This is a genomic window from Paenibacillus sp. FSL P2-0173 (assembly GCF_038008045.1).
Lineage (GTDB): Bacteria > Bacillota > Bacilli > Paenibacillales > Paenibacillaceae > Paenibacillus > Paenibacillus polymyxa_B.
This window is the reverse complement of record NZ_JBBOYK010000009.1, coordinates 1-56,674: the sequence shown is the minus strand read 5'-3', so window position 1 is coordinate 56,674 and position 56,674 is coordinate 1. Positions and strand designations below refer to the sequence as shown.

At 45.3% G+C, this 56,674-nt stretch carries 69 protein-coding genes and 1 other annotated feature (1 of these 70 cut by a window edge); all 69 genes read right to left on the bottom strand.

The window, feature by feature from the left end; genetic code table 11:
• Positions 1-462, bottom strand: the beginning of a protein-coding gene (gene sat / locus MKX30_RS27095; protein ID WP_053326184.1) for a sulfate adenylyltransferase. The gene continues 708 nt to the left of window position 1, outside the view; 462 of the gene's 1,170 nt are visible here — the first part of the coding sequence; the start codon lies at positions 460-462; the stop codon falls past the left edge of the window.
• Positions 463-515: 53 nt separating this feature from the next.
• Positions 516-1,208, bottom strand: coding sequence for a phosphoadenylyl-sulfate reductase (locus MKX30_RS27090; protein WP_013312138.1), 693 nt, complete (start codon positions 1,206-1,208; stop codon positions 516-518).
• Positions 1,209-2,926: 1,718 nt separating this feature from the next.
• Entirely contained in the window at positions 2,927-3,319 is a 393-nt protein-coding gene (gene rpsI / locus MKX30_RS27085) for a 30S ribosomal protein S9 (protein WP_013312140.1), read from the bottom strand.
• Positions 3,320-3,339: 20 nt separating this feature from the next.
• Positions 3,340-3,777: a 50S ribosomal protein L13 gene (gene rplM / locus MKX30_RS27080; protein ID WP_013312141.1), complete on the bottom strand. Its 438-nt coding sequence runs from the start codon at positions 3,775-3,777 to the stop codon at positions 3,340-3,342.
• Between the two features lie 183 nt (positions 3,778-3,960).
• Positions 3,961-4,746: a tRNA pseudouridine(38-40) synthase TruA gene (gene truA / locus MKX30_RS27075; RefSeq protein WP_023990555.1), complete on the bottom strand. Its 786-nt coding sequence runs from the start codon at positions 4,744-4,746 to the stop codon at positions 3,961-3,963.
• 151 nt (positions 4,747-4,897) lie between these two features.
• Complete coding sequence (rplQ, locus tag MKX30_RS27070) at positions 4,898-5,263, bottom strand: 50S ribosomal protein L17 (protein WP_013312143.1); 366 nt, start codon at positions 5,261-5,263, stop codon at positions 4,898-4,900.
• A 34-nt stretch (positions 5,264-5,297) separates the two neighbouring features.
• Entirely contained in the window at positions 5,298-6,242 is a 945-nt protein-coding gene (locus MKX30_RS27065) for a DNA-directed RNA polymerase subunit alpha (RefSeq protein ID WP_007432558.1), read from the bottom strand.
• A gap of 135 nt (positions 6,243-6,377) precedes the next feature.
• Positions 6,378-6,773 (bottom strand): 30S ribosomal protein S11, encoded by a 396-nt coding sequence (rpsK, locus tag MKX30_RS27060; RefSeq protein ID WP_013312144.1) that lies wholly within the window; start codon positions 6,771-6,773, stop codon positions 6,378-6,380.
• A 19-nt stretch (positions 6,774-6,792) separates the two neighbouring features.
• Positions 6,793-7,161: a 30S ribosomal protein S13 gene (gene rpsM, locus MKX30_RS27055; protein ID WP_007432560.1), complete on the bottom strand. Its 369-nt coding sequence runs from the start codon at positions 7,159-7,161 to the stop codon at positions 6,793-6,795.
• A gap of 21 nt (positions 7,162-7,182) precedes the next feature.
• Positions 7,183-7,296 carry a 50S ribosomal protein L36 gene (gene rpmJ / locus MKX30_RS27050; RefSeq protein ID WP_003333770.1) on the bottom strand — a complete coding sequence of 38 codons (114 nt, stop codon included), beginning with the start codon at positions 7,294-7,296 and terminating at the stop codon, positions 7,183-7,185.
• Between the two features lie 117 nt (positions 7,297-7,413).
• Positions 7,414-7,629 (bottom strand): translation initiation factor IF-1, encoded by a 216-nt coding sequence (infA, locus tag MKX30_RS27045; protein ID WP_006212898.1) that lies wholly within the window; start codon positions 7,627-7,629, stop codon positions 7,414-7,416.
• A gap of 2 nt (positions 7,630-7,631) precedes the next feature.
• Positions 7,632-7,940, bottom strand: coding sequence for a KOW domain-containing RNA-binding protein (locus tag MKX30_RS27040; protein ID WP_013312145.1), 309 nt, complete (start codon positions 7,938-7,940; stop codon positions 7,632-7,634).
• 9 nt (positions 7,941-7,949) lie between these two features.
• A complete protein-coding gene (locus tag MKX30_RS27035; protein ID WP_049827765.1) occupies positions 7,950-8,489 on the bottom strand; it encodes a M24 family metallopeptidase in 540 nt (179 codons plus the stop codon).
• A 5-nt stretch (positions 8,490-8,494) separates the two neighbouring features.
• Positions 8,495-9,139 (bottom strand): adenylate kinase, encoded by a 645-nt coding sequence (locus tag MKX30_RS27030; RefSeq protein WP_013312147.1) that lies wholly within the window; start codon positions 9,137-9,139, stop codon positions 8,495-8,497.
• Positions 9,140-9,229: 90 nt separating this feature from the next.
• The gene (secY, locus tag MKX30_RS27025) at positions 9,230-10,528 is read right to left on the bottom strand and encodes a preprotein translocase subunit SecY (protein ID WP_013312148.1); all 1,299 of its coding nucleotides are present in this window, start codon (positions 10,526-10,528) and stop codon (positions 9,230-9,232) included.
• Positions 10,528-10,968, bottom strand: coding sequence for a 50S ribosomal protein L15 (gene rplO / locus MKX30_RS27020; RefSeq protein ID WP_013312149.1), 441 nt, complete (start codon positions 10,966-10,968; stop codon positions 10,528-10,530). The genes secY and rplO overlap by 1 nt, the downstream gene beginning before the upstream one ends.
• A 43-nt stretch (positions 10,969-11,011) precedes the next feature.
• Positions 11,012-11,197 (bottom strand): 50S ribosomal protein L30, encoded by a 186-nt coding sequence (rpmD, locus tag MKX30_RS27015; protein WP_013312150.1) that lies wholly within the window; start codon positions 11,195-11,197, stop codon positions 11,012-11,014.
• Between the two features lie 12 nt (positions 11,198-11,209).
• Positions 11,210-11,707, bottom strand: coding sequence for a 30S ribosomal protein S5 (rpsE, locus tag MKX30_RS27010; RefSeq protein WP_013312151.1), 498 nt, complete (start codon positions 11,705-11,707; stop codon positions 11,210-11,212).
• A gap of 27 nt (positions 11,708-11,734) precedes the next feature.
• Positions 11,735-12,103, bottom strand: a complete 369-nt coding sequence (gene rplR / locus MKX30_RS27005) for a 50S ribosomal protein L18 (RefSeq protein ID WP_007432568.1) — start codon at positions 12,101-12,103, stop codon at positions 11,735-11,737.
• Between the two features lie 115 nt (positions 12,104-12,218).
• Positions 12,219-12,761 (bottom strand): 50S ribosomal protein L6, encoded by a 543-nt coding sequence (gene rplF, locus MKX30_RS27000; RefSeq protein ID WP_013312152.1) that lies wholly within the window; start codon positions 12,759-12,761, stop codon positions 12,219-12,221.
• Positions 12,762-12,794: 33 nt separating this feature from the next.
• The gene (rpsH, locus tag MKX30_RS26995; RefSeq protein ID WP_007432570.1) at positions 12,795-13,193 is read right to left on the bottom strand and encodes a 30S ribosomal protein S8; all 399 of its coding nucleotides are present in this window, start codon (positions 13,191-13,193) and stop codon (positions 12,795-12,797) included.
• Positions 13,194-13,225: 32 nt separating this feature from the next.
• Entirely contained in the window at positions 13,226-13,411 is a 186-nt protein-coding gene (locus MKX30_RS26990; protein ID WP_013312154.1) for a type Z 30S ribosomal protein S14, read from the bottom strand.
• Positions 13,412-13,487: 76 nt separating this feature from the next.
• Positions 13,488-14,033: a 50S ribosomal protein L5 gene (gene rplE, locus MKX30_RS26985; RefSeq protein WP_007432571.1), complete on the bottom strand. Its 546-nt coding sequence runs from the start codon at positions 14,031-14,033 to the stop codon at positions 13,488-13,490.
• 31 nt (positions 14,034-14,064) lie between these two features.
• Positions 14,065-14,418, bottom strand: coding sequence for a 50S ribosomal protein L24 (gene rplX / locus MKX30_RS26980; protein ID WP_013312155.1), 354 nt, complete (start codon positions 14,416-14,418; stop codon positions 14,065-14,067).
• 36 nt (positions 14,419-14,454) lie between these two features.
• The gene (gene rplN / locus MKX30_RS26975) at positions 14,455-14,823 is read right to left on the bottom strand and encodes a 50S ribosomal protein L14 (RefSeq protein WP_007432573.1); all 369 of its coding nucleotides are present in this window, start codon (positions 14,821-14,823) and stop codon (positions 14,455-14,457) included.
• Positions 14,824-14,857: 34 nt separating this feature from the next.
• On the bottom strand, positions 14,858-15,121 hold the full coding sequence (gene rpsQ, locus MKX30_RS26970) for a 30S ribosomal protein S17 (protein ID WP_007432574.1): 264 nt from the start codon (positions 15,119-15,121) through the stop codon (positions 14,858-14,860).
• Between the two features lie 50 nt (positions 15,122-15,171).
• Positions 15,172-15,369, bottom strand: a complete 198-nt coding sequence (gene rpmC, locus MKX30_RS26965; RefSeq protein ID WP_007432575.1) for a 50S ribosomal protein L29 — start codon at positions 15,367-15,369, stop codon at positions 15,172-15,174.
• A complete protein-coding gene (gene rplP / locus MKX30_RS26960) occupies positions 15,359-15,793 on the bottom strand; it encodes a 50S ribosomal protein L16 (protein WP_007432576.1) in 435 nt (144 codons plus the stop codon). Before rplP ends, rpmC begins: the two co-directional genes overlap by 11 nt.
• A 2-nt stretch (positions 15,794-15,795) precedes the next feature.
• Positions 15,796-16,461, bottom strand: a complete 666-nt coding sequence (gene rpsC / locus MKX30_RS26955) for a 30S ribosomal protein S3 (protein ID WP_013312156.1) — start codon at positions 16,459-16,461, stop codon at positions 15,796-15,798.
• 13 nt (positions 16,462-16,474) lie between these two features.
• Positions 16,475-16,807: a 50S ribosomal protein L22 gene (rplV, locus tag MKX30_RS26950; RefSeq protein WP_013312157.1), complete on the bottom strand. Its 333-nt coding sequence runs from the start codon at positions 16,805-16,807 to the stop codon at positions 16,475-16,477.
• Between the two features lie 36 nt (positions 16,808-16,843).
• A complete protein-coding gene (gene rpsS, locus MKX30_RS26945; RefSeq protein ID WP_007432579.1) occupies positions 16,844-17,122 on the bottom strand; it encodes a 30S ribosomal protein S19 in 279 nt (92 codons plus the stop codon).
• Between the two features lie 72 nt (positions 17,123-17,194).
• Positions 17,195-18,025, bottom strand: a complete 831-nt coding sequence (gene rplB, locus MKX30_RS26940; protein ID WP_023990557.1) for a 50S ribosomal protein L2 — start codon at positions 18,023-18,025, stop codon at positions 17,195-17,197.
• A gap of 30 nt (positions 18,026-18,055) precedes the next feature.
• Entirely contained in the window at positions 18,056-18,346 is a 291-nt protein-coding gene (gene rplW, locus MKX30_RS26935) for a 50S ribosomal protein L23 (protein ID WP_013312159.1), read from the bottom strand.
• Positions 18,346-18,969: a 50S ribosomal protein L4 gene (gene rplD, locus MKX30_RS26930; protein WP_013312160.1), complete on the bottom strand. Its 624-nt coding sequence runs from the start codon at positions 18,967-18,969 to the stop codon at positions 18,346-18,348. The genes rplW and rplD overlap by 1 nt, the downstream gene beginning before the upstream one ends.
• A gap of 26 nt (positions 18,970-18,995) precedes the next feature.
• The gene (gene rplC, locus MKX30_RS26925) at positions 18,996-19,619 is read right to left on the bottom strand and encodes a 50S ribosomal protein L3 (protein WP_013312161.1); all 624 of its coding nucleotides are present in this window, start codon (positions 19,617-19,619) and stop codon (positions 18,996-18,998) included.
• 32 nt (positions 19,620-19,651) lie between these two features.
• On the bottom strand, positions 19,652-19,960 hold the full coding sequence (gene rpsJ, locus MKX30_RS26920) for a 30S ribosomal protein S10 (RefSeq protein WP_005544556.1): 309 nt from the start codon (positions 19,958-19,960) through the stop codon (positions 19,652-19,654).
• Positions 19,961-20,298: 338 nt separating this feature from the next.
• Positions 20,299-21,489 carry an elongation factor Tu gene (gene tuf, locus MKX30_RS26915; RefSeq protein ID WP_028542619.1) on the bottom strand — a complete coding sequence of 397 codons (1,191 nt, stop codon included), beginning with the start codon at positions 21,487-21,489 and terminating at the stop codon, positions 20,299-20,301.
• Between the two features lie 94 nt (positions 21,490-21,583).
• Complete coding sequence (fusA, locus tag MKX30_RS26910; protein WP_023990559.1) at positions 21,584-23,662, bottom strand: elongation factor G; 2,079 nt, start codon at positions 23,660-23,662, stop codon at positions 21,584-21,586.
• Positions 23,663-23,709: 47 nt separating this feature from the next.
• Positions 23,710-24,180 carry a 30S ribosomal protein S7 gene (gene rpsG, locus MKX30_RS26905; RefSeq protein ID WP_007432586.1) on the bottom strand — a complete coding sequence of 157 codons (471 nt, stop codon included), beginning with the start codon at positions 24,178-24,180 and terminating at the stop codon, positions 23,710-23,712.
• Between the two features lie 51 nt (positions 24,181-24,231).
• Positions 24,232-24,654: a 30S ribosomal protein S12 gene (rpsL, locus tag MKX30_RS26900; RefSeq protein ID WP_007432587.1), complete on the bottom strand. Its 423-nt coding sequence runs from the start codon at positions 24,652-24,654 to the stop codon at positions 24,232-24,234.
• Between the two features lie 144 nt (positions 24,655-24,798).
• Positions 24,799-25,050 carry a ribosomal L7Ae/L30e/S12e/Gadd45 family protein gene (locus MKX30_RS26895; protein ID WP_007432588.1) on the bottom strand — a complete coding sequence of 84 codons (252 nt, stop codon included), beginning with the start codon at positions 25,048-25,050 and terminating at the stop codon, positions 24,799-24,801.
• A 217-nt stretch (positions 25,051-25,267) separates the two neighbouring features.
• Positions 25,268-28,882 carry a DNA-directed RNA polymerase subunit beta' gene (gene rpoC, locus MKX30_RS26890; RefSeq protein ID WP_013312165.1) on the bottom strand — a complete coding sequence of 1,205 codons (3,615 nt, stop codon included), beginning with the start codon at positions 28,880-28,882 and terminating at the stop codon, positions 25,268-25,270.
• 140 nt (positions 28,883-29,022) lie between these two features.
• Positions 29,023-32,568, bottom strand: coding sequence for a DNA-directed RNA polymerase subunit beta (gene rpoB, locus MKX30_RS26885; protein ID WP_341063886.1), 3,546 nt, complete (start codon positions 32,566-32,568; stop codon positions 29,023-29,025).
• A gap of 355 nt (positions 32,569-32,923) precedes the next feature.
• A complete protein-coding gene (locus MKX30_RS26880) occupies positions 32,924-33,526 on the bottom strand; it encodes a class I SAM-dependent methyltransferase (RefSeq protein ID WP_071558184.1) in 603 nt (200 codons plus the stop codon).
• A 148-nt stretch (positions 33,527-33,674) separates the two neighbouring features.
• Entirely contained in the window at positions 33,675-34,040 is a 366-nt protein-coding gene (gene rplL, locus MKX30_RS26875; protein ID WP_010348819.1) for a 50S ribosomal protein L7/L12, read from the bottom strand.
• A 68-nt stretch (positions 34,041-34,108) separates the two neighbouring features.
• Entirely contained in the window at positions 34,109-34,612 is a 504-nt protein-coding gene (gene rplJ, locus MKX30_RS26870; RefSeq protein ID WP_013312168.1) for a 50S ribosomal protein L10, read from the bottom strand.
• 74 nt (positions 34,613-34,686) lie between these two features.
• Positions 34,687-34,838, bottom strand: a sequence feature (ribosomal protein L10 leader region).
• A 68-nt stretch (positions 34,839-34,906) separates the two neighbouring features.
• Positions 34,907-35,599, bottom strand: coding sequence for a 50S ribosomal protein L1 (rplA, locus tag MKX30_RS26865; protein ID WP_013312169.1), 693 nt, complete (start codon positions 35,597-35,599; stop codon positions 34,907-34,909).
• 87 nt (positions 35,600-35,686) lie between these two features.
• Complete coding sequence (gene rplK / locus MKX30_RS26860; RefSeq protein ID WP_007432595.1) at positions 35,687-36,112, bottom strand: 50S ribosomal protein L11; 426 nt, start codon at positions 36,110-36,112, stop codon at positions 35,687-35,689.
• Between the two features lie 72 nt (positions 36,113-36,184).
• On the bottom strand, positions 36,185-36,718 hold the full coding sequence (nusG, locus tag MKX30_RS26855) for a transcription termination/antitermination protein NusG (RefSeq protein WP_007432596.1): 534 nt from the start codon (positions 36,716-36,718) through the stop codon (positions 36,185-36,187).
• Positions 36,719-36,740: 22 nt separating this feature from the next.
• Positions 36,741-36,932, bottom strand: a complete 192-nt coding sequence (gene secE / locus MKX30_RS26850) for a preprotein translocase subunit SecE (RefSeq protein WP_013312170.1) — start codon at positions 36,930-36,932, stop codon at positions 36,741-36,743.
• A gap of 20 nt (positions 36,933-36,952) precedes the next feature.
• Positions 36,953-37,102 (bottom strand): 50S ribosomal protein L33, encoded by a 150-nt coding sequence (gene rpmG / locus MKX30_RS26845; protein WP_023990562.1) that lies wholly within the window; start codon positions 37,100-37,102, stop codon positions 36,953-36,955.
• 334 nt (positions 37,103-37,436) lie between these two features.
• Positions 37,437-38,081, bottom strand: a complete 645-nt coding sequence (sigH, locus tag MKX30_RS26840) for an RNA polymerase sporulation sigma factor SigH (RefSeq protein ID WP_016324748.1) — start codon at positions 38,079-38,081, stop codon at positions 37,437-37,439.
• 162 nt (positions 38,082-38,243) lie between these two features.
• Complete coding sequence (locus MKX30_RS26835; protein WP_023990563.1) at positions 38,244-38,765, bottom strand: NYN domain-containing protein; 522 nt, start codon at positions 38,763-38,765, stop codon at positions 38,244-38,246.
• A 4-nt stretch (positions 38,766-38,769) separates the two neighbouring features.
• Entirely contained in the window at positions 38,770-39,516 is a 747-nt protein-coding gene (rlmB, locus tag MKX30_RS26830) for a 23S rRNA (guanosine(2251)-2'-O)-methyltransferase RlmB (RefSeq protein WP_013312173.1), read from the bottom strand.
• 55 nt (positions 39,517-39,571) lie between these two features.
• Positions 39,572-40,030, bottom strand: coding sequence for a Mini-ribonuclease 3 (locus MKX30_RS26825; protein WP_028542623.1), 459 nt, complete (start codon positions 40,028-40,030; stop codon positions 39,572-39,574).
• Entirely contained in the window at positions 40,027-41,430 is a 1,404-nt protein-coding gene (gene cysS / locus MKX30_RS26820) for a cysteine--tRNA ligase (protein WP_025723808.1), read from the bottom strand. Before cysS ends, MKX30_RS26825 begins: the two co-directional genes overlap by 4 nt.
• Positions 41,431-41,454: 24 nt before the next feature.
• Positions 41,455-42,135 (bottom strand): serine O-acetyltransferase, encoded by a 681-nt coding sequence (cysE, locus tag MKX30_RS26815; RefSeq protein ID WP_013312176.1) that lies wholly within the window; start codon positions 42,133-42,135, stop codon positions 41,455-41,457.
• A gap of 488 nt (positions 42,136-42,623) precedes the next feature.
• On the bottom strand, positions 42,624-44,084 hold the full coding sequence (gene gltX / locus MKX30_RS26810) for a glutamate--tRNA ligase (RefSeq protein ID WP_028542624.1): 1,461 nt from the start codon (positions 44,082-44,084) through the stop codon (positions 42,624-42,626).
• Positions 44,085-44,123: 39 nt separating this feature from the next.
• Entirely contained in the window at positions 44,124-44,600 is a 477-nt protein-coding gene (gene ispF / locus MKX30_RS26805; RefSeq protein WP_076265419.1) for a 2-C-methyl-D-erythritol 2,4-cyclodiphosphate synthase, read from the bottom strand.
• Positions 44,597-45,295, bottom strand: coding sequence for a 2-C-methyl-D-erythritol 4-phosphate cytidylyltransferase (ispD, locus tag MKX30_RS26800; RefSeq protein ID WP_053326187.1), 699 nt, complete (start codon positions 45,293-45,295; stop codon positions 44,597-44,599). The genes ispF and ispD overlap by 4 nt, the downstream gene beginning before the upstream one ends.
• A 70-nt stretch (positions 45,296-45,365) precedes the next feature.
• On the bottom strand, positions 45,366-46,451 hold the full coding sequence (locus tag MKX30_RS26795) for a PIN/TRAM domain-containing protein (protein WP_023990569.1): 1,086 nt from the start codon (positions 46,449-46,451) through the stop codon (positions 45,366-45,368).
• Between the two features lie 193 nt (positions 46,452-46,644).
• Positions 46,645-47,391, bottom strand: a complete 747-nt coding sequence (gene pssA, locus MKX30_RS26790) for a CDP-diacylglycerol--serine O-phosphatidyltransferase (RefSeq protein ID WP_023990570.1) — start codon at positions 47,389-47,391, stop codon at positions 46,645-46,647.
• 54 nt (positions 47,392-47,445) lie between these two features.
• Positions 47,446-48,522, bottom strand: a complete 1,077-nt coding sequence (gene disA, locus MKX30_RS26785) for a DNA integrity scanning diadenylate cyclase DisA (RefSeq protein ID WP_013373290.1) — start codon at positions 48,520-48,522, stop codon at positions 47,446-47,448.
• 12 nt (positions 48,523-48,534) lie between these two features.
• A complete protein-coding gene (gene radA / locus MKX30_RS26780) occupies positions 48,535-49,908 on the bottom strand; it encodes a DNA repair protein RadA (protein ID WP_013312184.1) in 1,374 nt (457 codons plus the stop codon).
• Between the two features lie 240 nt (positions 49,909-50,148).
• Entirely contained in the window at positions 50,149-52,593 is a 2,445-nt protein-coding gene (clpC, locus tag MKX30_RS26775; protein WP_023990572.1) for an ATP-dependent protease ATP-binding subunit ClpC, read from the bottom strand.
• Positions 52,594-52,637: 44 nt separating this feature from the next.
• A complete protein-coding gene (locus MKX30_RS26770; protein ID WP_071558181.1) occupies positions 52,638-53,702 on the bottom strand; it encodes a protein arginine kinase in 1,065 nt (354 codons plus the stop codon).
• Between the two features lie 28 nt (positions 53,703-53,730).
• Positions 53,731-54,255, bottom strand: coding sequence for a UvrB/UvrC motif-containing protein (locus MKX30_RS26765; RefSeq protein WP_076265420.1), 525 nt, complete (start codon positions 54,253-54,255; stop codon positions 53,731-53,733).
• Positions 54,256-54,324: 69 nt separating this feature from the next.
• On the bottom strand, positions 54,325-54,789 hold the full coding sequence (locus tag MKX30_RS26760; protein ID WP_013312188.1) for a CtsR family transcriptional regulator: 465 nt from the start codon (positions 54,787-54,789) through the stop codon (positions 54,325-54,327).
• A 534-nt stretch (positions 54,790-55,323) separates the two neighbouring features.
• The gene (locus MKX30_RS26755) at positions 55,324-56,511 is read right to left on the bottom strand and encodes a GNAT family N-acetyltransferase (protein WP_076265421.1); all 1,188 of its coding nucleotides are present in this window, start codon (positions 56,509-56,511) and stop codon (positions 55,324-55,326) included.
• Positions 56,512-56,674 lie beyond the last annotated feature (163 nt).

The window sequence follows — 56,674 nt, the reverse complement described above, 5'->3', positions numbered from 1 at the left end:
AACATACGTAGCAGGTCGATCTAACAGTTTGTTTACGCCAGGATGAGCCGGGTCATCGGTCTTGAATACTCGTCTGGCTTCCTCAGCCTGATCTACCTGATAAATACTTTCAATATCAAGTACAGCATAGATAGTATCGTCTGTTTCACCCACCAAAGCCACCTGCTGACCTAATTTCAGTTCACTGGCTACACTTTCTACAACTGCAAGAGTAATGGGAATACTCCAGACTGTACCATCGGCAAGACGCATATCTGTTACCACCGACCGATAATCAGATTCATTCATAAACCCCGTCAAAGGAGAGAAAGCTCCCACTCCAATCAAATCCAGATCAGAAATGGTCCATGAGTTTACACGGATAGGAAACAATTCTCCTGCAGCCTGCAAAAGTGCTTTTTGCTCCGGTCCTGTAATGATTTTATCAACAAGTGTTCCGCCATGCGGAAGAATTGCAGTCATAATGCACTTCCCTTCTCTTCATAAATACGACTCATAGTTACCTGAATACCATTTTATTGATGGAGCCCACACTCTGTTTTCTCATTGCCTGACCAGCGACCTGCACGAGGGTCTTCACCTGGTAGAACTTCACGGGTACATTGCTCACAACCGATACTGGGATAATTGCGGTCATGCAATGGATTATACAGTACTTCATGAGTACGGATATAGTTCCATACATCCTCGGATGTCCAGCTTGCCAAGGGATTAAATTTAACGAGTCCAAACTTTTCATCATACTCTACCTTTTTTGAATTCGCACGGGTAGGGGCCTGATCCCGGCGAATACCAGTAATCCATGCATCGTATTGTGACAAAATGCGTGTCAGGGGCTCAACTTTGCGTATACCACAACATGTGTTAGGATCTGTTTTCCACAGTTCCTCTCCATGCTCAGCCGCTTGCTCTTCAGGAGTAATTAAGGGAGAGACCCTGACAAAATCCAAATTATATCTGGCTTTCATCTGATCTCGCGTATCGTAAGTTTCTTGAAAATGAAAGTCGGTGTCCAAGTAAAAAATGTCGGTGGAAGGGCTAATTTTTTGAAGCATATCTACTAGTACTACATCTTCTGCTCCGAAGCTACAAGCAAAGGTAAGATTGGGAAATGTAAGAACAGCATACTGGATAATTTCCTCTGGAGTAGCCTCTTCCAGTTCAATTGCCTTGACTCTAATCAACGCTTCTTTCTCCAATAAATTCATTATCAATGCGCCTCCATATGAAGATTCATAAATAGGTGTCATTTCAATACCGACTAAACTAATAAGATTAAATACAGTATAAAACTTTCACAATCATTGTCAATCCAAGGCAAAATGTCCTGATGTAAGCATTTATCCACCCACATTTGCAGGAATGTTGTTCTGTCAGCATTCTTTAATGCTTTCTTGCGTATCCAACCAAGTTCATTGGCTTTATATAAAATATTCTTATACCAAACACTTGAAAATGGTCCATAGGCTCTTTTGTTACTAAAAGTAACTAGTGTAGCTGAAGGTATGCTTGAATGGAGGCTTTTTACGTCAACAAAGACGGCTTGTTCTCTACTCTGCCGAAGACAAAGGCGTACCACCAGTACGCTTTTAAACAAAGGGCTTTCTTATATAACATTATATGGGAATAGTTTGGTCCTTGAAGGAATACATCCTATAGTTTTGACTTTGGAAGAGCAAGCCGAACGTGCGGATAAGCATTTTTTTGACAACCTACCATGCTACGCAAAATTACTTAGTTGAATGATTTGTATAGCCAAAATGTATTATTGTACTATACGTATGCTTGTGGATCTTCTGAGTGAAATGCTTTAGAGGCATCTAGGAGCAGCGTATCCTAATCTTGGCCCAGTGCGCGGCAGCCATCGGTAATGCTGAACAGCTTTGGGTTGCTTGATCAAGCAAGAATCATCTGTAGAAGAAAGCAACATCGTTTCTGAATCTAAGATTATCGAAGGGTGCTAACCGAGGGAATTGAAAATAACTTTAGGTTTCAAAGCTCTTATTTTGCATTCCAAAGATGAAGTCCGTATGTGGACGAGTTCAGATGAAGGCAAACTAGCCTTTACTCGAATTTTTAACCAGATGAAATCGACTACACTATTCTGGAGCTCTGGCGTCAGCGATGCTTTCATTGTGGAAATTATAAAAGAAATGACTGCGCGCTGAACTCTTATTATGCCTCTATCCAATCCTAAAGCGCTTATAGAGGCAATTCCCGAGGGATTGATCCCTGGACACAAGCAAGACTCTTATCGCTACTGGAAGCCTATTTAAAGCCTGACATCAAGATGGGTCAATTTTATAAGGGTAGACACAGTCGGACAATACAGGGTGCTCCCGGTTATAGTTTGGAGCGATTGCTGTGTAGACTATTTCCATTACCAGTAACATGTAAATCGCCGTTGCCATTGCAGTAGCATAGAAAGCGGACAGTGCTAGGCTAACGAGCGTCCTTCTCTCAGTGCACACAAATAAAAAGAGGTATTCCTTGCCGTATCCCTAGCTACGCCCAAAACAACTGCACAAGAGGCATAGACAGTACCAGCCAGAACATATCAAGGGACTTTACATAAACAACTGAAAGCAAAGTGTCTCGTGAAACAGCACTTAGCAGAGAATATTAAGATGAGGCTAATTTGATAGTCGAACATTATATTTTAGTCACAGGTTATAAACATTACAGAATAAACTCCGTGGAAATAGCAAACTGTATTTGTGTATAACAATATCGTCTTCAATTACATCGTGGATAACTTTTCGTGTTCCATGCATTTGCATGCGGTTATTTATGTATTCGCAGAAACATGCTTAAGCCTATGAATTTTAGAGTAGGTCTACTTATCCACATGTGGATAAAAATCAGGAAATGACTAAATAAAAAAGAACCCTTTCCATAAGGAAAAGGTTCTTCTGTATTCGAAATATTAACGTTTCGAGAACTGTGGTGCACGACGAGCGGCTTTGAGACCGTATTTTTTACGTTCTTTCATACGTGGGTCACGAGTCAAGAAGCCTGCTTTTTTCAAAGCTGGACGGAATTCCGGATCTGCTTTCAACAGAGCACGGGAAATACCGTGGCGAATTGCGCCGGCTTGACCAGAGATACCACCACCATGAGCGATAACGAGTACGTCATAGCTGCCAACTGTTTCTGTCAGGTTCAGTGGTTGTTTTACGATCAGTTTGAGAGTTTCCAAACCGAAATATTCATTAATATCACGCTTATTGATGACAATGCGTCCTTCACCCGGTACGAGACGAACACGAGCTACCGAATGTTTACGACGACCTGTCCCATAGTATTGTACTTGTGCCATGAAACTGTCCTCCCTTTTAATTATCCGCGAAGTTCGTAAACTTCAGGTTTTTGTGCTGCATGTGGATGCTCAGTGCCTCTGTAAGCTTTAAGTCTCAGCTTCATTTTCTCACCTTGACGAGTTTTAGGAAGCATACCGTGAACAGCCAATTCCAACATACGCTCAGGCTTGTTCTTAACCATTTCTTGTGCAACCGTTACTTTCAGACCACCCGGATGCAGGGAGTGACGGTAGTATTTCTTGTTCTCCATTTTTTTACCGGTCAATACGATTTTTTCCGCATTGATTACAACAACAAAATCACCTGTGTCCACATGTGGTGTAAATTGTGGCTTGTGTTTGCCGCGAATCAACGCAGCCGCTTCGCTTGCCAGACGGCCGAGCGTTTTGCCTTCGGCATCAATGATGTGCCAGTTGCGCTCAACTTCATTTGGCTTCGCCATATACGTAGTACGCATGAAAAGTATCCTCCTTAAGTTCGTTAACAGAAATCATCATTTATCTTCGTTCGTTAAGTTGCTGCATTATTGATGGATTAGATGTTAATTTAAAGTGATTATCTTAATTGGGGCTGTGGGAAAGCCATTAAGAAAACACAACTTTTATATTACAGGATAACCATCAATTCCGCAAGGGTAAAATCAATGTTTTTTGATGTTTTCGTCGTACTCTACATTCCAGAGCGTTAAAGCGTGTCCAACGGCCGTAGGTCCGGCCTTTGAACGATTTTTCGCCTCCAAAATGGAAGGAATATCATCCGACGATTTTTTGCCTTCTCCCACTTCCAGCAAAGTACCCATAATAATCCGAACCATGTGCTGCAAAAATCCGCTACCTGTAATATAAGTATGGATAATTCCCTGATCATCCGAGTCCGGACGTGAAAAGGAATGGTCTACTGTCATATAGGCTTCGTAAATAGTGCGAACATGATTCGTCTTTTGGGAACGTCGAGATGCGAACGAAGTATAGTCAAAGGTGCCAACTAAATGAGCTAACCCTTCCTCCATCGCTCTTACATCCAGACTCGTTGGATGATGGGCCTGTGTACGACGGTGAAAGATGTCCGGAAACCGGTTCGCATTAATACTGTACCGATATGTCTTCCGCTTCGCCATGCGGCGTGCATGAAAGGACAGTGGCACCTCTCTCGCATCCGTAACGATGATATCACGAGGCAACCAGGCATTAAGTGCCAGACACCAGCGCTGTAACGGAATCGGCGATTCAGTGTGAAAATTGAATACCTGCCCGTATGCATGTACACCTGCATCTGTACGGCCTGAGCCTGTAATTTTAAGACGCTCGCCCGTCAATGAGTAAATAGCATGTTCAAGGCAGTCCTGAATGGTGTTACCGTTAGGCTGCGTCTGAAAGCCATCATAGTGGGTTCCGTCATAGTTCACCTTCATGCACAAGTTCCGCATGCTTCTCACACCTTTGTAGGGGTAGTCTCTGGCCTTACAAGGAATAACCGAACATAACAAAGGAGAAGCCCCTCAAGGACTCCTCCAAGAGAAAAAAAGGGTTGTTCAGAATCAAGCCGATTCTGTCCACCCTTCCCTCATCTTCGCCTGTTTACGCGCGGTCAACCAATTCCAGATATACCATTGGAGCGGCGTCGCCACGACGAGGTCCCAATTTCAGGATACGAGTGTATCCACCTGGACGCTCAGTGTAACGTGTAGCCAATTCGCTAAACAGCTTTTGGATTGCATCCTGCTCACCATCCAAAGTTTCACGGCGAACGAACGCAGCCACTTGACGACGTGCGTGCAGATCTCCTTTTTTCGCTTTGGTGATCAGTTTTTCAGCAATAGAACGAACTTCTTTCGCTTTAGCCTCAGTAGTTTGGATACGCTCATACAAGAACAGATCGGTTACCAAATCACGAAACAAAGCTTTACGGGCACTGGAGTTACGGCCCAATTTTTGGTATGCCATGTAATTTCCCCTCCTTCACAAAAACGTTGCTGTACTATTCTTCCGTACGAAGTCCTAAACCAAGTTCCTCGAGCTTCTCTTGTACTTCTTCCAAAGATTTGCGACCCAAGTTACGGACCTTCATCATATCTTCTTCAGATTTAGTCGTGAGTTCTTGTACCGTATTGATACCAGCGCGCTTAAGGCAGTTATAGGAACGGACGGAGAGATCCAGCTCTTCGATCGTCATTTCAAGAACTTTTTCTTTCTTGTCTTCTTCTTTTTCAACCATAATTTCAGCATCTTTTGCCTCGTCCGTGAGACCCACGAACAACATCACATGCTCGGTCAAAATTTTGGCTCCAAGGCTCACTGCTTCCTCGGGACGAATACTTCCGTCAGTCCAAACCTCAAGTGTCAGCTTGTCATAATTCGTAACCTGGCCGACACGCGTATTTTCTACGCCGTAGTTCACGCGTGCAATCGGAGTGTAGATGGAGTCGACGGGAATGACGCCGATCGGCTGGTCATCACGTTTGTTCCGATCCTGCTTAACGTAACCGCGACCGCGATTGGCAAAAATACGCATGTGAAGTCTCGAACCCGGTCCGAGCGTAGCAATGTGAAGATCCGGATTAAGAATTTCCACATCACTATCCGCACGGATATCTCCTGCCGTTACAACTCCTTCGCCTTCCGCATCGATTTCGAGTACTTTCTCTTCATCCGAGTGGATTTTAAGCGATAAAGCTTTCAAGTTCAGAATGATCTCCGTTACGTCTTCCTTCACACCGGGAACCGTTGCAAACTCGTGCAGAACCCCATCGATCTGAACCGATGTGACTGCTGCCCCCGGTAACGAGGATAACAGAATACGGCGAAGCGAGTTTCCCAGCGTCGTACCGTATCCGCGTTCCAGCGGTTCTACTACGAATTTTCCATAGGTGCCATCATCATTGACGTCAACCGTCTCAATTTTCGGCTTTTCGATTTCTATCACTGCAATATCCCTCCTTCAAAACGTCGCTCCTATATGAAACATTCACCTTATCCATAGTCTATCATGCAGTATACCTAAACATCCATTCTTGGCAGTTTGTGCCGGATCTATACTACACGCAGAGGAGAAATCTCATTAGACGCGACGACGTTTTGGAGGACGGCATCCGTTATGAGGTACCGGAGTTACGTCTTTGATCAGGTTAACTTCCAAACCAGCAGCTTGCAAAGAGCGGATTGCTGCTTCGCGACCTGCACCAGGTCCTTTAACCATGACTTCGACAGTTTTCATGCCGTGTTCCATAGCAGCTTTAGCAGCAGTTTCTGCGGCCATTTGCGCTGCAAATGGAGTGGATTTACGGGAACCACGGAATCCCATGCCGCCTGAGCTGGCCCAAGAGATTGCGTTACCGTGTGGATCTGTGATCGTAACGATCGTGTTGTTGAACGTGGAACGGATGTGTGCCACGCCAGTTTCGATATTTTTACGGTCACGGCGTTTTGTACGTACAACTTTTTTCGGTTTAGCCATTGAATGTTATCCTCCCTTCTTATTTCTTTTTGTTCGCTACAGTCCGACGAGGACCTTTACGGGTACGAGCATTAGTTTTAGTACGTTGTCCGCGAACAGGCAACCCACGACGGTGACGAACACCACGGTAGCACCCAATCTCAGTCAGACGTTTAATATTCAAGGAAATTTCACGACGCAGATCGCCTTCTACTTTAACTTCTTTGTCGATCGTTTCACGTAATTTGCTCACTTCATCTTCAGTCAAATCACGAACACGCGTGTTTGCACTGATGCCTGTTTCCTTCAAGATTTTCTGAGAAGTCGTTTTACCGATTCCGAAAATGTAAGTCAAGGCGATCTCAACGCGTTTGTCACGTGGCAAATCCACACCAGCTATACGAGCCATTTTACGCTACACCCCCTTCTATTAACCTTGTTTTTGTTTGTGTTTCGGATTTTCGCAAATAACCATTACGTTCCCTTTGCGGCGAATGACTTTGCATTTTTCGCAAATAGGTTTTACAGAAGGTCTTACCTTCATGTTGATTACCTCCTCCAAGCTTTACCCTGGTAAAACTCGCTTCGTGAACATTCACATCGTTTTGCCGAGCAAAACAAGTTTTTTAAATGACATACGTTTAATAAAAACCTGCATGAATTACTTGCGGTACGTTATACGGCCTTTGGTTAAATCGTAAGGCGATAACTGTACAACCACCTTGTCGCCTGTCAAAATACGGATAAAGTGCATCCGCAGCTTTCCGGAAACATGAGCAAGAATTTGATGACCGTTCTCCAGCTCTACCTTGAACGTAGCGTTCGGCAGTGGCTCGATTACCGTACCTTCAACCTCAATGACATCTTCTTTGGCCAAAGTCAGTCTCCTTTCTCTTCAGCTTGGTATTCGGACGAGTCCAGGAAAGTTTTCACTGCATGGCGCAGCTTTCCATTCGTCACCCGACCGCTTTCGTTTAAACTGTTTACAATCTCGCTACTAATCTTTGGCTGAGGCACCAAATGAAGAACATTTTTCTTCTTCGCTTGATCAAACTTTCGTTTATCCCCATCCGCAATATATACAAACCTGCTATCTGCTACTGAAACGACAACCGCAATCTGTCCGGCACCTCTGCCTTTCAGAATCTTCACCAGCTGACCGATTTGCAGGTTTCCTTGCTGAATCATTCCAATCACCTACGCACTCAGTTTCGTGAAAATGTCCATGCCGCCCGTTTCGCACGTCACCGCTTGCTCGTTATGAGCACATGAGGTTACGTTCATCGTAACGACCGTCCAGTTGTCTTCCAGCGTCCCTACATGGTGAGAACCTATCTGAATCATTGATTCAATAGCCAGCCCAATGCCGGTTTTCAGCCTCGGCCCCTGCTCAGGAATACCACGGTTTGGATTCTCAATATATTGCCGAATGGCATGCGACATTGTAAACTGGCGAGTTTTCGCGATGATATCGCCTTTGTTTAACTTGCGTTTGCCGGGAAATCCGTGCACCAGTTGTTCGTTGACTGAAGCGCAAATGCTAGCAGGAAAACCGTTATAACCTTTAAAAGACGGCACAGCTCCCTGACTGCGAATATACCGATCAGCTAAATGATCAAGTTCACCGGTCGTAATACCGGGCTCGATGTGTCCTGCCAAGAGATGATCCGTTTCCGTATCTATTCTCTTAGCTTTCCTCATAAAGCTTGATTCCGTCCCCGACTTGCAAATGATCATTACAGCTAACCCCGCAACAAGGACACGATATTTTGGGAAACCACATCAATATCCTGTTCTCCGTCAATATGACGCAGAAGATTCTGGTTCTCATAAAACGTGAGGAGTGGTGCTGTTTTATTACTATATTCGTCAAGTCGTGTTCTTACGCTATCTTCATTATCGTCAGGACGCTGATAGAGTTCCCCACCGTCTTTATCGCAAATGCCTTCAACCTTAGGAGGATTAAAGACAATATGATAGCTAGTTCCGCAGCTTTTACAAACCCGCCGTCCTGTGATTCGTGCCAACAAGTTGTCACTATCCACTTTCAGGTTGATGACGTCATCTAGCTTCGTATTCAAACGACCCAAAATTTGATCCAAGGCTTCAGCTTGAGCCAAAGTTCTTGGAAAACCGTCCAGCAAGAACCCTTTCTTGCAATCTGGCTGTTGTAGCCGTTCTTCAACGATACCGATTGTTACGTCATCCGGAACAAGTTCACCCTTGTCGATATATTCTTTAGCTTTAATGCCAATAGGTGTTCCCTGTTTCATCGCTAGGCGAAAAGCATCACCTGTCGAGATATGAGGAATGCCGAATTCCTTCACAATGACATCTGCTTGTGTACCTTTACCAGCCCCCGGAGGGCCCATGATCAAAATATTCACAATCTGTCACTCCTCAAGACGACCCCTACACAAGAAACAGCACAAAAGGTGCCGGTAAGCATGCGAACATCCTAAGCCGGTACCTATTGCCTATTTGTTGATGAAGCCTTTGTAATGGCGTTTGATCAGTTGGCTTTCGATTTGCTTCATTGTATCCAATGCTACACCAATGATGATGAGCAATGAAGTACCGCCAATTTGCACGGAACGAGGCAAGCCCGAAAGCGAACCGAAGAATACCGGCAAAACGGATATGACTGCCAGAAACAAGGCTCCTGTCATTGTCAAACGTGACATTACTCGTGTCAAGTATTTCTCCGTGGCTTTACCCGGGCGAATTCCCGGAATATAACCGCCGTTTTTCTTCATATTGTCGGCCATTTGCTGCGGATTCATCTGTACAAAGGTATAGAAGAATGTGAAACCGATAATCATTACGACATACAAAACCATGCCCAGCGGCTTGTCATAATACAAGTAAGTGGTAACCCACTTAGCCCAAACATGATCTGCCCAGAAACTCGCAATAATTGTCGGGAATTGCAGCAATGATACCGCAAAGATTACCGGAATAACGCCTGCCGCATTAATTTTCATCGGAATATGCGTATTCTGGCCACCGTACATTTTGTTGCCAACTACACGTTTCGCGTATTGTACCGGGATTTTCCGAATACCTTGCTGGATGTAGATAACACCAACAATAATCAGAACAATCACCAGGGCAATTATAATTGCCTTCAGAATATTCATAAACAGCTGATCTGCCTGAATAAACTGAGATTCTACAACCGTCCGAATATGTCTTGGAATACCCGCTGCAATCCCTGCGAAGATAACAATAGAGATACCATTGCCGATTCCCTTTTCGGTAATTTGCTCACCGAGCCACATAAGGAACGTAGTTCCTGCTGTAAGCACAATGGCAATGACCAGATAATCTGCAAAAGTGGCTCCTGGAATCATCGCTGCACCGTACAGTCGATTAAAGCCAATCGACGTTCCGAATGCTTGAATCAGGCCAAGTATTACCGTACCATAACGCGTAATTTGAGCCAACTTCTTTTTACCATGCTCTCCTTGTTTAGCCCATTCCGCAAGTTTCGGAATCACGTCCATTGACAGCAACTGTACAATGATGGACGCTGTAATATATGGCATAATCCCGAGGGCGAAGATCGAAAACTGATACAATGCGCCCCCTGAGAAGGTGTTAAGGAGTCCAAACAACTCGCTTCCTGCCTGATCCTGAGAAGTAAAGACTTGCTTGTTCACGCCGGGAACCGGCACAAAGGAGCCAATACGATATACAAAGAGTATAAACAGGGTGAACAGGATTCGGGTTCTAAGATCCTCAACCCGCCATATATTTTTCAGGGTCTTGAACATTAGATCACCTCGGTTTTACCGCCGGCAGCTTCAATTTTCTCTACCGCAGATTGAGAGAACTTGTTCGCTTTAACTGTCAATTTTACAGTGATTTCACCGTTACCCAGAATTTTGATTCCGGATTTAGCGTTTTTCACAATGCCATTGTTCAGCAAAAACTCAGGGCTTACTTCTGTACCCGCTGCAAAACTGTTCAAATCTTCGATATTCAAAACCGCATACTCTTTACGAGTAGGATTTACGAAACCGCGTTTAGGCAAGCGACGATACAGTGGGTTTTGACCACCCTCGAAGCCCGGACGTACACCACCGCCGGAACGAGCGTTTTGACCTTTATGACCACGACCAGAAGTTTTACCCGTACCGCTACTAGGACCACGACCCAAACGTTTACGTTCTTTGCGGGAGCCTGGAGCTGGGGAAAGCTCATGTAACTTCATCGTTCGTTGCACCTCCTTGATTATTGTTAAAATACTTTATTTCTTAAGCCTCAATTTCTTTAACAGAAACCAAATGGCTAACTTGATTAATCATCCCGCGAATAGCTGCATTGTCGGGTTGAACTACTTTATGGTTGATTTTACGCAAGCCGAGCGTTTTAACAGTCGTTCTCTGATTACCAGGACGGCCGATCAACGAACGAACGAGGGTGATTTCTAATTTCGCCATGATATTCCCTCCTTAGCCCAGCAGCTCTTCGATGGATTTGCCGCGCAATTTTGCAACTTCTTCAGCGCGTTTCAAGCGGGACAAACCTTCCAAAGTCGCATTGACCATATTCATGGAATTCGAAGAACCCAAAGATTTTGTCAAGATATCACCTACACCAGCAAGTTCCAGTACAGCACGAACCGGACCACCAGCGATAACTCCAGTACCTTCCGATGCCGGTTTCAACAGAACCCGGCCAGCACCGAACTTACCTGTAACAAGGTGAGGAATTGTTGTTCCTACGAGTGGAACGTGAACCAGGTTTTTCTTAGCATCTTCAATACCTTTGCGAATTGCATCAGGTACTTCGCCAGCTTTACCGATTCCAGCGCCTACCCAGCCGTTGCCGTCGCCCACTACTACCAGAGCACTGAAGCTGAAACGGCGTCCGCCTTTGACAACTTTAGCTACACGATTAATATTTACTACTCTTTCAGTCAGTTCCAAAGTATTCGGATCTACACGCAAGTCGTTAACCTCCTTTTGAGAAATGTCTTAGAATTCAAGGCCTGCTTCGCGAGCTGCATCAGCCAAAGCTTGAATCCGTCCATGATACAAGTATCCGCCACGGTCAAATACGATGTTAGCATGGCCTTTTTCTTTCGCACGTTTAGCAACGAGTTCGCCAACTTTACGAGCTGCTTCTACACTACCGCCGTTTTTGATTTCGCTGCTCAGTTCTTTATCCATAGTGGATGCAGATACCAATGTTACACCAGCTACATCATCAATCAGTTGTGCGTAGATATGCTTGGAAGAGCGGAATACGTTCAAACGAGGACGTACAGCCGTACCTTCGATTTTCTTACGTACACGCAGATGTCTTCTGACACGTGCTTTATTTTTATCTTGTTTTGTAATCATCTCAAGTTTTCACTCCCTTCAGTTTGCCTTTTAAAACTTTATACTAAGACGCACTGGGTAAAAAAGAAGTACGAAGTCTTTCCTGCAGAAAGACCGCACAAAGTCGGTAAGAAACTTATTTCTTCTTACCGGCTTTACCTTCTTTACGAATGATGCGCTCGCCTTCGTATTTAATCCCTTTACCTTTGTACGGTTCAGGTTCACGAACGGAACGAATTTTAGCAGCGTAGGCACCTACACGCTCTTTATCAATTCCGCGAACGATGATTTTAGTGTTCGAAGGAACTTCGAATTCGATGCCCGCTTCCGGTGTGATTTCAACCGGGTGAGAGTATCCAACGTTCAGAACGATTTTATCTCCGGATTTGCTTGCACGATATCCGACCCCAACCAGCTCCAGAGATTTTGAAAACCCTTCAGTTACACCACTTACCATGTTGTTGACAACGCTGCGGGTTGTTCCATGCAAAGAGCGGTGAAGTTTGTTGTCCGAAGGACGAACTACATTAATTTCATTGTTTTCCACAGTAACGGACATGTCTTTATGAAGCTCACGAGTCAATGTTCCTTTAGGACCTTTAACTGTGATCGCTGTGTTGTTCAAAGTCACGTCAACACCACTTGGTACTGTGATTGGTTTACGACCAATACGGGACATATCTGTTGCACCTCCTATCTTTTAAACGTTATCTTACCAAACGTAGCAAACAACTTCTCCGCCGGCTTTGGACTGACGTGCTTCTTTGTCGGTCATGATACCTTTGGATGTTGAAATGATTGCGATCCCGAGTCCACCCAATACGCGTGGAATCTCATTGCTCTTCGTGTAAACGCGAAGACCTGGTTTACTGATTCTTTTCAAACCTGTAATAACACGCTCGTTGTTCGCACCGTATTTCAAGAAAATACGGATAATCCCTTGTTTGCTATCTTCAACAAATTCCGCATCACGAATGAATCCTTCACGTTTCAGGATGTCGGCGATTTGTTTTTTCATTGTAGATGCAGGCATTTCTACTGTTTCGTGACGAACTGTGTTCGCGTTACGAATACGAGTAAGCATATCTGCAATTGGATCAGACATAGTCATTGTGTATAAACCTCCTTCCCAAACAGGACTTTTTACCAGCTTGCTTTTTTCACGCCAGGAATCTGGCCTTTATAAGCTAATTCACGGAAGCAAATTCTGCAGATCTTAAACTTTTGCAGTACCGAATGTGGACGACCACAACGCTCGCAACGAGTGTAAGCACGAACTTTAAACTTTGGTGTGCGTTGTTGTTTGACTTTCATTGAAGTTTTTGCCACTTAGCCTGACACCTCCTAAATAGTTTCGGAGAACAGGGTGTCTTTAAAATCAGACGCCCGAAACGTTATGCCAACATTATTTTGCGAAAGGCATGCCCAGCTGAGTCAGAAGCTCACGGGACTCTTCGTCAGTTTTGGCAGTCGTTACGATAACGATGTCCATACCACGAACTTTATCAACTTGATCATACTCGATTTCCGGGAAGATCAACTGTTCTTTCAGACCAAGCGTGTAGTTACCACGTCCGTCGAAAGCTTTTGTCGATACACCATGGAAGTCACGTACGCGAGGAAGAGTAATGTTGAACAATTTGTCCAAGAAATAATACATACGCTCGCCACGAAGTGTTACCTTTACACCGATCGGCATGTTTTCACGCAATTTAAAACCTGCAATAGATTTTTTTGCGCGAGTGATTACTGGTTTTTGACCAGCAATCAGCTGCATGTCGTTGAGAGCTGAATCAAGTACTTTGGAGTTTTGGACTGCGTCGCCAACACCCATGTTGATTACAACTTTCTCGATTTTAGGCACTTGCATCACTGTTGTATAGTTGAACTTCTGCATCAAAGCAGGAGTGATTTCTTTCAAGAAACGTTCTTTCATTCTTGTTGTAGCCATGAATCATATACCTCCTTTCTTCAAAAAATAATTAGTCGATCACTTCGCCAGAACGTTTTGCAATGCGCACTTTTTTTCCGTTGTCCAAAACTTTGTAACCAACACGGGTTACTTTTCCGCTCTTCGGATCAATGTGCATAACGTTGGAAACGTGAATCGGAGCTTCTTTCTCGATGATGCCGCCTTGTGGATTCAGCTGATTAGGCTTTTGGTGTTTTTTAATCATGTTAACACCTTCCACAAGCACACGGTTTTGACGAGGGTAAGCAGCGATAACGCGACCTTTTTTACCTTTATCTTTACCTGTAATCACCAGAACAGTGTCGTCTTTTTTGACGTGAAGCTTGTTGTTATGGGATTCCAGAACTTTTTTCACTTTTGGCATTTCGTACACCTCCTACGGGCACATTTTAAGGTGAGTTTAGATCACTTCCGGAGCCAAGGAAACGATTTTCATGAAGTCCTTGTCACGAAGTTCGCGAGCAACTGGTCCGAAAATACGAGTACCACGTGGGCTCTTGTCTTCTTTAACGACCACTGCTGCGTTCTCGTCAAATCCGATGTAGGAACCGTCTTTACGGCGGATAGAACGTTTAGTACGAACAACAACCGCTCTTACTACATCACCCTTTTTGACAACGCCGCCTGGTGTTGCTTGTTTTACGGAACAAACGATCAGGTCACCAATTTGAGCTGTACGACGTCCCGTACCACCGAGCACACGGATACACATCAGTTCCTTCGCGCCGGAATTGTCAGCTACAGTCAAACGTGTAAATGGTTGAATCATTTATTTATCCTCCTTTCGGAAAAACTACACTACATTAGATTATAACAGCTTTTTCAACGATTTCGACCAGTCTCCAGTTTTTGTCTTTGGACAAAGGGCGAGTTTCCATGATTTTAACAGTATCACCAATTTGTGCAGTGTTGTTTTCATCATGAGCTTTGAATTTCTTAGTTACTTTAATACGTTTATGGTAGAGATCATGTTTTTTGTAAGTTTCTACAGCAATCACAATCGTTTTATCCATTTTGTCGCTGACTACTTTACCGACTAATACTTTACGGGCATTACGTTCGCTCATTGTTGGCCTCCTTCCTAATTACAGGCGGATTTTCCACCCGGTCTGATATCTTAGCTAATCCCAAGTTCTCTTTCACGGATCACAGTTTTAGCACGAGCAATTTCCTTACGCACAGCGCCGATCCGAGTCGGGTTATCAAGCTGACCGGTAGCGAGTTGAAAACGAAGGTTGAAAAGTTCTTCTTTAAAACCGGAGATCTTTTGTTCGATTTCAGCAGTGGTTAGGTTGCGGAATTCACTAGCCTTCATTTGCTTCACCACCCAATTCTTCACGTTTCACAAACTTAGTTTTGATTGGCAGTTTGTGAGCGGCAAGACGCATTGCTTCACGAGCAATCTCTTCCGGAACACCAGCAAGTTCGAACATAATCTTGCCTGGTTTCACTACTGCAACCCATTTTTCTACGTTACCTTTACCACTACCCATACGAACCTCAAGAGGCTTCTGAGTAATTGGTTTGTCAGGGAAAATTTTAATCCAAACCTTACCACCACGTTTGATGTAACGAGTCATCGCAATACGAGCAGCTTCGATTTGACGGTTAGTAATCCATGCAGGTTCAGTAGCTTGCAAACCGTACTCACCAAAGTTCAGTGTAGTACCGCCTTTTGCACGACCCTTCATATGACCACGTTGTTGTTTACGATGTTTTACGCGTTTTGGTACCAACATGATTAGTTGCCTCCTTCCTGAGGAGCTTGTTTCTTAGCTGGAGGAAGAACCTCTCCACGATAGATCCATACTTTTACGCCAAGACGACCGTAAGTAGTATGAGCTTCCGCTGTACCATAGTCAATGTCGGCACGAAGCGTATGCAGTGGAACAGTTCCTTCGCTGTACCCTTCGGAACGAGCGATTTCGGCACCGCCAAGACGTCCGCCTACTTGAGTTTTAATTCCTTTTGCTCCGGAGCGCATAGTTCTTTGAATCGCTTGTTTCAAAGCACGACGGAAAGAAACACGACGTTCCAATTGTTGTGCAATGCTTTCAGCAACCAGAATTGCGTCCAGTTCAGGATTTTTAATTTCAGAAATATTGATGTGTACCTTTTTACCGCCTGCGATTTTAGTAATTTCATTACGCAGATTTTCAACTTCAGAACCACCCTTACCGATAACCATACCTGGTTTCGCAGTGTGAATCGTTACGTTGACACGGTTAGCTGCTCTCTCGATTTCAACACGGGATACAGCGGAGTCTTTCAATCTTTTTTTCAGATGTTCACGAATTCTAACGTCTTCCAGCAAAAGATCACCGAAATCTTTGCCTGCATACCATTTGGATTCCCAATCACGGATAATACCGATTCGGAGTCCGACGGGATTTACCTTTTGGCCCACACGTTTTCCCTCCTTATTTTTCAGATACCACCAGAGTAATATGACTGGTGCGTTTGTTGATACGGCTTGCACGACCCATTGCACGCGGGCGGAATCGTTTCATTGTAGGACCTTGGTTTACAAAAACCTGAGATACTACCAATTTATTTACGTCCAAAGAGTAGTTGTGATCTGCATTCGCAATCGCAGAATTCAACAATTTCTCAACGACTGGAGAAGCGGACTTTGGAGTGTGACGAAGAATTGCGATCGCCTCACCAACCTGCTTACCGCGAATCAAATCGATAACAAGTTTCACTTTGCGAGCAGAAATCCGTACGGACTTAGCATGTGCTTTTGCTTCCATTGAGTTTACCTCCTCTCAAACACTACGCTGTGTTGATTATCTTCTTGTTTTCTTATCGTCATCCGTATGGCCTTTGTACGTACGTGTTGGAGCAAATTCGCCCAATTTGTGTCCGACCATATCTTCCGTTACGTATACTGGCACGTGTTTACGACCATCGTATACACCAAACGTATGTCCGATAAATTGCGGGAAAATCGTAGAGCGACGGGACCAAGTTTTGATTACCACTTTTTTGTCCGACTCGTTCAAAACCTCTACTTTTTTCAACAGGTAACCATCAATGAATGGTCCTTTTTTGAGACTGCGACCCATTTATGAATCCTCCCTTCGTTAAAACGTAGTCGTTCCTTAATATGTTAACGTGCGACTTAAGCGCACGTTTTATTACTTAGTACGACGACGAACGATGTACTTATCAGATGCTTTACCTTTTTTACGTGTCTTGTAACCAAGGGTTGGTTTACCCCATGGAGACATTGGAGATTTACGTCCGATTGGAGCGCGACCTTCACCACCACCGTGTGGATGATCGTTAGGGTTCATTACAACACCGCGAACTTCAGGACGTTGTCCCAACCAGCGACTACGACCGGCTTTACCGATTTTCACCAGTTCGTGGTCTTCGTTACCTACAGAACCGATTGTAGCGCGGCAAACTTTCAGAATGCGGCGAACTTCACCAGAAGACAAACGAATTGTAACATACTTTTCTTCTTTACCAAGAAGTTGGGCTTCCGTACCAGCAGCGCGAACGAGTTGGCCACCTTTACCCGGTTTCAATTCGATGTTGTGGATAACCGTACCTACTGGAATGTTTTCCAATGGCAAGGAGTTACCGATTTTGATATCGGAACCTGCACCGGATACCACTTCGTCTCCTACTTTCAGACCTTTAGGAGCGATGATGTAACGTTTTTCACCATCCACATAGTGGATAAGTGCGATGTTGGACGTACGGTTTGGATCATATTCGATCGTAGCAACGCGGCCCGGTATTCCATCTTTGTTACGTTTGAAGTCAATAATACGGTATTTACGTTTGTGTCCGCCGCCTTGATGACGAACTGTAATTTTACCTTGGTTATTGCGTCCAGCTTGCTTGCTCAGAGGTGCCAGCAACGATTTCTCGGGCTGATTAGTTGTAATCTCCTCGAAAGTAGATACAGACATAGCACGTCTGGCCGGGGACGTTGGTTTATACTTTTTAATTGGCACTGAGTTTCCCTCCTTACTTTACAGTTTCAATTATACCGTTTCAAAAAACTCAAGCGGCTTACTGTCTTTGCTCAGCGTTACGAACGCTTTCTTCCACTCGCTCGTATAGCCGGAATGACGTCCGTAGCGTTTTGGTTTTGCAGGAACACGAAGCGTATTTACGTTACTTACTTTCACGTTAAAAATGGCTTCGATTGCTTTTTTAACTTCGACTTTGTTAGAACGAATGTCAACCTCGAAAACGTATTTCAAGTCATTCATCATACCAGCCGTACGTTCGGTGATAACCGGACGTTTGATAATATCACGAGGATCCTTCATTACGCGAGCACCTCCTCTACCTTCTGAACTGCTTCCTTCGTAATGATCAGTTTGTCGTGTCCGAGCACATCAAGAACATTAATGCCGTCTGCGGCTACAAACTTCACACCAGGAATATTACGAGCGGAAAGTGCTACATTATCATCATAGCTAGGAGCTACGATCAATGCTTTACGATCAGCTTTAAGGTTATTCAAAATGGCTGCGAATTCTTTCGTTTTAGGTCCGTTCAGTGTAAGAGCGTCCAATACGATAATTTCATTCTCAATCACTTTGGATGACAACGCCGATTTGATCGCCAGACGACGAACTTTTTTAGGCAATTTGTAAGCATAGCTGCGTGGAGTCGGACCAAATACAGTACCGCCACCAACCCATTGCGGTGCACGGATCGAACCTTGACGAGCGCGGCCAGTACCTTTTTGTTTCCAAGGTTTACGTCCGCCACCACGTACTTCAGAACGTCCTTTTACTTTGTGAGTACCTTGACGCAGGGAAGCCAATTGCATAACAACAGCGTCATGAAGAACGTGCTTATTCGGCTCGATACCGAACACTGCGTCGTTCAATTCAATTTCACCAACTTGGCTGCCGCTAATATTAAATAGTGCTACTTTTGGCATTTCGTGTTCCTCCTTTCTTCAGTTGTTTATTTTTTCACCGTTTCTAATACTTTAACGAAGCTATTTTTAGGTCCTGGAATGGAACCTTTCACGAGCAATACATTACGTTCTGTATCGATCTTAACAACTTCAAGACGTTGGATCGTTACCGTTTCATGCCCCATGTGTCCTGGAAGGTGTTTACCTTTAGGAACGCGGTTAGCTTGAATGGAACCCATAGAACCTGGACCTCTGTGGTAACGCGAGCCGTGTGCCATTGGTCCGCGGCTTTGTCCCCAACGTTTGATAACGCCGGCAAAACCTTTACCTTTAGAAATACCTGTTACGTCAACGAACTCGCCTTCTGTGAAGACATCAGCCTTCAGTTCTTGGCCAACCTCGTACGCAGCAAGGTCGATGCCACGAAGTTCACGAACGTAGCGCTTAGGTGCAGTATTTGCTTTTTTCGCATGTCCTGCTTCAGGTTTGTTGGATCTTTTTTCTTTCTTATCAGAGAAACCGAGTTGGATAGCTTCGTATCCATCGTTTTCCAGATCTTTCTTTTGCAGAACAACACAAGGACCTGCTTCGATAACCGTAACAGCAAGTACGTTACCTTCAGGGGTAAACACTTGAGTCATTCCGAGTTTTTTTCCTAAGATACCTTTCATGTTGACACCTCATTTCTTTTCCTAATTACATATTACAATTTAATTTCGATATCTACACCGGACGGCAGGTCCAAGCGCATCAAGGCATCCACAGTTTGTGGAGTCGGGTTAACAATGTCGATCAAACGCTTGTGTGTGCGCATTTCGAACTGCTCCCGGGAATCCTTGTACTTGTGTACCGCACGGAGAATAGTAATGATTTGTTTTTCAGTTGGCAGCGGAATTGGCCCGGATACACCTGCGCCCGAACGTTTAGCTGTTTCAACAATTTTCTCAGCGGATTGATCAAGAATTCTATGATCGTAAGCTTTCAAACGAATACGAATTTTTTGCTTTGCCATTTTAGTCCCTCCTTCTATCGCCCAATTTGGTATCGGACATACTCCGTGAAAATTTTCCGACAGCCCTCCCATGGCAAAGGGGCCGGGTGTGTCAGTAACCTCTCACATCATCGCACAGTCACAAACAACATTAGTTATTATATCGAATAGTTCTGCCTATTGCAAGCAAAAACGAAAAAACAATGCATCTTATTTTCAAAAGATACAATTGTGTTCGCAGCTTGCGATTTTCCCAAGAGAAAAGCCCCCGCACCAGGGCAGGGGCTCGTTTAGCTTCGTTCCAATACAATGTTACTCGTTCCAGTACACTGTTGCTCTATTTAAAGGCTAAAGCCTTCTTATTTGGAGATTGTTGCTACGGCACCAGCGCCAACTGTACGTCCACCTTCACGAATAGAGAACTTAGTTCCTTCTTCGATAGCGATCGGGTTGATCAGTTGAACAGTAACCGTGATGTTATCACCAGGCATTACCATTTCGGAACCTTCTGGCAAAGTAATGATACCAGTTACGTCAGTTGTACGGAAGTAGAACTGTGGACGGTAACCAGTGAAGAAAGGTTTGTGACGTCCACCCTCTTCTTTAGTCAAAACATAGATTTGAGCAGAGAATTCTGTATGAGGTTTAACAGAACCTGGTTTAGCCAATACTTGGCCACGCTCGATTTGTGCACGATCTACACCGCGAAGCAATGCGCCGATGTTATCGCCAGCTTGAGCAGAGTCAAGCAATTTACGGAACATTTCTACGCCTGTTACTACGGATTTACGGGATTCTTCTTGAATACCGATGATTTCGATTTCGTCGCCCACTTTAACAGTACCACGCTCTACACGGCCTGTTGCAACTGTACCACGACCAGTGATGGAGAATACGTCCTCGACAGGCATCAAGAAAGGCTTGTCAGTATCGCGTTCTGGAGTTGGGATATAAGTGTCGATTGTTTCGAACATTTCAACGATTTTCTTAGCATAGTCGCCCTCTGGGTTTTGCAGAGCTTCACGAGCGGAACCGCGAATGATTGGAGTGTCGTCGCCTGGGAAGTCATATTCGCTCAGCAAGTCACGAACTTCCATTTCAACCAATTCCAGCAACTCTTCGTCTTCAACCATGTCGCATTTGTTCAGGAATACAACGATGTAAGGAACACCAACTTGGCGGGACAACAGGATGTGCTCGCGAGTTTGCGGCATTGGGCCGTCAGCTGCGGATACAACCAGAATCGCTCCGTCCATTTGTGCAGCGCCAGTGATCATGTTTTTAACATAGTCGGCGTGACCTGGGCAGTCAACGTGTGCATAGTGACGGTTAGGTGTTTCATATTCCACGTGTGCAGTGGAGATTGTGATACCGCGTTCGCGCTCTTCTGGAGCTTTATCGATTTGATCGAATGCTACAGCAGCACCACCGTAAGTTTTGGACAATACAGTTGTGATTGCAGCAGTCAAAGTAGTTTTACCATGATCGACGTGACCAATAGTACCGATATTAACGTGCGGTTTGTTACGTTCAAACTTAGCCTTTGCCATTTGAACAATTCCTCCTCAATAACTTGTTTTATTTTAGGCTGCCGGATGCCCTTTTGGTAAAACCTTAAGTATACCGGTCAGCTGATACATTGTATTACTCGCCGCCTTTGGTTTTGGCAACGATCTCTTCAGCAATGCTCTTCGGCACTTCTTCATAATGAGAAAGTTCCATAGAGAACACGCCGCGTCCTTGTGTACCGGAGCGAAGTGTAGTCGAGTATCCGAACATTTCGGACAAAGGCACCTTCGCACGAATGATTTGAGCTCCACTACGGGAATCCATACCTTCAATCCGACCACGACGGGAGTTCAACATACCCATTACGTCACCCATGTATTCCTCAGGAACCGTTACTTCAACTTTCATAATCGGCTCAAGCAAAACTGGTTTACATTTGTCTTTCGCTGCTTTCAGCGCCATTGATCCGGCAATTTTAAATGCCATTTCATTGGAATCGACATCATGGTATGATCCGTCCACGATTGTAGCTTTAACGTCCACAAGCGGGAAGCCTGCGATAACGCCGTTTTTCATTTGTTCCTCAATACCAGCAAGAGCAGGTGCGATGTACTCTCTAGGAACAGAGCCGCCGACTACCTTACTTTCGAATTGACTACCAGTACCTGGTTCGAGTGGTTCGAACTCAACCCATACGTGACCATATTGACCACGACCACCGGACTGACGAACGAATTTACCTTCGACACGTGCTGGAGCACGGAACGTTTCACGGTAAGCAACCTGTGGTTTACCCACATTCGTTTCTACCTTGAACTCACGACGCATACGGTCAATGATGATGTCCAAGTGAAGCTCACCCATACCTGCCAAGATGGTTTGACCTGTTTCTTCGTTAGTATGAGCGCGAAGAGTTGGATCCTCTTCAGTCAACTTACCGAGAGCTACAGACATTTTATCTTGGTCAGCTTTGGTTTTAGGCTCAACCGCGATTTCGATAACCGGATCAGGGAAATTCATGGACTCGAGAATAACAGGACTCTTCTCATCACACAGTGTATCACCTGTACCTGTATCTTTCAAACCTACGGCAGCCGCAATATCACCAGAGTAAACTACAGTGATTTCTTGACGACTGTTCGCATGCATTTGAAGAATACGTCCGATACGTTCGCGTTTACCTTTTGTTGCATTCAATACGTAAGAACCGGATTGAAGAACACCGGAGTATACGCGGAAGAATGTCAACTTACCAACGTAAGGATCCGTCATGATTTTGAAGGCCAATGCGGAGAATGGCTCTTCATCGGAAGAGTGACGTTCAACTTCCGTACCGTCTTCCAAATGCCCTTGAATACTTGGCACGTCAGTAGGAGCCGGCAAATAGTCGAGAACAGCATCCAACATCAGCTGAACACCTTTATTGCGGTAAGAAGATCCACAGATAACTGGGAAGATTTTAACTTCTACAACACCTTTACGGAGAGCGGCTTTAATTTCGGCAACCGAAATTTCTTCGCCTTCCAGGTATTTCATTGTCAATTCTTCGTCCAGTTCAGCAACCTTCTCGATCAATTCATTACGGAGTTCTTCAACCTGATCTTTGAATTCCGCAGGAATTTCTACTTCTTCGATATCTTGACCAAGATCATCTTTGTACATATGAGCTTTTTGTTCAACGATATCGATAATACCAGTAAAATCATTTTCTGCGCCGATTGGCAATTGAATCGCAACTGCGTTCGCTTGAAGGCGATCACGCATGTCGGAGACAACATTCAGGAAGTCGGCACCAATGATATCCATTTTGTTTACATATGCGATCCGTGGAACGCCGTAGCGATCAGCCTGTCTCCATACGGTTTCGGACTGAGGCTCAACACCTTCTTTCGCACTGAAAACACCAACTGCTCCGTCCAATACACGAAGGGAACGTTCAACTTCAACAGTGAAGTCAACGTGCCCCGGGGTGTCGATGATATTGACGCGGTGACCTTTCCAGGCAGCGGTCGTCGCAGCGGAAGTAATCGTGATTCCGCGCTCTTGTTCTTGTTCCATCCAGTCCATTGTCGCAGCGCCTTCGTGAACTTCACCGATTTTGTGCGTACGGCCTGTGTAGAACAAGATCCGCTCTGTTGTTGTGGTTTTACCCGCGTCAATATGAGCCATGATCCCGATATTACGTGTATTTTTCAAGGAGAACTCTCTTGCCATGAAATGGGTCTCCCTTCAAAATTGAAGTTATTTTTTTGAGCTGAATCCTACCAACGATAGTGAGCAAACGCTTTGTTTGCTTCAGCCATTTTGTGCGTGTCTTCACGTTTTTTCACGGAAGCGCCTGTGTTGTTGGAAGCATCGATAATTTCAGCCGCCAAACGCTCTTCCATGGTTTTCTCACCGCGGTTGCGGGAGTAGTTTACGAGCCAACGTAATCCCAGGGACGTACGTCTTTCTGGTTTTACCTCGATTGGTACTTGGTAGTTGGCACCGCCGACACGGCGTGCTTTAACTTCCAGGACTGGCATGATATTCTTGATAGCTGCTTCAAAAACTTCCATCGGGTCATTCCCCGTACGTTCTTGGATAAGCTTGAACGCATTGTACAGAATGCTTTGAGCAACGCCTCGTTTTCCGTCGAGCATGATGCGGTTGATCAAGCGGGTAACCAACTTGCTGTTGTATACCGGATCTGGCAACACGTCTCTTTTGGTAACTGGACCTTTGCGTGGCATGGATATCCCCCTTTCTTACATGTTAAACCGACATATGCGGTTTATATCTCATTAGGATTTTTTAGCTTTAGGGCGTTTTGCGCCGTATTTGGAACGAGCTTGCATGCGGTTGTTTACGCCTGCAGTATCCAAAGCACCGCGAACGATATGGTAACGCACACCCGGAAGGTCTTTTACACGACCGCCGCGAATCAGCACTACGCTGTGTTCTTGAAGGTTATGTCCAATACCTGGAATGTAAGCAGTCACCTCTACACGGTTCGTCAAGCGAACACGAGCATATTTACGAAGTGCGGAGTTTGGTTTTTTCGGAGTCATAGTACCTACACGAGTGCACACTCCGCGTTTTTGCGGGGCACTGATGTCGGTAGCTTCACGTTTCAAGGCATTAAAACCTTTTTGCAAAGCCGGTGATTTCGATTTCTCGATTTTGGCTTGACGTCCTTTACGAACCAGTTGGTTAATAGTTGGCATGTTGGTTGCCACCCCCTTCCTCAATTTTTGCTGTTACTTTACAAACCTTATCTAAGCCCACAGACCCAGGCGGTTCATAAAAGAACAAATGAAAAGTCTTTGCCGCCAAGAATAACAATTCCTTAGACAAAAACGTTCCTTACCCTATTGTTTTACGATAGCAGCCATTGCGGCTCCCACTTCAATCCCACATGCAGCTCCGAGATTTTTCATTGTGTCTACGAGAGTCACTTTGACTCCTTGCTTGTTGCACAAAGCAATGATGTTGGAAGTGAGACGCTGATCTGCGTCTTCTGCCACATATACTTCTGAGGCAAAGCCCAATTCTACCATACGAATGGTTTGTTTGGTACCGATTTTGACATGAGCATCTTGCAGTCCCTGTTCTTTAGACATATCTCATTCCTCCGAAAAGACCCAATAGCATATAGGCTGCTCACGCACCTTTGCTATATTAGCATTGACTATAAGTAATGTCAAGACAATTATAAACTATAATCCATTTAAACAGAATAGTACGATTCATTTTTGAAAAAACACCGGAGCACCGTCTGCTGTAGCTTTTATGCAAAGCTTATGTCTACGGTGTTCCGGCAATCATACTATTTTTATATTACTCGGCCGAAATAGGTTCGAGTTCCTCAGATGGAGACTGTCCCTCTTCCGGTTGGGCAAATTTCACACTACGGTAACGGTTCATACCTGTTCCCGCAGGAATCAATTTACCAATAATTACGTTCTCCTTCAGTCCAAGCAACTGATCGACCTTGCCTTTAATAGCTGCATCAGTCAGGACACGAGTAGTTTCCTGGAAGGATGCTGCTGACAAGAAGGAGTCAGTTTCCAGAGAGGCCTTGGTAATACCGAGCAGTACCGGCTTAGCTACCGCTGGTTCTTGGCCGCTGAGAATCGCTATCTTGTTTGCATTTTCATACTCATGGACATCAACAAAGGAGCCTGGAAGTAAGATCGTGTCGCCCGCATCAATGATACGGATTTTACGCAACATTTGACGAATCATAACTTCTACGTGCTTGTCGTTGATTTCCACGCCCTGGTTCCGGTATACGCGTTGAACTTCCTGAAGGATATAGTTCTGTACCCCGCGAATACCTTTAATACGCAGCATTTCTTTAGGATCAATTGAACCATCCGTCAGTTCGTCCCCAGCTTCAACAGTCATACCTTCGCTTACGCGCAGGCGGGAACCATACGTTACTGAATATGTTTTCGTTTCAGCTTCACCCTGAATGTCGATCTCACGGCGGTCTTTACCTTCGCGAACTTCTTTAACTGTACCGTCAATTTCACTAATAGTTGCCTGACCTTTAGGATTACGTGCTTCAAAAAGCTCCTGGATACGAGGCAAACCTTGTGTAATATCGTCACCCGCTACGCCGCCTGTGTGGAACGTACGCATAGTAAGCTGTGTTCCTGGCTCACCAATGGATTGTGCAGCGATAATACCAACTGCTTCACCAATCTCAACGTGTTTACCAGTAGCCAGATTGCGACCGTAGCATTTCTTGCAGACGCCATGTTTAGCACGGCAACTTAGTACAGAACGAATCTGAACTTTGTGTACACCGGCTTTAACAATCGCTTCAGCTTTGTCGGAGTCAATCAGTTCGTTACGTCTAGCCAAAATCTCGCCAGTCTCAGGATGACGTACCGTTTCAAAGCAATAGCGACCTTCCAGACGGTCATAGAGATCCTCAATCACTTCTTTACCGTCCTGGATACGACTTACTGTGAAGCCTTTATCCGTTCCGCAGTCTTCTTCGCGCACGATAACATCCTGTGCCACATCTACGAGACGACGAGTCAGGTAACCGGAGTCAGCCGTACGGAGGGCTGTATCCGCCAAACCTTTACGCGCTCCGTGAGTGGAGATGAAGTACTCGAGTACTGTCAGACCTTCACGGAAATTTGATTTGATTGGGAGTTCGATAATACGTCCGGATGGATTGGCCATCAGACCACGCATACCGCCGAGCTGAGTAATCTGTGACTTGTTACCCCGCGCTTTGGAGTCCACCATCATCATGATAGAGTTGTAGCGATCCATGGACTTCATCAATACTTCGGTAATATCATCTTTCGCTTTAGACCAAATGTCGATAATCCGGTCATAGCGTTCTTCATTCGTAATCAGACCACGACGATACTGATTCGTCACAACTTGCGCTTTATCTTCGGACCCCTTAAGAATCTCTTGTTTTTCCACCGGCACGATTACGTCCGATACAGCAACGGTTACCCCTGCACGAGTGGAATACGTAAAGCCAAGCTGCTTAATTTTATCCAGAATTACAGCTGTTTCTGTTGTATGGTAAGTCTCAAAACAACGGGCAATGATATTACCAAGATAATCCTTGCCTACCCCGTTAGCTTGCGGAGCGTTTTGAATGGCTTCTGTAAGATTTACACCCTTCTCGTAAACAAAGAACTCCTCCGCAGTACCATAAAGCAGGTTCGCACGGGTAGCATCATTGATGTACGGGAAGCTTGCCGGGAAAATTTCATTAAAGATAATTTTACCAACCGTTGTGATCAACATCGCTTCCTGTTGTTTTTCCGTAAAGCTCGTTTTATTCAAAGCTTTAACCGGAATAGCTACACGAGCATGAAGACCAGCTGTACCACGTTGGTAAGCCGATATAGCTTCATTCATGTTGCGAAGGATCATATTGCTTCCTTCTTCTTCTTTGTTATCCATAGTCAGATAGAAAGAACCAAGAACCATATCCTGGGAAGGTGTAACAACTGGCTTGCCGTCTTTCGGATTCAAGATGTTGCCGGATGCCAGCATAAGCAAACGAGCTTCAGCTTGAGCTTCCGCAGACAACGGAACGTGAACAGCCATTTGGTCACCGTCAAAGTCGGCATTATATGCAGTACATACAAGCGGATGCAGACGAATCGCACGACCTTCAACCAAAATCGGTTCGAACGCTTGGATACCGAGTCTATGCAACGTAGGGGCACGGTTCAGAAGAACTGGATGCTCCTTGATTACTTCTTCCAGCACATCCCATACTTCTGCACTCACACGTTCTACTTTACGCTTCGCGCTCTTGATATTGTGCGCCAAACCTTTGTTCACCAGTTCTTTCATAACAAAAGGTTTGAACAGTTCAAGCGCCATTTCTTTCGGCAAACCGCATTGATACATTTTCAAGTACGGACCTACAACGATAACGGAACGACCAGAGTAGTCAACACGTTTTCCGAGCAAGTTCTGACGGAAACGTCCTTGTTTACCTTTCAGCATGTGGCTGAGGGATTTCAAAGGACGGTTACCTGGACCTGTAACAGGACGACCACGACGACCATTATCAATCAAGGCGTCAACAGCTTCCTGCAACATCCGTTTTTCATTTTGTACGATAATATCTGGCGCACCTAAATCTAACAGACGTTTCAGACGGTTATTACGGTTAATAACACGACGATACAAGTCGTTAAGGTCAGAAGTAGCGAAACGACCACCATCCAGCTGTACCATTGGACGAAGCTCAGGAGGAATAACAGGAAGTACGTCCATGATCATCCAATCCGGTTGGTTGCCGGAGTTACGGAATGCCTCAATAACTTCAAGGCGTTTGATTGCACGGTTACGACGTTGTCCTTGAGCTGTACGCAGCTCTTCTTTCAAGAATTCCAACTCTTTGTCTATATCCAAATCTTGAAGAAGCTTTTTAACCGCTTCAGCACCCATACCTGCCTGGAAGCCATATCCATATTTTTCACGATAGCTACGGTATTCTTTCTCGGACAGGAGTTGCTTTTTCTCCAAAGGCGTATCTCCTGGATCGGTTACAACATAAGATGCGAAGTAAATGATCTCTTCCAGAGATCTTGGAGACATATCAAGAGCAAGACCCATACGACTTGGAATGCCTTTAAAGTACCAAATGTGCGATACAGGAGCAGCCAACTCAATATGGCCCATACGCTCACGGCGAACCTTAGCGCGAGTAACTTCTACTCCACAACGGTCACAGACAACACCTTTATAGCGTACACGTTTGTACTTACCGCAATGACATTCCCAGTCTTTCGTAGGTCCGAAAATTTTCTCGCAAAATAGTCCTTCTTTTTCCGGTTTAAGCGTACGATAGTTAATCGTCTCCGGTTTTTTGACTTCTCCGCGGGACCAAGAACGAATCTTTTCGGGGGAAGCAAGCCCGATTTTCATATATTCGAAATTGTTAACGTCCAACAAGGAGCAACCCTCCTTAACCAAATCCTGAGTTTTTAGGTTTGATACCGCCCAGCAGCACCGGGCGGTATCAAGAAACCTGATCCATTCTAGAATGGATCAAGGTATATAACAAAGCTGATATGAGTCAGTCAGCAGTCAAACTACTCTACGCCAACCTCAGAGCCTTCCAGATTCAAACTCAGCTTATCGCCGGTTGTGTCATCCTCATCATCAAGCTCTCTCATTTCGATCTCTTGTTCGTCTTCAGACAGAATCTTCACGTCCATACCCAAGCTTTGCAGCTCTTTGATTAGGACCTTAAATGATTCTGGAACACCCGGTTCAGGTACATTTTCACCTTTGACAATGGATTCGTAAGTTTTAACACGTCCAACCACATCATCGGATTTCACAGTCAAAATTTCCTGAAGCGTGTACGCCGCGCCGTAGGCTTCCAATGCCCATACTTCCATCTCCCCGAAGCGCTGTCCACCGAATTGAGCTTTACCACCCAATGGTTGTTGCGTAACGAGAGAGTAAGGACCTGTAGAACGAGCATGGATTTTATCATCGACCATGTGCGCCAGTTTGATCATGTGCATGACACCGACAGTAACTTCACGTTCAAAACGATCACCCGTACGTCCGTCATACAACACAGTCTTACCATTACGCTGCATGCCTGCCTCTTCCATTGTATCGAATACGTCATACTCCTTGGCACCATCGAATACTGGAGTTGCCACATGAATACCAAGACGCATTGCAGCCATACCCAAATGGACTTCAAGCACCTGTCCGATGTTCATCCGTGAAGGTACGCCCAGCGGGTTCAGAACGACCTGTACTGGTGTGCCATCCGGCAGGAACGGCATATCTTCTTCAGGCAAAATACGGGCAACGACACCCTTGTTACCGTGACGTCCAGCCATTTTATCGCCTTCGGAGATTTTACGTTTTTGAGCAATATATACACGAACCAACTGATTTACACCTGGTGGCAGTTCATCACCATTTTCACGTGTAAACACCTTTACATCTACAACAATCCCGTCTGTTCCGTGAGGAACTCTCAAAGAAGTATCGCGAACCTCGCGTGCCTTCTCACCAAAGATTGCGTGTAAGAGACGTTCTTCAGCTGTCAATTCAGTCACACCTTTAGGTGTAACTTTACCAACGAGAATGTCACCTGCGCCGATTTCGGCACCAATACGAATGATTCCACGCTCATCCAAGTTGCGAAGCGCTTCTTCACCGACATTTGGAATGTCGCGAGTGATTTCTTCAGGTCCAAGCTTCGTGTCACGAGCCTCGGATTCGTATTCCTCAATATGGATCGAGGTGTATACATCTTCCTTAACCAGTTTCTCACTCAGCAGGATCGCATCCTCGTAGTTGTAACCTTCCCAAGTCATGAAGGCAACGACAACGTTACGTCCCAACGCCAACTCACCCATCTCTGTAGATGGACCATCCGCAAGAATATCGCCAACTTTGACAATATCTCCTCTGTTCACAATCGGACGTTGGTTGATGCAAGTTCCTTGGTTAGATCGCATAAATTTGTGTAATTTATACTTAACAATGTCGCCCTTCACTTCAGCGCCATCTACAGTTTCGATACGACGCAACCAAATTTCGTTGGCCGAAGAACGTTCGATAACTCCGTTGTATTTGGATACAACGCAAACACCAGAATCTTTCGCAGACTTGTGCTCCATTCCTGTTCCGACCAATGGAGACTTCGGAATCAGAAGTGGGACAGCCTGACGCTGCATGTTGGAACCCATCAATGCGCGGTTAGAGTCATCATTCTCCAGAAACGGAATCAATGCAGTCGCGACCGATACGACCTGTTTAGGCGATACGTCCATGTAATCGACACGGCTACTAGCCATCGGAATAATGTTATCAGACTGTTTGTTATAACGGACAATGACGACCTCATCCTTAAAGGTGTTTTCCTCCGTCAATTCCGCATTCGCCTGAGCTACGATGTAGTTATCTTCTTCATCAGCAGTCAGGTAATCAATCTGCTCTGTAACTTTTCCGGTTTTTGGATCTACCCAACGATAAGGCGCTTCGATAAATCCGTACTCGTTGATGCGTGCAAAAGTGGACAAAGAGTTGATCAAACCAATGTTTGGTCCCTCTGGTGTCTCGATAGGACACATGCGGCCATAGTGACTCGGATGGACGTCACGCACTTCCATGCCCGCGCGTTCGCGCGTCAAACCGCCGGGTCCGAGTGCGGACAGACGACGTTTGTGCGTTAATTCAGCAAGCGGGTTCGTCTGATCCATAAACTGAGACAGCTGCGAGCTACCAAAGAACTCTTTAATCGAAGCAATTACCGGACGTATGTTAATCAGCGCTTGTGGCGTAATTACATTAGCATCCTGAATCGACATTCTTTCACGCACCACGCGTTCCATACGGGACAAACCGATACGGAACTGGTTTTGGAGCAACTCACCTACAGAACGCAAACGACGGTTACCCAAATGGTCAATATCGTCCGTACTTCCGATTCCGTGAAGCAAGTTAATAAAATAACTGATGGAGGAAATAATATCGGCAGGCGTAATATTCTTAATCGATTTATCAATATTTCCGTTAGCAATCAGTTTTACTACTTTACCATCCTCAATTGGTGAGAATACATCGATCGTTTGAAGTGGAATATCATTGCTTTCTAGCACACCACTCGCAACATGATACGTACGATGTCCTACTGATTCCTCCAGTTGGGCCAAAATCTCGTCCAACAGGCGGCGATCTACCATTTGCCCGGCTTCAGCGATGATTTCACCAGTTGTTGTATCAATCAAAGTCTCAGCAAGTCGTTGATTGAACAGACGATTTTTGATGTGAAGCTTTTTATTGATTTTGTAACGGCCTACGTTGGCCAGATCATAACGTTTTGGATCAAAGAAGCGCGCAACTAGCAAGCTCTTTGCGTTATCCAGTGTAGGCGGCTCACCCGGACGAAGACGCTCATAAATTTCAATCAGCGCTTTCTCGGTGGAATCCGTGTTGTCTTTATCAAGTGTGTTGCGGATATATTCGTCATTGCCGAGCAAATCCAGAATCTCAGCATCAGTGCCAAAGCCCAGCGCACGCAGCAACACCGTAACCGGAATTTTACGGGTACGGTCAATCCGGACATAGATAATATCCTTCGCATCCATCTCCAGTTCGAGCCAAGCCCCCCGGTTAGGAATTACCGTTGCGGTGTATGTTGTTTTCGCATTCTTGTCGACTTTTGTGCTGAAATAGACGCTGGGAGAGCGAACCAACTGGCTGACAATAACCCGTTCCGCACCGTTAATAATAAACGTACCCGTTTCAGTCATCAGCGGGAAGTCTCCCATGAATACTTCCTGCTCTTTCACTTCCCCGGTTTCTTTATTAATAAGCCGGACTTTTACCCGAAGCGGTGCTGCATACGTAACGTCGCGTTCCTTTGCGTCGTCAACGGTATATTTGGGTTCTCCGAGAGAATAGTCGATAAACTCCAGAATCAGATTTCCAGTGAAATCCTGAATTGGCGAAATATCCCGAAACATTTCCCGTAATCCTTCCTCCAAAAACCAATCATAGGATTTTTGTTGGATCTCAATCAGGTTCGGAACCTCGAGTACCTCATTAATACGTGCATAACTGCGCCGAGTGCGTCGACCATATTGAACAAGATGTCCTGCCAACTTAAACTCACCCCTCATGTCTACTCACTTTAAAAATACATTGCGAACCTCTGTTTGTGACCTTATAATAAGACACATACAGAAGATTCAATCTTACAAATACAGAAAAGCCCTTACTCGAATGCATTCGAAAAAAGAGCAACGTATCTGCAGAATCCTCTTACCGGAAGATCTTCATCACTTGTAGATTTGCCCAAAATGGTTGTATTATACGTAATAGAGATAAATACTATACCTACTACGCATAAATCTATTGACATTTCAACAAACTAAAGCCATGGAGGGCATCCTAATACTGACATTTTATAATAATATCACAGACCAGGATTCAAGTCAATGGTCCTATTGCATTTTCTCAAAAACTTTTTTCAGCCTTCAAAATTCGATAACCTTTATCCTTTGTAACTTCCTCTACATGACCGAAAAGGCTCTCTATCTTAGCACTCGCCGAAGGGGCCCCTTGCTTTTTTTGAATGACTACCCACAAAGCTCCACCCTCGTTTAAATGCTCATAAGCAAGCTCAAAAATAGTATGCACTGTTTCTTTCCCTGCACGTATAGGAGGATTCGTCAAGATCACGTCAAAACGTTCATTCTTCACTTCCGCAAACAAATCGCTTTGCTTAATGGTGACATTCTTAACCCCGTTACGTTCCGCATTCTCTACCGCTAGTTGAACGGCTCGCTCATTAATATCAACCATTGTGACGTGTCCCTCTGGGACAAGCGCAGCTGCCGCCAGACCAATCGGCCCGTAACCGCATCCTACATCCAATACCGTGGCTTGTGCAGGAAGCTGCATCGCTTCAATCAGCACACGACTCCCGTAATCAATTCCCTGCTTCGAAAAAACGCCTGAATCGCTGGCAAAACGGTATGACCGCCCCCGAAGCACTGTTTCCAGGCTCCGTCGTTCATGCGCCGTCTCTGGCCGCTTGGAGTAATAATGATCAGCCATTCATGCCCACCTCTTTCGGTTGTACTACCATCATAGCCTTTACAATAACCTTTCAGACATGCTGGTACTACCGTTTTACAGCAACAAACCCCTTGAAGATCACCTCAAGGGGTTTGTTTTAGTTCATTGTCTGCTAGAAAGCAGTCAATTATTTTACTTCTACAGAAGCGCCTGCTTCTTCCAATTTTGCTTTAATGGATTCAGCTTCTTCTTTAGCGATTTTTTCTTTCAGTGGTTTTGGAGCGTTGTCAACCAGTTCTTTTGCTTCTTTCAGGCCAAGACCTGTGATTTCGCGAACTGCTTTGATAACGTTGATTTTGGAAGCGCCAGCGCTTGTCAAGATTACGTCGAACTCGGATTGCTCAGCTTCTGCTGCGCCACCTGCTGCGCCACCTGCTACAGCTACTGGAGCTGCTGCAGTTACGCCGAATTCTTCTTCGATTGCTTTCACGAGATCGTTCAGTTCCAATACGGACATACCTTTAATTGCTTCCAAGATTTGCTCTTTACTCATGGTTGAACCTCCATTTAAATTCGTATTTTTTTGTTTTCAACTGCTATACAGCAGGTTTAATCCCTAACTTATGCGCTTTGCTCTTCTTTTTCTGCAACAGCTTTAACTGCAAGCGCGAAGTTGCGCACAGGAGCTTGAAGCACGCTGAGGAGCATGGAAAGAAGACCTTCGCGGGATGGAAGTTCTGCCAGTGCTTTGATTTCCTCAACACCGATAACGCGACCTTCTACAACTGCACCTTTCAGTTCCAGTGCATTGTTCTTCTTAGCGAAATCGTTCAAGATTTTAGCTGCAGACACTGCATCATCTTTGCCGAACGCGATTGCAGTAGGACCTGTCAATACTGCGTCCAGTTCAGTCAATTCTGCTGCCGCAGTTGCACGGCGGAGCAGTGTGTTTTTCAGCACTTGAAATTCGATTCCGGCTTCGCGAAGCTGCTTACGCAGCTCAGTTACTTGGGCAACATTCAGACCGCGATAGTCTGCAACCACAGTTGTTACGCTCTCGCGCAATTTTGCAGCTACAACTTCAACAGCTTCTTGTTTTGCTTGAATCACCTTTGCATTTGCCAAACTGTACACCTCCTGATCAATTTATCCGCTTTGTTCGAAGCACCCGATCTGGTGATCTTACAAAGCTTGCTTTCATAAGCATGAAAAAAGCCTCCGTAGAGTACGAAGGCTTGATAAATCTACATGGACGGGACAAGCCCGTCACATGAAACGTTCTATCATAACACCTCGGTAGGAAATTAAGCCCGAAGGCACCTACTGTCTACGGTAAGCATATTCAACTTTAATGGTCAGTCACAAGGACTCACAACTTTTATAGAATAACAAATTTGATTGAGTGTGTCAATCAAAATATTATCTGTAAACAGATGCGTTCACACGTGCACTTGGTCCCATAGTCGAAGAAATAGCGATGTTTTTCAGGTATACACCCTTAGCAGCCGCTGGCTTCGCACGGTTCAAGGCTTCAACCAAGGCTTTAAGGTTCTCGTTCAGCTGTTCAGCACTGAAGGAAGCTTTGCCGATTGGCGCATGAATTTGACCGGCTTTGTCGAGACGGTATTCGATTTTACCGGCTTTAATTTCTTGAACAGCCTTGGCAACGTCGAAAGTAACTGTGCCTGCTTTAGGGTTAGGCATCAAACCTTTACCACCGAGCAAACGACCCAGTTTACCAACCTCACTCATCATATCAGGTGTCGCAACGCAGACGTCGAATTCGAACCAGCCTTGTTGGATTTTGTTGATCATATCTTGATCACCAACAAAATCAGCGCCAGCCGCTTCCGCTTCTTTCACTTTGTCACCTTTTGCAAATACCAGAACGCGTTGTGTTTTACCCGTACCATGCGGCAGAACAACAACACCACGAACAGCCTGGTCTTGTTTACGGGAATCTACGCCCAGACGAACTGCTGCTTCAACGGTTTCGTCGAATTTAGCAGTCGCAGCCTTTTTCACCAGTTCAACGGCTTCTAAAGGCTCGTAAGTTGCTTCGCTGTCAATCAGCTTAGCAGCTTCCAGGTACTTCTTACCATGTTTAGCCATAATGTTTTCCTCCTTATGTGGTATTAGCGGATATTCCTCCCACACTTGCCGGACAGTCAAACTGCCGGCACACGTAGATTAATAAAATTAATCTACGATGGTGATACCCATGCTGCGAGCAGTACCTTCAACCATACGCATTGCCGATTCTACGGAAGCTGCGTTAAGGTCAGGCATTTTTTGCTCTGCAATTTGACGAACAGCAGCGCGATTTACAGTTGCAACTTTCGTTTTATTCGGTTCACCGGAACCTTTTTCGATTTTAGCAGCAACTTTCAACAGAACAGCAGCCGGTGGAGTTTTGGTGATGAACGTAAAAGAACGATCCTCAAATACCGAAATTTCAACCGGAATAATCAGGCCTGCTTGATCAGCAGTACGAGCATTGAACTCTTTACAGAATGCCATGATGTTGACACCTGCTTGACCCAAAGCTGGACCTACTGGAGGCGCTGGATTAGCTTTCCCTGCAGGAATCTGCAGTTTTACCATTTTAATTACCTTTTTTGCCATGGATGACACCTCCTGACTCAATAGTGGTAGACGGACCTATCGATCCTCCCACAAGAAACCTGTAAGAAAAATCTATATTTTCTCCACTTGAGTATAATCCAACTCAAGCGGGGTTTCCCGTCCAAACATGTTGACGTGAACCTTAAGCTTGCTCTTCTCAACCAAAATTTCTTCCACGGAGCCCACAAAATTCGCAAAAGGACCAACTTTAATTCGCACGGATTCCTTAACATCGAATTCAATCTTCGGTTTCGGCTCTACCATGCCCATATGCTTCAGAATCTGTTCAACTTCTTCTGGAAGCAATGGCGTCGGTTTGGAACCCGAGCCTGTCGACCCTACAAATCCCGTAACACCTGGTGTGTTGCGTACAACATACCAAGAGTCGTCGGTTTGGACCATTTCGACTAAGACATAACCAGGGTAGACTTTACGCATAACGGTTTTTTTCTTACCGTCCTTGGTTACCAGTTCTTCTTCCATAGGAACAAGAACACGGAATATCTTGTCTTCCATGCCCATGGACTCAACGCGTTTTTCCAAATTGGCTTTGACTTTGTTCTCATACCCTGAATAGGTATGAACGACGTACCATCTTTTTTCCATATCAAGCCACCTGGAACCCTTCCTAGATAATCGCTTCGATCACAGCGGAAATGCCGATATCGAGAACCCAAAAATAAATCGTGACGAACGCAATTGTCCCTATGACAATCAGCGTATAGTTGGTCAGTTCTTTACGATTGGGCCAGCGAACCTTCTTGAGTTCAGCCCAGCTTTCAGAGAAAAAGGAAAACAGAGACTTGAAACTGCGTTTCACGCCGACTACACCTCCAAAAACTATCTGGTTTCCCGATGAGAAGTCTGTTCGTTACAGGACTTACAGAATTTCTTCATCTCCATGCGGTCGGGGTGATTACGCTTGTTTTTCGTCGTTGTGTAATTTCTTTGTTTGCATGTTGTACAAGCCAAAGTAATAATTACCCGCATGATGTGCACCTCCCGAAGACATCCAACACCGGAAGTCTCATAATTGATCCTAAAAAAAACCGCGAATTTAGGCCTACCTAAAACACTTTATCACACGGGGTTTTCCATGTCAACGAATGTTTGCATACAATTCGCAGTCCCGGCTGTGGTGCATTTTAACATCTGTGCATCCTTTAAAACTGTTCTCTGAAAAGCTGCTTCAAAAATCAAGGCGATATCTATTATTCATCTTTTTTAGTATAAATCATTTGTAACACTTATAAACCTGCATAATCTACCTATAACGAATAAAAAAAGACTCGGACTCGAGCCTTTTCCCTGTCAGCCTCTACTTTCAACTATCTCTTACTTCCAGATACTTTTCAAGTTTACGCTTGACCCGTTGCAGCGCGTTATCAATGGATTTCACATGGCGGTCAAGATCCTCTGCAATCTCCTGATACGAACGTCCGTCTAGATACAACATAAGTACCTTGCGCTCCAGCTCGCTCAGAATCTCGGACATCTTGTCCTCAAGGCCCACAAACTCTTCCTGATTGATTATCAGCTCTTCAGGGTCACTTACTTGTGTTCCGCAAATCACATCGAGCAACGTCCGGTCTGACTCTTCATCATAGATGGGCTTGTCCAGAGATACGTAAGAGTTCAGAGGAATGTGCTTTTGTCGTGTAGCCGTCTTAATTGCCGTAATAATCTGTCGTGTAATGCACAACTCGGCGAAAGCCTTGAACGAAGCAAGTTTGTCTCCCTTAAAATCACGAATGGATTTGTAGAGACCAATCATGCCCTCCTGAATAATATCCTCGCGATCAGCACCAATCAGGAAGTAGGATCTGGCCTTGGCCCGCACAAAGTTTCGGTATTTGTTAATCAGAAACTCCAGCGCTTCCCCATCACCTTCATGGACTGCTCCGACAATGTCTTCATCATTTTTGTAATCAAACTTTGACAACATGATATCCTTGAGGTCCACACTCACTAACAATCCCTCCGGCTGCAACGCAAGGTACCCGTTACTCTCTCAAATATACGACAAGTATACGCGATGTAACCTGATACCGTCAACCACAACAACCTAAAAAAGAAGAGCGCTAACAAAATTGTCAATGGTTTCAAAATGGAGGAGGGTCCAATTATTGGTTTATTCTCTTCTCCATCGTTCAAACAACTTTCGAAGCTCCGGACTCAGTTTGGCATCTAGCGAGTTACGGGACAATTTGGCACTATCCTGCTGGATTCGCTTCTGCACTTCCCTTTCGGATTCCTCAATCTCGATCAGTAATTCCCGCGCCGACACCCTGAGTGCACCTTGTCCAAATGCGACATGTTGTTCTACCTGATCGCTTGTGGCTACGTAAATACTTCTTCTTTTACTGCTCAGCTCCCGAACCAATCGCTCGATGCACTCATCAGCAGTTTCTTTTTCTCTGGTAAAATAAATCTGGACTTTGCTCTGGGCAAAAGTTTTACCTAATCCTGGCACCCTGTAAGCATCAAATACGACGATGACTCTTCTGCCGGAATACGCCTGATGATCCGCCAGCCGTTCAAGAAGTCTGTCCCTCGCTTCCTGCATACCAGATTGTACCAGTGCGGAAAGTTCGGGCCAGGCTCCAATCATGTTGTAACCGTCCACAAGGAGAACATCCCGCATGTCAGCCATATCGTTAGCCCCGTGCCTGTCGTCCGCGCAATACTTCGTACATGACAACACCTGCAGCTACAGAAGCATTAAGGGAATTAATTTGCCCCGCCATTGGCAGCTTGACGAGTACATCGCATTTCTCACGGATCAAACGGCCCATCCCTTTATTTTCGTTACCAATGACAATGGCTACCGGTCCCGTGAATACTCCATTCCCAAAGACGGGGTCTGTCGCTGTAACATCCGTACCAACTACCCATACACCCTCTTCTTTAAGACGGTCAATGGTTTGTCCCAGATTGTTTACACGCGCCACCGGGACGTACTCCACAGCACCTGCCGATGTTTTGGACACCGTTACAGTTACAGCTGCAGAACGCCTTTTCGGCACGATAACACCATGCGCTCCAGTACAGTCCGCTGTACGAAGGATGGAGCCCAAATTATGAGGGTCTTCAATCTCATCCAGCAAAATCAAAAACGGCTCCTCTCCCTTATCACGAGCAGTGGCGAGCAATTCTTCCACTTCAACATAGGCAAAAGGGGCAGCTTGCGCGACCACTCCCTGATGCTGAATGCCCGGAACCATTTGATCCAGCTTACGCTTGTCCACCTGCAAGACAATGATTCCTGCTTTTTTCGCCTCAGCTGTAATCGGCAGCGTCAAATGTTTTTGTGCATTATCCGCAATCCATATTTTATTTATCGTTCTGCCTGAACGCAATGCCTCCGTTACCGAATGCTTACCGGCAATCCATTCTTCTTCCATCTCTAGCTTCCTCCCGGGAAACGGACGATGCTTGTTCCATCCAGTCCGTTCCCATTTATGATTTTTCTGTATTTTCCATTTGTGCAATTCCGAACGTAATCAACTCTCTTAATCTGTCCAAATGTCCATCACAATAAAGAGATCCAACCAACCCTTCCAGTGCAGTGGCATGCCGATACTCAAGCACATCAGCATTTTTGGGCAAACTTCCTGATTTAGCATTTCTTCCTTGTCGGACAATATCGCGTTCTTCTTCCGTCAGTACCTTTTCCAATAGCCCCAACATGCGACTCTGCGCCTTGGCGGAGACTAGCCCTGTGGCTCGCCGATGCAGATGGTTTGGACGCAGGTTAGGCTGAGCCAACAAATATTGCCGGACAGCTACCTCGTACACTGCATCACCAATGTAAGCTAGTGCAATGGGGGGCATCAAACGGGCTGGCTTGGATGCAGGGTACGGGAACCAGTTCCCCGTACCTTCCGATGCTTCTGAGTTCATTGGCTTATCACTCATTTTCGCCGCCACCGCATACCCTGCGCCGTATCTTCAAGCACAATGCCTTTTGCAGCCAACAGATCGCGAATTTCGTCAGCTCTACCCCAGTTTTTGGTCTTACGAGCTTCGACACGTTCTGCAATTAACTGCTCGATTTCGTCATCCAGCAACTCTTCACTCGGTTCCGAATAAATGCGAAGTACGCTATTCATCGAATGAAAGGTATGCAATACAGCTTGTAGTTCCGCCTGATGTACGACATCTCGCTGCAACAAATGGTTTGCTTCGCTAACCCAATCAAATACAGCAGTAATCGCATCAGGTGTATTGAAATCATCATTCATTTTTTCGCCAAACTGCTGCAAAATTCCGTCGAGCTTCGTTTGCAGTTCCGTCGATACTCCCCCATTACCTTCCAGCGCATTAGCTAAACGATGCTTCACATTGGCAACTGCATTGGCGATCCGCTCGACACTGTTCTCCGCCTGACTCATAGTCTCTTGGTTATAGTTCAACGGATTCCGGTAATGTGTCGACAACATAAAATAACGTAAAGCCTCCGGCTTGTGGTGAGCGCGCAAATCTTTAACCAAAATACCATTACCGAGTGATTTCGACATTTTTTCATTATCTATGCGAATATATCCGTTATGCATCCAGTAGCGAGATAAAGGCTTACCCGTAATCACTTCAGATTGTGCGCATTCACATTCATGATGCGGAAATTGCAGATCCTGTCCGCCCCCATGAATATCCAGTGTATCTCCCAAATAATGGCGAGCCATAGCAGAGCATTCGATATGCCAGCCTGGTCGTCCATCTCCCCAAGGGCTCGACCAATGAATTTCACCCGGCTTCGCTGCCTTCCAGAGTACAAAATCCTCGGCATTTTCCTTGCGTTCATCCACATTGATGCGAATTCCGAACTGAAGCTCTTCCAGATTTTGACCTGATAGTTGTCCGTAATCTTTGAACTTTTTGGTCCGATAGAATACATCGCCATCATTTTCATAAGCGTAGCCTTTGTCTACCAATTCCTTAATAAAATCAATAATCAGGTCCATACTCTCTGTTACACGAGGGTTCATGCTGGCAGCAGGAACATTCAATCCTGCCAGATCCTCATGGTAGGCAGCAATAAATTTCTCAGCAACTGCCGAAACATCCATATCAAGTTCCCGAGCTTTGCGGATTAGTTTATCATCGACATCCGTAAAATTCACCACATAGTTTACATCATAGCCCAAGTACTCCAGGTAGCTCCGCACCACGTCAAATACAATTACAGGTCGTGCATTGCCAATATGAATGTAATCATACACGGTAGGTCCGCATACATACATTTTAACCTTTCCAGGCTCCAGTGGCACAAAAGGCTCCCGACTCCTCGTCATTGTATTATAAATTTGAAGCGGCATTGTTATGTTCCTCCCTCATGAAAATCATTTTTCTAATTTATTCTCTTGGGTCACCTGATGTTTCTGAGCGGATGGCCCATCCTTCAAATCAGATATTTCTGCACGCAAACGTTCAATTTCCCGTTGAAGTTCTCTCATAGAGTCCACAACCGGATCAGGCAATTGATGACTAAGTCGGTCTGGCCGCCTACCATCCTGTCTGACAACTCGCCCCGGGATGCCCACCACCGTACTGTTTGGTGGGACTTCTTTGAGCACAACCGAGTTGGAGCCAATGTTGGACTGTGCCCCAATCGTAAAAGAGCCCAATATCTTCGCACCAGAGCCGATAACAACATTATTCCCAATGGTCGGATGGCGCTTCCCTTTCTCTTTCCCAGTCCCGCCGAGTGTGACCCCCTGATACAATACGACATCGTCGCCAATCTCACAGGTTTCACCGATGACAACTCCCATGCCATGGTCAATGAACAGCCGATCTCCGATACGAGCGCCAGGATGAATTTCAATGCCTGTCATAAACCTCGATACCTGGGATATAACACGGGCTAGAGTACACCAGTTTCGCAAATAAAACCAATGTGCGATTCGGTGTGCCCAAAGGGCATGAACGCCGGAATACGTAAAAATGACCTCAAGCTTACTCCGGGCGGCCGGATCATTATCCAAAACAGTCTGAATGTCGGATTTGAAATGTCTGAACATGTCGCCCTCCTATTCCCTTCATATCCTTGCCGCATCATCACAACACTTCACGTTCCGCCAATTTTCGCATCCACCAGCACTCTTCGACATTTTTCTATCTATAATGAGTCTGAGTCTGATAAAAAAGAAAAAGCGCCTCCGCAGCCTAAGCTGCAGAGACGCATGAACGTGGTCCCACTCTGCTTCGAACATACCTGCTGCATAAAAAAGCAGAGCAGTTCGTCTTTAGCGTCCTGTAACGGGAACGACTCGGCACGCCCTTGTCACATCAGCATTTGACGCTAATGAGAGTTCGGGCGCACGGCTCCCAGGCGCATTTCCTCCGCAGGTCATCTGGACGGCTCTCAGCCTGGGGTTTCCCCTCGACCGTCCTCTCTGGCAGATGCCCTTATGCAGTGTACTTCTCCTGTTCGCAGCCTTTACACGTAAATATCAATCCGTATCAATGGAGTCATTATAGCGAAAAGACAACAAATTGACAAGAAACATCAGCCTTTAATTTGTGCCTTAAGACGATCCAGTACCTTGTCACGTCCGAGCAAAAAGATAGTTTCATTCAGATCCCGTCCATGAGTTTGGCCTGTAAGAGCCACACGAATCGGCATGAATAGTTGTTTTCCCTTAAAACCGGTTTCCTTTTGAACTTCCTTGATCAGCTTAGCCATTTGTGGAGCTGTAAATTCCTCGCTCGTTTCAACTTTACCTGCAAAAGCTCTAAGTACCTCCGGAACCTGCTCTTCGGCCAATACAGCTGCTGCTTCAGCATCCAGTTCCAGATGTGAACGGAAAAACAACTCAGACAACGCTACAATATCGGCTGCAGAAGTCATCTGTTCCTGGTATAAGCGAACCAGGGCCTTAGCCCAATCCAGTTGTTCCGCAGACAGTTCAGTCGGCAACAGCCCCGCTGCCTGGAGATGTGGAATCGCCATGCTGGCAATTCGCTCAGGATCAGCCTTTTTAATATAGTGATTGTTCAGGTAAGCAAGCTTATTTGTATCAAACACAGCCGGACTTTTGGACAAACGATTAGGATCGAAAATCGAAATCAGTTGTTCCCGATCATAGATCTCTTCTTCGCCTTCCGGGGACCAGCCCAGCAGTGCAATAAAGTTGAATATAGCTTCTGGCAGATAGCCCAACTTGTCATACTGCTCCATGAACTGAATAATGGATTCGTTACGCTTACTGAGCTTTTTGTGATCCTCGCCTACAATCAGCGTCATATGACCGAAGCGTGGCGGCTCCCAGCCAAGAGCTTCAAAGATCATCAACTGCCGCGGTGTATTGGAAACATGGTCTTCGCCCCGTAGTACATGCGATATTTTCATCAAATAATCGTCAACTGCTACAGCGAAGTTATATGTCGGAATACCATCCTTTTTGACGATAACAAAATCGCCGCTTTCCTTGGAATTGAATGTAATTTGACCTTTTACGATATCGTCAAACGTATATTCACGATCTTCCGGTACGCGAAAACGAATACTTGGTACACGGCCCTCTGCTTCAAATGCTTGGCACTGTTCTTCTGTTAGATCACGATGTTTCCCAGAATAGCGTGGTGTCTCCCCACGTGCCGTCTGCTCTTCACGCTCGCGCTCCAGCTCTTCTTCAGTGCAGTAACAACGGTAAGCCAAACCACGGTCCAGCAAATCCTGCCAGTACGTTTTATATATGTCCAAGCGTTCAGTCTGACGATAAGGTCCAAACTCGCCTCCCACGTCTACGCTCTCATCCCAGTCCATACCCAACCATTTCAAATATTTAAGTTGGCTTTCTTCTCCGCCCTCAATATTGCGCTTCACATCTGTGTCTTCGATACGAATAATAAATTTCCCACCTTGATTGCGGGCAAACAAATAATTAAATAATGCCGTTCTGGCATTTCCAATGTGCAGATGCCCTGTAGGGCTTGGTGCATAACGTACACGAACTTCCGTGCTCATATAATCTCCTCCAAATTGAATTACTCAAGATGATAGCATTTACCTGATAAGACAGACAACCGATTGAGCCGCGATTCCTTCACCCCGTCCGGGAAACCCGAGTTGCTCTGTCGTGGTCGCCTTGACGTTCACCTGGGATAGCTCCTCTGCTTCCAGCGCCCGAGCGATGACTTCATTCATCTGCGGAATATACGATGCCATTTTGGGCTTTTGTGCGATAATCGTAGAATCAATATTCCCCAAGCGATATCCTCGCTCTTTAGCTAGTCCCCACACATGCTCCAGTAGCTTAAGACTGTCGGCATCCTTAAATTCTGGGTCGTTATCCGGAAAATGCTTCCCGATGTCTCCCAAGCCAAGCGCGCCCAAGATGGCATCGCTAATGGCATGCAGCAGCACGTCTGCATCGGAATGGCCCAACAAACCTTTTTCATACGGTATATTCACACCTCCGATGATGCATGGCCTTCCTTCCACCAGCTGGTGGACGTCAAATCCTTGTCCCACTCTGATCACTTGATATCCTCTCCCTCTGTTTTTACCCATAACGCCGCCATATCCAAATCCTCAGGCGTAGTAATTTTGATGTTCTTGTAGCTGCCTTGAACGACAGTAACCGGAATTCCAAGCCGCTCTATCAGCATAGAATCATCTGTTCCCAAGAATCCCGACTGCTCCGCTTCCTCATAGGCTCGCAGCAGATCGGAAAGACGAAAAGTCTGTGGCGTTTGAATACTCCACAGACTTCGGCGATCCGGCGTTGCTGTAATGATACCATCCCCGTTCACTTGCTTGACTGTATCCTTTACAGGTACTGCTGCTACAGAAGCACCAGTACGCTGGGCTGCCTCAAGGCATGAACGTACAAGCTCAGGTTGAATTAGTGGACGCACACCATCATGCACCATCACCCAATCCGCTTGTAAGTGGCGCAGACCGCGATAAACCGAATGCTGGCGTTCACTGCCACCAGCCACCACCCGTACATTTTTACCGATTTTGTATTGATGAATCCAATCTCGGCAGCGTTCCACATCTCCTGTCCCAGTCACCATCACCATTTCATCCACTTCGGGCATAGCTGCGAATATTTCAAGTGTATGTATGAAGATGGGCTTGTCCCGCAAAAGCAGAAATTGCTTGCTCTCCTGCGTCCCCATACGGGAGCCGCGCCCTGCTGCCACAATGACAACTCCTACCCGATTGTTCATTCAAATAACTCCTGCCCTGATCGCACTTGGACGATCCGTATGATAACACATCTACTTCATCATACCGCGTTTATTGAGCTTTTTCCAATAATTTCGGTTTGGCAAAGATCATACGGCCGGCTGAGGTCTGAAGTACACTCGTGACCAGCACCTCCATCAGAGAGCCAATATAGTCACGTCCGCCTTCTACAACAATCATCGTGCCATCATCCAGATAGGCTACACCCTGCCCATGCTCCTTGCCGTCTTTAATAATCTGCACCATAATTTCCTCACCGGGCAATACGACAGGCTTCACTGCATTCGCCAAATCGTTAATATTCAGCACTGATACACCTTGAAGTTCGCATACTTTATTCAGGTTAAAATCATTAGTTACAACTTTACCCTGTAACACCTTTGCCAGCTTAACCAACTTACTGTCGACCTCTGAAATTTCCTCAAAATCACCTTCGTAAATCAGCACATTTACATCCAGTTCTTTTTGGATTTTATTCAAAATATCCAGACCTCGCCGTCCACGATTACGCTTAAGTAAATCTGATGAATCTGCAATATGCTGAAGCTCCTCCAGCACAAATTCAGGAATTACAATTGTTCCTTCAATAAAACCTGTTTTGCAAATATCCGCAATACGCCCATCTATAATGACGCTGGTGTCCAATATTTTATGTTCCTCCAGCTTGCGTTCTTCTACACCCGTTCCCCGACCAAAAAAACCAGAACTCCAAAAGGATGACAGCTCGTCCCGCTTTTCTAGCCCAACCATCAATCCTACATATCCGCATATCACGGTAACAGCCGTCTGGATAAGTTGACCCGGGGCCCCCAACCATGAAAAAAGCGGGTAAACTGCTAAGGAAAGTATCAATCCCACCGCTAAACCAATCACACCTGCCATCATCTCGTTCATCGGAATTCGTACCAAGCCTTCAATGCCCTGCTGCAACCGATTCGCCACGGATGCCCCTGCGAATGAACACCCAGCCATAAATAGCACTGCTCCCGCCATCATCCAAACAATCATTCCTGGTAAAGACCCATCACTCAACCATTGCGGCATCCACGTTACAATGCCTCCTACCCGCTGGTATAACGTATAGCCAAACCATGCTCCGCACAATCCTGTAAAAGTTAAAATAGCCTTTCTCCACATTGAGTCTCTATACCTCCTTTATTTTCTTTTCATATAGTCTGCTATTTATTGGATACATAGCATTTCTCTTACCAGTATGATCCATTTCCAACATAACTAACCCTGTATTTTCACTTTTTATGCATAAAAAAAAGCATTTATCTCCCTGAAATGCTTCAAGGAAATAAATGCTTATTCTTATTCTTGCTTGATACTAACGCTGTGAATGACGATATTGATCGTCCTGTTCTTCCTGACTGGAACGCTCCCGACCACGTCCACGTCTGCGTGACAGCTTACGAATGTTCAGCTTCATGCCATACAATGCATACAGCACCAGCGGTACAAAAATCAGCTTCGACAGCTGGTCAGGGAATTTAACAGCCAACACCACCGCTGCAATTACGACCCATGGAGCAACCCAGATCGCTTTTTTTGGGAGGCCGACCTTTTTAAAATTAGGATATCTCATGGAGCTGACCATCAAATAAGAAACCAGCAACATGGCAATCGACATGTATAACAATGAAATATCGTTATGGAATAAGGACAAAGTCGCTAATACCCCACCTGCTGCCGGAATTGGCAAACCCGTAAAATAACCTGGTACACCAGGACGTACGTTAAATCGAGCCAAACGCAACGCTCCGCACATCGGGAAAATGGCAGTAACCGTCCAAGCGAGAGCCGAATTCGCATCATGAAAAGCAACCATGTACATAATAACTGCGGGAGCAACACCAAAAGATATCATATCTGATAAGGAGTCCAGTTCTTTACCGAATTCGCTTTGGGCATTCAGGACCCGGGCCATCCTTCCATCCAGTCCGTCCAACAACATGGCGACAATAACCATAATAGCGGCAAGACTGTATTTTCCGTCTACAGCCAATAAAATGGCGATCATTCCGAGAAACAAGTTACCTAAGGTACACATGTTCGGAATTGATTTGGTAATCATCTCTTCACCTCAATGTATGAATTGTTCCATTATAATCCTTTCACTGTATTACATTTACATTTGCCTGTCAATGAAAACTTGTTCCTGCAAACGTTTAAGACCTTCTTTAATCGTACGCGCACGAACCTCTCCAATACCATCCACTTCATCCAGTTCTTCTATCGTTGCTGTCATGACATGCGGAAAACGTCCAAACCGCTCCACCAGATTATGAATAATCACATTCGGCAAACGCGGTATCTTGTTCAGTACCCGATAGCCGCGTGCAGCAATATACTCTTCTGATGTCGCAGCTGAAGAAGGGTAGCCTAGTAAACGTACAATATGATTCACATCCAACAATTCGTCGTCCGTAGAACGTTTGAGTCCCAATATAATTTCACGAATCTTCTCGTCGCTATCGTCTTTGGCATAATCCTTATACAGCAACCATGCTTCTTCCTCAATGTTGCTGACAAGCTCTTCCATCTGCATACTAATCAGACGGCCCTCATTTCCGAGCTCGTTAATAAATCGTTTGATCTCCATTTTGATGCGCAGCACCATTTCGATCCGCTGGATGACATTAACGACCTCCGGCATGGTAACCAGCTCTTCAAATTCAGAAGCTGTCAAATTCGTAGAGGCTTGCCCCAACACGGATCTATATTTCTCTAACGTCTGAATAGCCTGATTGGCTTTCGTCAAAATAACCCCGATTTCCTTGAGCGCATACCGTAATGTCCCCTGATACAAGGTAATAATATTACGCCGCTGGGAAATAGAAACCACTAGTTTGCCAGTCTGCTTTGCAACTCGTTCTGCTGTCCGGTGCCGAATTCCTGTTTCAATTGAAGAAATGGAGGAGTCCGGAATCAGTTGCGTATTGGCATATAAAATTCGTTTTAAATCCTCGCTCAATATGATTGCGCCGTCCATTTTAGCCAACTCATACAAATAATTCGGCGAAAAATCACAATTAATGGAGAAACCGCCATCCACCACTTCCATAACTTCTGGGCTATAGCCAACGACCAGAAGAGCACCCGTTTTGGCACGCAAAACGTTTTCCAACCCGTCGCGAAAGGGAGTTCCCGGTGCCACAAGCCGCAGCAAATCGTTCATTTTATCCAGTTGGCTCGCTTCTTTCATTCTCAATGCCCCCTAATCTAATGCGGCTGCCAGTGCATCTGCCACCGTTCCTACTCCTATAATTTGAATCCCTTTCGGATGTGTCCAGCCCTTCAAGCTTTTCTCCGGCATGATCACCCGTTTGAAACCTAGTTTCTCCGCTTCCCGTACTCGCTGTTCTGCTCGGGATACCGCACGTACCTCACCTGTCAGTCCCACCTCGCCAAAAATCACATCGTACGGCTTGGTAGGAGCATCCCTAAAGCTGGAAGCAATGCTCACAGCTATAGCCAAATCCACCGCCGGTTCATCCAACTTCACGCCTCCAGCTACGTTGAGATAGGCGTCCTGGTTTTGCAAAAACATGCCCATCCGCTTTTCTAGCACGGCTATGATTAATCCCATTCGATGATGATCGACTCCTGTGCCCATTCGGCGCGGAGATGGAAAATGCGTAGCTGCAATCAATGCTTGCAGTTCAACCAATACAGGTCGGGTTCCTTCCATACTGGCTACAACAGTAGAACCCGCTACCCCCAGTGGTCGTTCAGACAGGAATAGTTCAGAAGGATTTGACACCTCACGCAAACCGCTTTCAGCCATTTCAAAAATACCAATTTCATTTGTAGAACCGAAACGGTTTTTAACTGCACGCAAAAGCCGATACGTATGATGACGCTCTCCTTCAAAATAAAGCACACAATCAACCATATGTTCCAACAAACGTGGACCTGCAATGGCCCCTTCCTTGGTCACATGTCCCACCAATACCGTAGCAATACCTAGCCCCTTGGCAATTCGCATAAAGCGTGAAGTACACTCCCGCACCTGAGCCACACTACCTGGTGCACTCGTCACCTCAGGCAAATATACGGTCTGTATCGAGTCGATGACCAAAAATTCCGGCTTCAAGCTGTCCACCGCTTCTTCAATCGTCTCCAAATTCGTCTCACATAATACGTATAGGCTGGGGGACAAGGCACCGAGCCGATCTGCACGTAGTTTCGTTTGACGGACAGATTCCTCACCAGACACGTATAGCACCTTTAAACCAGTTAAAGCCAGCTCATTAGATGTTTGCAGCATAAGCGTAGATTTACCGATTCCCGGATCACCGCCCACCAAAACGAGTGAACCCGGCACCACACCTCCACCGAGTACTCGATTCAATTCGCCAATTCCCGTCAAAATTCGCGTTTCTTTGCCACTCTCCACCTCTATAATAGGCAGTGGCTTGTCTTTTGTGCTATGAGTAAGAAGGGAAGACCCCATTCCTTGAGTTTTTACAACGCTTTCCGTTTCTTCGACCATGGAATTCCATGCCTGGCATCCAGGACATTTTCCGTACCATTTGGGCGATTCATAACCACATTCCGTACAGGAAAATTTAGTTTTCACTTTAGCCATACTTTATTCCTGGGCTCCTTATTGACGACGATAATGTCAAATTTATGTTCATACAGCCCAGAAAGAGCTGTAACAATAAAAGTTTACCATTGAAGCTTGGCGGACGTAAAGCAATATCACAAACTTTCCCAAAGCATTTACCCAACCATTTTACCGTGTTTTATACACAAAAAGGGTGTCTTCGCAATAGCTTTCCAGCCTGCGAGACACCCTTTTCTACTATTTATTTAGTAAACTGCTTTAGGACTTGGCAGATACATTATCCTTTTTCGTTACAGTCAATGCACCATTCTCCTCATCAATGAAGAGAGAGTCACCCTTAGTAATGTTGCCAGTCAACAGTTCCTCGGACAGGCGATCTTCAATATGCTTCTGGATTGCACGACGCAATGGACGCGCACCATACGCTGGGTCAAAGCCTTCCTTGGCAAGGAATTTTTTAGCGTTGTCTGTCAACTCGAAGTCCACCTCATACTCATTCAGGCGCTTACGCAGCTCCTCAGACATGAGTGACACAATTTCGGCAATATGTTTTTCTTCGAGAGAATGGAAAACGATAATTTCATCAATCCGGTTCAAGAACTCAGGACGGAAGCTTTTCTTCAGTTCATCCATCACTTTGCCCTTCATATTATCGTAATCCGCCCCAGCGTCCACTACAGCTGTAAAACCAAGCGTGGAGTTACGTTTAATCGCCTGTGCACCAACATTAGATGTTAGGATGATGAGTGTGTTACGGAAATCGACGACACGACCTTTGGAATCTGTTAGACGACCATCTTCCAGCACTTGCAGAAGAATATTGAATACTTCTGGGTGTGCTTTTTCAATTTCATCCAGCAACACAACAGAGTATGGCTTACGACGTACCTTCTCAGTCAGCTGACCGCCTTCTTCATATCCAACGTACCCTGGAGGTGCTCCTACCAGACGGGACGTGGAGTGCTTCTCCATATATTCGGACATATCAATACGGATAACCGCATTTTCATCTCCAAACATGGATTCAGCCAAGGCGCGTGCCAATTCTGTTTTACCAACCCCAGTTGGGCCGAGGAAAATAAAGGAACCAATTGGACGCTTCGGATCTTTCAGTCCGGCACGTGCCCGGCGAATCGCCCGGCTTACTGCCTTAACTGCTTCATCCTGTCCAATTACCCGCTCATGCAGCAACTCTTCCATATTCAACAAGCGGTGTGTTTCTTCCTCTTTCAGCTTGCTGACTGGAACACCTGTCCAGATTGCAACGACCTGAGCGATATCCTCTGGTGTAACTTCAGAATCTGTACGACCCTGTTGTTCTTTCCATTGGTTTTTCGTCACGTCTAGCTCTTCACGGATTTTTTGCTCTGTATCACGCAACGCTGCCGCTTTTTCAAACTCCTGACTTTGTACCGCTGAATCCTTTTCCTTACGGATATCTTCCAGACGGTTTTCCAGCTGTTTCAGGTTTGGCGGTACAGTGTAAGAATTCAGCCTTACTTTGGAGCCCGCTTCATCAATAAGGTCAATAGCCTTATCTGGCAGGAAGCGGTCGGTGATATAACGATCTGACAATTTTACAGCCGCTTCAATAGCCTCATCTGTGATCTTTACACGGTGATGCGCTTCGTAACGGTCACGCAGGCCGTACAAGATTTGAATCGCCTCTTCTGGAGAAGGCTGATCCACTGTAATTGGTTGAAAACGACGCTCCAAAGCAGCATCTTTCTCAATATATTTGCGGTATTCATCCAGCGTGGTCGCACCGATGCATTGCAGCTCGCCACGTGCCAGAGCAGGCTTAAGGATGTTGGACGCATCAATTGCGCCTTCCGCTCCACCAGCACCAATCAGCGTATGCAGCTCATCAATGAACAATACGATATTACCCGCTTGACGAATCTCGTCCATAATTTTTTTCAAACGATCCTCGAATTCACCACGATACTTGGTGCCTGCTACCACAGAACCCATATCCAGTGTCATTACGCGCTTGTCGCGCAACGTTTCAGGAATCTCATTTGCTATAATTTTTTGGGCCAATCCTTCGGCAATCGCTGTTTTACCTACCCCAGGCTCACCGATCAGAACCGGATTGTTCTTTGTACGGCGGCTGAGCACCTGAATTACGCGTTCAATTTCCTTGCTACGCCCAATAACAGGGTCCAGGTTGTTTTCCTTCGCAGATGCCGTCAGATCGCGTGCCAGACTGTCCAGAGTTGGCGTGCTGACATTAGCTGGAGCACCGTGATGGCTGGAAACAGCCTCGCTGCTGCCGAGCAATTGAAGCACTTGCTGACGCGCTTTGTTCAGACTGATGCCCAAGTTGTTCAGTACACGCGCTGCTACGCCTTCACCTTCACGAATAAGACCAAGCAAAATATGTTCTGTACCTACATAGGTATGGCCCAGTTTGCGGGCTTCATCCATAGACAGTTCGATGACTTTTTTGGCGCGTGGAGTATAGGCAATGTTCGTCGGTTGCTCTTGACCGCGTCCAATCAGCGTTTCCACTTCATCCTGGATTTTTTCCAGTCCCAGCCCTAAACCGATTAAGGCTTTCGCGGCTATTCCTTCACCTTCACGAATGAGGCCTAGCAAAATGTGCTCTGTGCCAATGTTGTTGTGTCCCAATCGAACAGCTTCTTCCTGAGCCAAAGCAAGCACTTTCTGTGCACGTTCCGTAAATCTTCCAAACATCATATATCCTGCACCTCCACAGTGTGTATTTCAGATCATTCTATATATTAAAGGGTTGTGCCTAATTTTTGCCGGATCAGCTTCGCCCGGTACATATCGCGCTCTTCGGTATTCATTTTATCCCCAAAGCTTTTTTGCAGGAACCCGGGTTGTGTCATCACATTCAGCTCATTCATCGCTGCGGTGGAAGGACGCTCCAAAATCCCTAAATCTACGCCAAGACGTACATCGGATAGCCGCTGTGCAGCCTCCTTGGAATCCAATACTGCTGCATATGACAAAATACCGAATGAACGCATCACCCGATCTGTAATTCGCAGCATAGATTCATTCATTAGCCTTTCTCTGGCAGAACGCTCGTGCTCAATAATTTGTAGCACCACGCCATGTAGATTCTCAATAATCTCCGCTTCGGTTTGTCCCAGTGTAATCTGATTAGATACCTGAAACAAATTTCCGACCGCTTCGCTGCCTTCACCGTAAATGCCACGAACTGTAAGACCTACCTGTGAAACAGCAGACAATATACGATTGATTTGATGAGTCATAACTAATGCAGGCAAATGCATCATCACCGAAGCTCTCATACCTGTGCCGACATTCGTCGGACAACTGGTCAGAAAACCTCTCCGATCATCAAATGCATAATCAACATGCGCTTCAAATGCATCATCAATAATCATAGCGCGTTCCCAAGCTTCCCTAACCTGACATCCCGGATATAAGCACTGGATACGCAGATGATCCTCTTCGTTTATCATAACACTAACCGATTCATCATCGCTAATTAAAACAGCACCGTTACGAGATTCGTTCGCCAAATTTGGACTAATCAAATGCTTCTCAACCAGCACCTGCTTGTCGATCTCATCCAACTCGGATATTTTCAGCGTATGGAAAGTACCAAAACCGCCTAAATCATCATACTGAAGGATATCCGTCAAGCGTTGAAGTGCTTCTTCCGACTGCTGATTGGTAGCAAGCATGGGAAAAGGCAGATGCTGCAAGTTACGCGCAATTCTCACCCGGCTGCTAATGACAATCTCCGAATCCGCAGCATCACCACGCATCCAGTCACTTAGCGGCTTCTCCGTAAACCGAATATTGGGCATTACGCATCCCTCCTACTCTTCACAAACTTTACTCTTCAGTCATTTCTTTTTCAAGCTCTCTGATTTGATCCCTAAGCTCAGCAGCTGATTCAAATTCTTCCTGTACAATATGCTGTTGCATCTCTTTTTTCAAATCGTCAATTTGCCGTTTAACCTTCAGTCGGCCTCCAGTGCGAACCGGAACTTTACCAACATGATTCGTACTGCCATGCACACGCTTGAACAGAGGGTCCAGACGACTATCAAAATATTGATAGCACGACGGGCATCCGAAACGTCCCAGCTTACTAAACTGTGCATAGGTCATGCCACAATCCTTGCATTGCAGGTTCTGCGGACCGCTGTGGCCTGAAGATTGGCTCTTTGTACTGGAGTCAAAATCCAGCATCCCCGACAACAAGCTATGAATCGAAAAGCCGTTAGGTGTTCCAGGGATCATCTCCCCTTTTTCCTTGGCACACGTCTCACAAATATGAAACTCTGTCTTTTCGCCATTCACAATTTTGGTGAAATGCAAAGTTGCCGGCCGCATATTACATTCTTGGCACAGCATAAAAGCACCTCCTTCAATGTCAGGATTTATACCAATCCCTACATCCAAACGTTAGTCTCTATTCACACACTATTTGGTCGCCAGCAACGAGATCAGCATAGCCTTAAGCAATCTTGCTCGCAGTTGATCACGATAGGGAAGCTTCAGTAATAATGTATCCCTTGATAAAGCAGCCTTCATTAAATTAGCTTCCCTTTTGCTTAAAAAATGGGCTTCCTCTAACTGATAAATTAGACCTTCTGCTGCCGATTGGCTTATTTCCTCCCCGATGCTCTGATGAAGATGTGTATGGATGGCATGCTGTGCAGGCAGCTGAATTCGCTGAATACGAATGTAGCCCCCGCCACCGCGTTTACTTTCCACCACATAGCCTTTTTCCAGCGTAAACCGGGTGCTAATTACATAATTAATTTGCGACGGCACGCAGGAAAAGCGGTCAGCCAGATCATTGCGCTGAATCTCCACTAAACCTTGGGGACTTTCCAGCAATATACTCTTCAAATATTGTTCAATAATATCGGAAACATTGCGCATTTCATCATCCTCCACTAACGGAAACGCAAGTATTCAAGTACATTTCACGCTCCACAGAGTCCGCCGTATATTGAACTTAACCAAACGGTAAAGTCACGAATCTAAGCTGTATTCAGGCTATTGATACATCCATTGGAATTGTACCGTTTTGTCTCTAGTGTGGCCTTTATTTGCGATTAATCATACACTTCTCTTATGTTCATAAGAGTCAGCTCCTAACTATACGCAAATCATTTCGATCCTCATTTACTTCTTTGCTATCAAAATCACCTTATACAGCTAATCCATCAGCATAGTACTTCTACAGAATCGCACGAGGTTTGATTGACTTTGACTTTCTTTGACTATATTCATATTATAGCACATTATTCATTTTTGCCAAGGGGTCAATACCATTTTTCGCAATCTAATTATGTTTTATACAATACCATAAAAAAACTCTTCCCATTACAGAAAGAGTTTTGAAAATTATGATAACCACACAAGTTATGTTCCCTGAAAGATGGAGCCTAAGAAGAACTAACTGGGCCTTTATCAGAAAAAATCCAATAAGAACGTTTGTTTTACCGGTATTACACGTTTAAGGGCAGACACAGACTCACTGCTACCTTCAATACGCCCCCATTTATACAGATCATCAGCCTGCTGGTAGCCAAGCATCAGAGTCGTCAGTGACTGAATCCCAAGTTTCAAGTCAGCTACTATGGCGTTTTCAGATGAATTGCTTATATCCACTCTCTCCAGATGTCCTTGCCCCTCCGTAGTAATCGTTAATCTCCATAATCCATCATTCCATGGAGCATACCGATCAGTCAGATTTAAGGTTAAACTTGTTTCTTCTCCAATCTGTTCAAAAGGGTATCTTTCTATAAAAGCAGCTGCATCCACAATACGACCCATAAAATAAGGCACAGTTTCCTGTTGAATTCGTGGATCATCGAGTAAAAATGGCAGATTGTCATCTGCTGGAACGTAATTAAATTTACCTTGGGCTATCATTGAGTCATGATTTGCAAAATAAGTCCATAAAGCCCGACGAGCCGTCTCATTTTCATATACCAACTCATCACAATTCAACTGTTTATCTTCAATTTTGTATAGTGCATATCCCTGAGGATCGCCTGTTTCTGAGTAATATACCGCAGTTCGATAGTTCTCATTTAAAATCCGCTCTTGCCACCATTCCTTATCTCGTACCAGCGTGCCATTATAACGAGATGCATACGCTTGATACACTTGGTCCAATTCTAAAATATCTTTGACATCGCGTTTGACTGTACCTTCTGTTTTAAGTTTTGCAGGGAATTTTTCAATGGGAATGACGTACTTTTTGTATTCAATATACGTTTCCCATCCAAATTTACGATAGAAGGCAAAGGAGAATGGATGCAGAAAAGAAAGGCTTTGTCCCGCAGACTTCATCTCTTCAAGCGCATGCGTCAACAAGCGTGATACCATGCCTCCGCGACGCTTTTCTGGCCACGTTGCCACACCAGCAATGCCTCCCATATCAAAAACCTGACCGTTTATGTATACCTGTAGCGGTAACAAAGTCAGTTTAGCATTCAAGTCATGTCCGTCGAATATTCCCCATGTTTGCTCCGGTTTGAATTTCTTCTTGGATTTTTCCAAATCTTCCTGGGACATTGTAAACTGAAAAGCATATTGAGATAATTCAATAGCCGCTTCAAATTCCTCACGTTGTAATTGTCTGATCTCCATAACTTCGTCACCTCGCTTGTATACTTGGGCATCCATAAAAAAGATTATACACTTAGAGTGTGGCAAAGCCTCTTCCCTCTGTCAACCTTAGAAGCAGGTGGCCATCTAAAAACACATAAAAAAAGGATGATAATCTCATTGAGATTATCATCCTTTTCACTTT

Excerpts from the sequence above, each read along its gene's own strand:
- rplN (WP_007432573.1), bottom strand. The coding sequence starts at position 14,823 with ATGATTCAACCATTTACACGTTTGACTGTAGCTGACAATTCCGGCGCG.
- cysS (WP_025723808.1), bottom strand. The coding sequence starts at position 41,430 with ATGCCGCTTCAAATTTATAATACAATGACGAGGAGTCGGGAGCCTTTT.
- MKX30_RS26795 (WP_023990569.1), bottom strand. The coding sequence starts at position 46,451 with ATGTGGAGAAAGGCTATTTTAACTTTTACAGGATTGTGCGGAGCATGG.
- rplE (WP_007432571.1), bottom strand. The coding sequence starts at position 14,033 with ATGGCTACAACAAGAATGAAAGAACGTTTCTTGAAAGAAATCACTCCT.
- secY (WP_013312148.1), bottom strand. The coding sequence starts at position 10,528 with ATGTTCAAGACCCTGAAAAATATATGGCGGGTTGAGGATCTTAGAACC.
- MKX30_RS26755 (WP_076265421.1), bottom strand. The coding sequence starts at position 56,511 with ATGGAGATCAGACAATTACAACGTGAGGAATTTGAAGCGGCTATTGAA.
- rlmB (WP_013312173.1), bottom strand. The coding sequence starts at position 39,516 with ATGGAAGAAGAATGGATTGCCGGTAAGCATTCGGTAACGGAGGCATTG.
- rpsK (WP_013312144.1), bottom strand. The coding sequence starts at position 6,773 with ATGGCTAAACCGAAAAAAGTTGTACGTACAAAACGCCGTGACCGTAAA.
- rplA (WP_013312169.1), bottom strand. The coding sequence starts at position 35,599 with ATGGCTAAACATGGTAAGAAGTACCTGGAAGCTGCTAAGCTGATTGAC.
- rpsM (WP_007432560.1), bottom strand. The coding sequence starts at position 7,161 with ATGGCTCGTATAGCTGGTGTGGATTTGCCACGTGACAAACGCGTTGAG.
- fusA (WP_023990559.1), bottom strand. The coding sequence starts at position 23,662 with ATGGCAAGAGAGTTCTCCTTGAAAAATACACGTAATATCGGGATCATG.
- MKX30_RS26825 (WP_028542623.1), bottom strand. The coding sequence starts at position 40,030 with ATGAGTGATAAGCCAATGAACTCAGAAGCATCGGAAGGTACGGGGAAC.
- rplP (WP_007432576.1), bottom strand. The coding sequence starts at position 15,793 with ATGTTGGTACCAAAACGCGTAAAACATCGTAAACAACAACGTGGTCAT.
- rplW (WP_013312159.1), bottom strand. The coding sequence starts at position 18,346 with ATGAAGGATCCTCGTGATATTATCAAACGTCCGGTTATCACCGAACGT.
- MKX30_RS26895 (WP_007432588.1), bottom strand. The coding sequence starts at position 25,050 with ATGTCTAAAGAACAGGGACTGCAAGATGCTCATGTCAAAATCGGTACC.
- rplQ (WP_013312143.1), bottom strand. The coding sequence starts at position 5,263 with ATGGCATACCAAAAATTGGGCCGTAACTCCAGTGCCCGTAAAGCTTTG.
- rplD (WP_013312160.1), bottom strand. The coding sequence starts at position 18,969 with ATGCCAAAAGTAGCACTATTTAATATTAGCGGCAGCCAAGTTGGTGAA.
- rplC (WP_013312161.1), bottom strand. The coding sequence starts at position 19,619 with ATGAAAGGTATCTTAGGAAAAAAACTCGGAATGACTCAAGTGTTTACC.
- rpsI (WP_013312140.1), bottom strand. The coding sequence starts at position 3,319 with ATGGCACAAGTACAATACTATGGGACAGGTCGTCGTAAACATTCGGTA.
- rpsG (WP_007432586.1), bottom strand. The coding sequence starts at position 24,180 with ATGCCACGCAAAGGTCCAGTTACCAAAAGAGACGTGTTGCCAGATCCG.
- MKX30_RS26880 (WP_071558184.1), bottom strand. The coding sequence starts at position 33,526 with ATGGCTGATCATTATTACTCCAAGCGGCCAGAGACGGCGCATGAACGA.
- disA (WP_013373290.1), bottom strand. The coding sequence starts at position 48,522 with ATGAAAGAAGCGAGCCAACTGGATAAAATGAACGATTTGCTGCGGCTT.
- tuf (WP_028542619.1), bottom strand. The coding sequence starts at position 21,489 with ATGGCAAAGGCTAAGTTTGAACGTAACAAACCGCACGTTAATATCGGT.
- truA (WP_023990555.1), bottom strand. The coding sequence starts at position 4,746 with ATGCGGAACTTGTGCATGAAGGTGAACTATGACGGAACCCACTATGAT.
- MKX30_RS27035 (WP_049827765.1), bottom strand. The coding sequence starts at position 8,489 with ATGATCATTTGCAAGTCGGGGACGGAATCAAGCTTTATGAGGAAAGCT.
- rplL (WP_010348819.1), bottom strand. The coding sequence starts at position 34,040 with ATGAGTAAAGAGCAAATCTTGGAAGCAATTAAAGGTATGTCCGTATTG.
- rpsL (WP_007432587.1), bottom strand. The coding sequence starts at position 24,654 with ATGCCAACTATTAACCAACTGGTTCGTAAAGGACGTCAAGCCAAAATC.
- rpsQ (WP_007432574.1), bottom strand. The coding sequence starts at position 15,121 with ATGAGCGAACGTAATGCCCGTAAAGTATTAGTCGGTAAAGTAGTCAGC.
- radA (WP_013312184.1), bottom strand. The coding sequence starts at position 49,908 with ATGGCTAAAGTGAAAACTAAATTTTCCTGTACGGAATGTGGTTATGAA.
- rplF (WP_013312152.1), bottom strand. The coding sequence starts at position 12,761 with ATGTCCCGTATTGGTCGTAAACCAATCACAGTACCAAGTGGTGTTGAC.
- gltX (WP_028542624.1), bottom strand. The coding sequence starts at position 44,084 with ATGAGCACGGAAGTTCGTGTACGTTATGCACCAAGCCCTACAGGGCAT.
- rplR (WP_007432568.1), bottom strand. The coding sequence starts at position 12,103 with ATGATTACAAAACAAGATAAAAATAAAGCACGTGTCAGAAGACATCTG.
- MKX30_RS26835 (WP_023990563.1), bottom strand. The coding sequence starts at position 38,765 with ATGGCTGACATGCGGGATGTTCTCCTTGTGGACGGTTACAACATGATT.
- nusG (WP_007432596.1), bottom strand. The coding sequence starts at position 36,718 with ATGGAAAAAAGATGGTACGTCGTTCATACCTATTCAGGGTATGAGAAC.
- MKX30_RS27040 (WP_013312145.1), bottom strand. The coding sequence starts at position 7,940 with ATGATTCAGCAAGGAAACCTGCAAATCGGTCAGCTGGTGAAGATTCTG.
- MKX30_RS26760 (WP_013312188.1), bottom strand. The coding sequence starts at position 54,789 with ATGCGCAATGTTTCCGATATTATTGAACAATATTTGAAGAGTATATTG.
- rplV (WP_013312157.1), bottom strand. The coding sequence starts at position 16,807 with ATGGAAGCAAAAGCACATGCTAAGTCCGTACGGATTTCTGCTCGCAAA.
- rpsJ (WP_005544556.1), bottom strand. The coding sequence starts at position 19,960 with ATGGCAAAGCAAAAAATTCGTATTCGTTTGAAAGCTTACGATCATAGA.
- rpsH (WP_007432570.1), bottom strand. The coding sequence starts at position 13,193 with ATGACTATGTCTGATCCAATTGCAGATATGCTTACTCGTATTCGTAAC.
- rpsS (WP_007432579.1), bottom strand. The coding sequence starts at position 17,122 with ATGGGTCGCAGTCTCAAAAAAGGACCATTCATTGATGGTTACCTGTTG.
- rpmG (WP_023990562.1), bottom strand. The coding sequence starts at position 37,102 with ATGCGGGTAATTATTACTTTGGCTTGTACAACATGCAAACAAAGAAAT.
- rpmJ (WP_003333770.1), bottom strand. The coding sequence starts at position 7,296 with ATGAAGGTAAGACCTTCTGTAAAACCTATTTGCGAAAAATGCAAAGTC.
- clpC (WP_023990572.1), bottom strand. The coding sequence starts at position 52,593 with ATGATGTTTGGAAGATTTACGGAACGTGCACAGAAAGTGCTTGCTTTG.
- rplK (WP_007432595.1), bottom strand. The coding sequence starts at position 36,112 with ATGGCAAAAAAGGTAATTAAAATGGTAAAACTGCAGATTCCTGCAGGG.
- rplX (WP_013312155.1), bottom strand. The coding sequence starts at position 14,418 with ATGCCAAAAGTGAAAAAAGTTCTGGAATCCCATAACAACAAGCTTCAC.
- ispD (WP_053326187.1), bottom strand. The coding sequence starts at position 45,295 with ATGAACAATCGGGTAGGAGTTGTCATTGTGGCAGCAGGGCGCGGCTCC.
- MKX30_RS26770 (WP_071558181.1), bottom strand. The coding sequence starts at position 53,702 with ATGCCCAATATTCGGTTTACGGAGAAGCCGCTAAGTGACTGGATGCGT.
- cysE (WP_013312176.1), bottom strand. The coding sequence starts at position 42,135 with ATGTTCAGACATTTCAAATCCGACATTCAGACTGTTTTGGATAATGAT.
- rplM (WP_013312141.1), bottom strand. The coding sequence starts at position 3,777 with ATGCGTACTACGTATATGGCGAAGCCAAATGAAGTTGAGCGCAACTGG.
- rplO (WP_013312149.1), bottom strand. The coding sequence starts at position 10,968 with ATGAAGTTACATGAGCTTTCCCCAGCTCCAGGCTCCCGCAAAGAACGT.
- pssA (WP_023990570.1), bottom strand. The coding sequence starts at position 47,391 with ATGATTACCAAATCAATTCCGAACATGTGTACCTTAGGTAACTTGTTT.
- MKX30_RS27090 (WP_013312138.1), bottom strand. The coding sequence starts at position 1,208 with ATGAATTTATTGGAGAAAGAAGCGTTGATTAGAGTCAAGGCAATTGAA.
- MKX30_RS26765 (WP_076265420.1), bottom strand. The coding sequence starts at position 54,255 with ATGCTGTGCCAAGAATGTAATATGCGGCCGGCAACTTTGCATTTCACC.
- rpmD (WP_013312150.1), bottom strand. The coding sequence starts at position 11,197 with ATGGCGAAATTAGAAATCACCCTCGTTCGTTCGTTGATCGGCCGTCCT.
- rpmC (WP_007432575.1), bottom strand. The coding sequence starts at position 15,369 with ATGAAGGCTAGTGAATTCCGCAACCTAACCACTGCTGAAATCGAACAA.